57 protein-coding genes, 1 tRNA gene and 1 other RNA gene (2 of these 59 cut by a window edge) are annotated in these 55508 nt (G+C 63.7%); 25 read left to right on the top strand and 34 right to left on the bottom strand.

Annotated features, from left to right (window positions below; all coding sequences use genetic code 11):
* From JX25_RS02655 to recN, 15 genes are all read left to right on the top strand, one after another.
* On the top strand, positions 1-1248 hold the 3' portion of the coding sequence (locus JX25_RS02655; protein WP_128253563.1) for a UDP-N-acetylmuramoyl-tripeptide--D-alanyl-D-alanine ligase. It extends 186 nt beyond the left edge of the window; the window shows 1248 of its 1434 coding nt (coding positions 187-1434); its start codon lies off the left edge, out of view; its stop codon occupies positions 1246-1248.
* On the top strand, positions 1248-2327 hold the full coding sequence (mraY, locus tag JX25_RS02660) for a phospho-N-acetylmuramoyl-pentapeptide-transferase (protein ID WP_128253564.1): 1080 nt from the start codon (positions 1248-1250) through the stop codon (positions 2325-2327). The genes JX25_RS02655 and mraY overlap by 1 nt, the downstream gene beginning before the upstream one ends.
* A gap of 1 nt (position 2328) precedes the next feature.
* A complete protein-coding gene (gene murD / locus JX25_RS02665; RefSeq protein ID WP_128253565.1) occupies positions 2329-3732 on the top strand; it encodes a UDP-N-acetylmuramoyl-L-alanine--D-glutamate ligase in 1404 nt (467 codons plus the stop codon).
* Positions 3733-3820: 88 nt separating this feature from the next.
* Entirely contained in the window at positions 3821-4990 is a 1170-nt protein-coding gene (locus JX25_RS02670) for a peptidoglycan glycosyltransferase FtsW (protein WP_128253566.1), read from the top strand.
* A complete protein-coding gene (locus tag JX25_RS02675; RefSeq protein WP_128253567.1) occupies positions 4990-6087 on the top strand; it encodes a UDP-N-acetylglucosamine--N-acetylmuramyl-(pentapeptide) pyrophosphoryl-undecaprenol N-acetylglucosamine transferase in 1098 nt (365 codons plus the stop codon). Before JX25_RS02670 ends, JX25_RS02675 begins: the two co-directional genes overlap by 1 nt.
* Positions 6084-7478, top strand: a complete 1395-nt coding sequence (murC, locus tag JX25_RS02680; protein ID WP_128253568.1) for a UDP-N-acetylmuramate--L-alanine ligase — start codon at positions 6084-6086, stop codon at positions 7476-7478. Before JX25_RS02675 ends, murC begins: the two co-directional genes overlap by 4 nt.
* Positions 7475-7699 (top strand): DUF2484 family protein, encoded by a 225-nt coding sequence (locus JX25_RS02685; protein ID WP_128253569.1) that lies wholly within the window; start codon positions 7475-7477, stop codon positions 7697-7699. Before murC ends, JX25_RS02685 begins: the two co-directional genes overlap by 4 nt.
* Positions 7696-8619: a UDP-N-acetylmuramate dehydrogenase gene (gene murB / locus JX25_RS02690; RefSeq protein ID WP_128253570.1), complete on the top strand. Its 924-nt coding sequence runs from the start codon at positions 7696-7698 to the stop codon at positions 8617-8619. The genes JX25_RS02685 and murB overlap by 4 nt, the downstream gene beginning before the upstream one ends.
* Positions 8620-8664: 45 nt before the next feature.
* A complete protein-coding gene (locus JX25_RS02695; RefSeq protein WP_128253571.1) occupies positions 8665-9588 on the top strand; it encodes a D-alanine--D-alanine ligase in 924 nt (307 codons plus the stop codon).
* On the top strand, positions 9576-10439 hold the full coding sequence (locus JX25_RS02700) for a cell division protein FtsQ/DivIB (protein ID WP_128253572.1): 864 nt from the start codon (positions 9576-9578) through the stop codon (positions 10437-10439). The genes JX25_RS02695 and JX25_RS02700 overlap by 13 nt, the downstream gene beginning before the upstream one ends.
* Positions 10440-10452: 13 nt before the next feature.
* Positions 10453-11787, top strand: a complete 1335-nt coding sequence (gene ftsA, locus JX25_RS02705; protein ID WP_128253573.1) for a cell division protein FtsA — start codon at positions 10453-10455, stop codon at positions 11785-11787.
* Between the two features lie 165 nt (positions 11788-11952).
* Positions 11953-13572: a cell division protein FtsZ gene (gene ftsZ, locus JX25_RS02710; protein WP_128253574.1), complete on the top strand. Its 1620-nt coding sequence runs from the start codon at positions 11953-11955 to the stop codon at positions 13570-13572.
* Between the two features lie 172 nt (positions 13573-13744).
* Entirely contained in the window at positions 13745-14665 is a 921-nt protein-coding gene (gene lpxC / locus JX25_RS02715; protein WP_128253575.1) for a UDP-3-O-acyl-N-acetylglucosamine deacetylase, read from the top strand.
* Positions 14666-14765: 100 nt separating this feature from the next.
* The gene (locus tag JX25_RS02720) at positions 14766-15608 is read left to right on the top strand and encodes an outer membrane protein assembly factor BamD (RefSeq protein WP_128253576.1); all 843 of its coding nucleotides are present in this window, start codon (positions 14766-14768) and stop codon (positions 15606-15608) included.
* Positions 15609-15626: 18 nt separating this feature from the next.
* Positions 15627-17264: a DNA repair protein RecN gene (recN, locus tag JX25_RS02725; RefSeq protein ID WP_128253577.1), complete on the top strand. Its 1638-nt coding sequence runs from the start codon at positions 15627-15629 to the stop codon at positions 17262-17264.
* Here recN and JX25_RS02730 read toward each other — a convergent pair.
* The 10 genes from JX25_RS02730 to rlmJ form a co-directional block, all read right to left on the bottom strand.
* Positions 17261-18628, bottom strand: coding sequence for an aminotransferase (locus tag JX25_RS02730; protein ID WP_128253578.1), 1368 nt, complete (start codon positions 18626-18628; stop codon positions 17261-17263). The two genes, recN and JX25_RS02730, sit on opposite strands and share 4 nt — an antisense overlap.
* 55 nt (positions 18629-18683) lie before the next feature.
* The gene (locus JX25_RS02735) at positions 18684-19952 is read right to left on the bottom strand and encodes an NAD(P)/FAD-dependent oxidoreductase (RefSeq protein WP_128253579.1); all 1269 of its coding nucleotides are present in this window, start codon (positions 19950-19952) and stop codon (positions 18684-18686) included.
* Positions 19949-21304, bottom strand: a complete 1356-nt coding sequence (locus JX25_RS02740) for a glutamine synthetase family protein (RefSeq protein ID WP_128253580.1) — start codon at positions 21302-21304, stop codon at positions 19949-19951. Before JX25_RS02740 ends, JX25_RS02735 begins: the two co-directional genes overlap by 4 nt.
* Positions 21305-21307: 3 nt before the next feature.
* Positions 21308-21985, bottom strand: coding sequence for a type 1 glutamine amidotransferase (locus tag JX25_RS02745; RefSeq protein WP_128253581.1), 678 nt, complete (start codon positions 21983-21985; stop codon positions 21308-21310).
* A gap of 72 nt (positions 21986-22057) precedes the next feature.
* The gene (locus JX25_RS02750; RefSeq protein ID WP_128253582.1) at positions 22058-22903 is read right to left on the bottom strand and encodes an ABC transporter permease; all 846 of its coding nucleotides are present in this window, start codon (positions 22901-22903) and stop codon (positions 22058-22060) included.
* Positions 22900-23769, bottom strand: coding sequence for an ABC transporter permease (locus JX25_RS02755; protein ID WP_128255152.1), 870 nt, complete (start codon positions 23767-23769; stop codon positions 22900-22902). The genes JX25_RS02750 and JX25_RS02755 overlap by 4 nt, the downstream gene beginning before the upstream one ends.
* A gap of 36 nt (positions 23770-23805) precedes the next feature.
* The gene (locus tag JX25_RS02760) at positions 23806-24534 is read right to left on the bottom strand and encodes a transporter substrate-binding domain-containing protein (RefSeq protein WP_128253583.1); all 729 of its coding nucleotides are present in this window, start codon (positions 24532-24534) and stop codon (positions 23806-23808) included.
* Between the two features lie 20 nt (positions 24535-24554).
* Positions 24555-25331 carry an ABC transporter ATP-binding protein gene (locus JX25_RS02765; RefSeq protein WP_277750066.1) on the bottom strand — a complete coding sequence of 259 codons (777 nt, stop codon included), beginning with the start codon at positions 25329-25331 and terminating at the stop codon, positions 24555-24557.
* A gap of 60 nt (positions 25332-25391) precedes the next feature.
* Positions 25392-25829, bottom strand: coding sequence for a tellurite resistance TerB family protein (locus tag JX25_RS02770; RefSeq protein ID WP_128253584.1), 438 nt, complete (start codon positions 25827-25829; stop codon positions 25392-25394).
* Between the two features lie 32 nt (positions 25830-25861).
* Complete coding sequence (gene rlmJ, locus JX25_RS02775) at positions 25862-26632, bottom strand: 23S rRNA (adenine(2030)-N(6))-methyltransferase RlmJ (protein ID WP_128253585.1); 771 nt, start codon at positions 26630-26632, stop codon at positions 25862-25864.
* 136 nt (positions 26633-26768) lie between these two features.
* Here rlmJ and JX25_RS02780 point away from each other — a divergent pair, with 136 nt between their 5' ends.
* Positions 26769-28079, top strand: a complete 1311-nt coding sequence (locus JX25_RS02780; RefSeq protein WP_128253586.1) for an MFS transporter — start codon at positions 26769-26771, stop codon at positions 28077-28079.
* A gap of 46 nt (positions 28080-28125) precedes the next feature.
* On the opposite strand, the gene JX25_RS02785 is transcribed toward JX25_RS02780, so the two are convergent.
* From JX25_RS02785 to secG, 3 genes are all read right to left on the bottom strand, one after another.
* Entirely contained in the window at positions 28126-28929 is an 804-nt protein-coding gene (locus JX25_RS02785; protein ID WP_128253587.1) for a glycosyl transferase, read from the bottom strand.
* A 94-nt stretch (positions 28930-29023) separates the two neighbouring features.
* Positions 29024-30667 (bottom strand): CTP synthase, encoded by a 1644-nt coding sequence (locus tag JX25_RS02790; protein WP_128253588.1) that lies wholly within the window; start codon positions 30665-30667, stop codon positions 29024-29026.
* 154 nt (positions 30668-30821) lie between these two features.
* Positions 30822-31256 carry a preprotein translocase subunit SecG gene (gene secG / locus JX25_RS02795; protein WP_128253589.1) on the bottom strand — a complete coding sequence of 145 codons (435 nt, stop codon included), beginning with the start codon at positions 31254-31256 and terminating at the stop codon, positions 30822-30824.
* Between the two features lie 196 nt (positions 31257-31452).
* On the opposite strand from secG, the gene JX25_RS02800 reads away from it, so the two are divergent.
* Entirely contained in the window at positions 31453-32187 is a 735-nt protein-coding gene (locus JX25_RS02800; protein ID WP_128253590.1) for a sulfite exporter TauE/SafE family protein, read from the top strand.
* 30 nt (positions 32188-32217) lie between these two features.
* Here the strand turns inward: JX25_RS02800 and JX25_RS02805 are convergent, their stop codons facing one another.
* From JX25_RS02805 to JX25_RS02840, 10 genes are all read right to left on the bottom strand, one after another.
* Positions 32218-33312, bottom strand: coding sequence for a TRAP transporter substrate-binding protein (locus tag JX25_RS02805; protein ID WP_206611561.1), 1095 nt, complete (start codon positions 33310-33312; stop codon positions 32218-32220).
* Positions 33313-33341: 29 nt separating this feature from the next.
* A complete protein-coding gene (locus JX25_RS02810) occupies positions 33342-34871 on the bottom strand; it encodes a TRAP transporter large permease (protein ID WP_128253592.1) in 1530 nt (509 codons plus the stop codon).
* Between the two features lie 11 nt (positions 34872-34882).
* Entirely contained in the window at positions 34883-35431 is a 549-nt protein-coding gene (locus JX25_RS02815; protein WP_128253593.1) for a TRAP transporter small permease subunit, read from the bottom strand.
* A gap of 186 nt (positions 35432-35617) precedes the next feature.
* Entirely contained in the window at positions 35618-35815 is a 198-nt protein-coding gene (locus tag JX25_RS02820; protein WP_128253594.1) for a hypothetical protein, read from the bottom strand.
* A gap of 18 nt (positions 35816-35833) precedes the next feature.
* Positions 35834-36010: a hypothetical protein gene (locus JX25_RS14730; RefSeq protein WP_241557834.1), complete on the bottom strand. Its 177-nt coding sequence runs from the start codon at positions 36008-36010 to the stop codon at positions 35834-35836.
* Positions 35983-36342 (bottom strand): hypothetical protein, encoded by a 360-nt coding sequence (locus JX25_RS15030; RefSeq protein WP_241557835.1) that lies wholly within the window; start codon positions 36340-36342, stop codon positions 35983-35985. Before JX25_RS15030 ends, JX25_RS14730 begins: the two co-directional genes overlap by 28 nt.
* Before the next feature lie 37 nt (positions 36343-36379).
* Complete coding sequence (locus tag JX25_RS02830) at positions 36380-38419, bottom strand: glycosyltransferase family 2 protein (RefSeq protein WP_128253596.1); 2040 nt, start codon at positions 38417-38419, stop codon at positions 36380-36382.
* A 26-nt stretch (positions 38420-38445) separates the two neighbouring features.
* The gene (locus tag JX25_RS02835; RefSeq protein WP_128253597.1) at positions 38446-39528 is read right to left on the bottom strand and encodes a hypothetical protein; all 1083 of its coding nucleotides are present in this window, start codon (positions 39526-39528) and stop codon (positions 38446-38448) included.
* A gap of 829 nt (positions 39529-40357) precedes the next feature.
* Positions 40358-40504, bottom strand: a complete 147-nt coding sequence (locus tag JX25_RS14735; protein WP_164876037.1) for a hypothetical protein — start codon at positions 40502-40504, stop codon at positions 40358-40360.
* 134 nt (positions 40505-40638) lie between these two features.
* A complete protein-coding gene (locus JX25_RS02840; RefSeq protein WP_128253598.1) occupies positions 40639-41733 on the bottom strand; it encodes a glycosyltransferase family 61 protein in 1095 nt (364 codons plus the stop codon).
* A gap of 273 nt (positions 41734-42006) precedes the next feature.
* On the opposite strand from JX25_RS02840, the gene JX25_RS02845 reads away from it, so the two are divergent.
* Positions 42007-42462, top strand: a complete 456-nt coding sequence (locus JX25_RS02845; protein ID WP_128253599.1) for a thioredoxin domain-containing protein — start codon at positions 42007-42009, stop codon at positions 42460-42462.
* Positions 42463-42526: 64 nt separating this feature from the next.
* On the opposite strand, the gene JX25_RS02850 is transcribed toward JX25_RS02845, so the two are convergent.
* From JX25_RS02850 to JX25_RS02865, 4 genes are all read right to left on the bottom strand, one after another.
* Positions 42527-43357, bottom strand: a complete 831-nt coding sequence (locus tag JX25_RS02850) for a DUF1206 domain-containing protein (RefSeq protein WP_128253600.1) — start codon at positions 43355-43357, stop codon at positions 42527-42529.
* A gap of 271 nt (positions 43358-43628) precedes the next feature.
* Positions 43629-43718, bottom strand: a tRNA-Ser gene (locus JX25_RS02855).
* Between the two features lie 40 nt (positions 43719-43758).
* Positions 43759-44733: a phosphoribosylaminoimidazolesuccinocarboxamide synthase gene (locus JX25_RS02860; protein WP_128253601.1), complete on the bottom strand. Its 975-nt coding sequence runs from the start codon at positions 44731-44733 to the stop codon at positions 43759-43761.
* Between the two features lie 47 nt (positions 44734-44780).
* Positions 44781-45233 carry a nucleoside deaminase gene (locus JX25_RS02865; protein WP_128253602.1) on the bottom strand — a complete coding sequence of 151 codons (453 nt, stop codon included), beginning with the start codon at positions 45231-45233 and terminating at the stop codon, positions 44781-44783.
* Positions 45234-45304: 71 nt separating this feature from the next.
* Between JX25_RS02865 and JX25_RS02870 the strand changes: the two genes are divergently transcribed.
* Positions 45305-46318 (top strand): pseudouridine synthase, encoded by a 1014-nt coding sequence (locus JX25_RS02870; RefSeq protein WP_128253603.1) that lies wholly within the window; start codon positions 45305-45307, stop codon positions 46316-46318.
* Here JX25_RS02870 and JX25_RS02875 read toward each other — a convergent pair.
* Complete coding sequence (locus tag JX25_RS02875; RefSeq protein WP_128253604.1) at positions 46272-46862, bottom strand: flavin reductase family protein; 591 nt, start codon at positions 46860-46862, stop codon at positions 46272-46274. The genes JX25_RS02870 and JX25_RS02875 overlap by 47 nt on opposite strands.
* A 74-nt stretch (positions 46863-46936) precedes the next feature.
* Here JX25_RS02875 and JX25_RS02880 point away from each other — a divergent pair, with 74 nt between their 5' ends.
* The 4 genes from JX25_RS02880 to JX25_RS02895 all read left to right on the top strand — a co-directional run bounded on the left by JX25_RS02880 (position 46937) and on the right by JX25_RS02895 (position 50492).
* Positions 46937-47428 carry a GNAT family N-acetyltransferase gene (locus JX25_RS02880; protein WP_128253605.1) on the top strand — a complete coding sequence of 164 codons (492 nt, stop codon included), beginning with the start codon at positions 46937-46939 and terminating at the stop codon, positions 47426-47428.
* Positions 47429-47575: 147 nt separating this feature from the next.
* Positions 47576-48382, top strand: a complete 807-nt coding sequence (locus tag JX25_RS02885) for a 5-bromo-4-chloroindolyl phosphate hydrolysis family protein (protein ID WP_128253606.1) — start codon at positions 47576-47578, stop codon at positions 48380-48382.
* Between the two features lie 10 nt (positions 48383-48392).
* Positions 48393-49547 (top strand): toxic anion resistance protein, encoded by a 1155-nt coding sequence (locus JX25_RS02890; protein ID WP_128253607.1) that lies wholly within the window; start codon positions 48393-48395, stop codon positions 49545-49547.
* A 3-nt stretch (positions 49548-49550) separates the two neighbouring features.
* Positions 49551-50492, top strand: coding sequence for a DUF2927 domain-containing protein (locus JX25_RS02895; protein WP_128253608.1), 942 nt, complete (start codon positions 49551-49553; stop codon positions 50490-50492).
* 5 nt (positions 50493-50497) lie between these two features.
* On the opposite strand, the gene JX25_RS02900 is transcribed toward JX25_RS02895, so the two are convergent.
* From JX25_RS02900 to JX25_RS02910, 3 genes are all read right to left on the bottom strand, one after another.
* Positions 50498-51190: a metal-dependent hydrolase gene (locus JX25_RS02900; protein ID WP_128253609.1), complete on the bottom strand. Its 693-nt coding sequence runs from the start codon at positions 51188-51190 to the stop codon at positions 50498-50500.
* A 70-nt stretch (positions 51191-51260) separates the two neighbouring features.
* Positions 51261-52046 (bottom strand): histidinol-phosphatase, encoded by a 786-nt coding sequence (gene hisN / locus JX25_RS02905; protein WP_128253610.1) that lies wholly within the window; start codon positions 52044-52046, stop codon positions 51261-51263.
* A 50-nt stretch (positions 52047-52096) separates the two neighbouring features.
* A complete protein-coding gene (locus tag JX25_RS02910) occupies positions 52097-52468 on the bottom strand; it encodes a helix-turn-helix domain-containing protein (protein ID WP_128253611.1) in 372 nt (123 codons plus the stop codon).
* Positions 52469-52755: 287 nt separating this feature from the next.
* Here JX25_RS02910 and JX25_RS02915 point away from each other — a divergent pair, with 287 nt between their 5' ends.
* Entirely contained in the window at positions 52756-53532 is a 777-nt protein-coding gene (locus JX25_RS02915; RefSeq protein ID WP_128253612.1) for a Bax inhibitor-1/YccA family protein, read from the top strand.
* Positions 53533-53659: 127 nt separating this feature from the next.
* Here JX25_RS02915 and rpmG read toward each other — a convergent pair whose 3' ends face one another.
* Complete coding sequence (gene rpmG, locus JX25_RS02920; RefSeq protein ID WP_018301779.1) at positions 53660-53827, bottom strand: 50S ribosomal protein L33; 168 nt, start codon at positions 53825-53827, stop codon at positions 53660-53662.
* A gap of 174 nt (positions 53828-54001) precedes the next feature.
* On the opposite strand from rpmG, the gene JX25_RS02925 reads away from it, so the two are divergent.
* A complete protein-coding gene (locus JX25_RS02925) occupies positions 54002-54763 on the top strand; it encodes a MauE/DoxX family redox-associated membrane protein (protein WP_128253613.1) in 762 nt (253 codons plus the stop codon).
* On the opposite strand, the gene rnpB is transcribed toward JX25_RS02925, so the two are convergent.
* An RNA gene (gene rnpB, locus JX25_RS02930) (RNase P RNA component class A) lies at positions 54764-55154 on the bottom strand.
* A 12-nt stretch (positions 55155-55166) separates the two neighbouring features.
* Positions 55167-55508: the 3' portion of an N-acetylmuramoyl-L-alanine amidase gene (locus JX25_RS02935; protein WP_128255154.1), read on the bottom strand. Its footprint extends 294 nt past the window's final position; the window shows 342 of its 636 coding nt (coding positions 295-636); the start codon falls outside the window, past its right edge; its stop codon occupies positions 55167-55169.

Below are 55508 nucleotides of genomic sequence, written 5' to 3' on the forward strand. Positions count from 1 at the left end.
GCTGCCGCGCTTGTCTCGCGCGTGCCCGAGGGGGTGGAGGAAGCCTCGCTTCTGGTGGTGCCGGATGTACTGGCCGCATTGCGCGATCTGGGCACCGCTGCGCGGGCGCGGACGGCGGCCCGGGTGATCGGCGTCACGGGATCGGTCGGAAAGACATCCACGAAAGAGATGTTGCGCACCGCCCTGCGGGGGCAGGGGCGTGTCCATGCCGCCGAAGCCAGCTATAACAACCACTGGGGCGTGCCGCTGACGCTGGCGCGCATGCCCGCGGCGACCGATTTCGCCGTGATCGAGATCGGGATGAACCACCCCGGCGAAATCGCGCCGCTTGCCCGCCTTGCAGATCTGGACGTTGCCCTGATCACCACTGTTGCGCCGGCCCATCTGGCCGCCTTCGACAGCATCGAAGGCATTGCGCGGGAAAAGGCTGCGATCTTTGAAGGGTTGCGCGCGGGCGGTGTTGCGGTCGTTCCGGCGGATCTTCCCGTGACACCGCTGCTGATGCAGGCTGCCTCTGCGGTTGATGTGCGCAGCTTCGGCATGACGGGCGATTACCGGCTGTCCGATGTGCAGGTGGGCGAACATGGCATCGTGGCCCAAGCCGTGCATGGCGGAAACGAGATCCTGTTCAAGGTTGCGACGGCTGGCCGGCACTTTGCGATGAACGCGCTTGCGGTGCTTGCGGTGGCGGATGTTCTTGGCCTTGATCCGGCGCTGACCGTGGCCGATCTGGGCCGCTGGCAGCCCCCGAAGGGGCGCGGCACACGCGAACGTATCCTTCTGGACCAGATCGAGGATCTGTCCTTCGATCTGGTGGATGACGCGTTCAACGCCAACCCCGCCTCGGTTGCGGCGGGACTGGAGCTTGTTGCTTCCATGCGGCCGCAGGATGGCGCGGGCCGCATCGGGCGCGGACGCCGCATCGCCATTCTGGGCGACATGCTGGAACTGGGGGCGCAGGAACAGGCGCTGCATGCGGCGATTGCGGAAGATCCCTCCCTTTCGGCCTTTGCCGTTGTCCATTGCGTCGGCCCGCGGATGCGGGCGCTGCATGATGCGCTGCCGCCGTCCCGCCGCGGCGAATGGACCGAAACCGCCGAGGAGCTTGCCGCCCGCGCCCGCATCATGGTCGATGCCGGCGATATCGTGCTGGTCAAGGGGTCCAAGGGGATCCGTGTCAGCCTCGTGGTTGACGCGCTGCGCAAACTGGGGCAGGCCGAGGCCTCCCTCGAACAGGATAAAGACTGATGCTTTCCCTTCTGACGCAATTTTCGGACGGCGGCGACGTCTTCAACCTGTTCCGCTATATCACCTTCCGGGCGGGCGGGGCCTTCTTCACGGCGCTGCTGTTCGGCTTCATCTTCGGGCGCCCGCTGATCAACTTCCTGCGGATGAAGCAGAAGAAGGGCCAGCCGATCCGGTCCGACGGGCCGACGACGCCCTTCTCCAAGGCCGGCACCCCCACGATGGGGGGGTTGCTGATCCTGACCTCGGTTGTGGTGTCCACGCTTTTGTGGGCGCAGTTGTCCAACCCTTATGTCTGGATCGTGCTGTTGGTGACGCTGGCCTTTGGCTTGATCGGTTTTGCGGATGATTACGCCAAGGTGACCAAGCACAACACCGCGGGCGTATCGGGCAAGGTACGCATGGGGCTGGGCCTTCTGACGGCGCTTCTTGCCAGCTTTGCCGCCGCCAGCTTCCATCCGGCACCGCTGACGGGCCAGCTGGCGCTGCCCTTTGTCAGCACCATGATCGACCTTGGCATCTTCTTCGTGCCCTTTGGCGTGCTGGTGATCGTGGGGTCGGCCAATGCCGTGAACCTGACGGACGGGCTGGACGGGCTGGCCATCATGCCGGTGATGATCGCCTCGGGCACGCTGGGGGCCATCGCCTATGCCGTGGGCCGGGTGGACTTCACCGAATATCTTGGCATCCACTATGTTCCGGGAACGGGGGAGCTGCTGATCTTCGTTGCCGCGCTGATCGGCGGCGGGCTGGGGTTCCTTTGGTACAATGCGCCCCCTGCGGCCGTGTTCATGGGCGACACGGGCAGCCTTGCCCTTGGTGGCGCACTGGGCGCCATCGCCGTCTGCATCAAGCACGAAATCGTCTGGGCCATCGTGGGCGGCCTGTTCGTGGTGGAGGCATTGAGCGTCATCATCCAGGTGCTTTACTTCAAGCGGACGGGAAAGCGGGTGTTCCTGATGGCCCCGATCCACCACCATTTCGAAAAAAAGGGCTGGGCAGAACCGCAGATCGTTATCCGGTTCTGGATCATCTCGCTTATTCTTGCCCTGATCGGGCTGGCAACGCTGAAGGTGCGGTAGGATGATTCCGGTTCAGGGATATGCGGGGCGTAAGGTTGCGGTGCTGGGGCTGGGACGGTCGGGCCTTGCAACGGCGCGGGCCCTTGCCGCCGGCGGGGCGGAGCCTGTGGTCTGGGATGACAGTGCCGAAGCCCGCGCCGTGGCCGAGGCGGAGGGCTTCATCCCCACCGACCTGACACGGCAAAGCGCGTTCGACGAGATCGCGCTTCTGGTCGTCAGCCCCGGCATCCCGCATCTTTATCCCGTGCCGAACAAGGTCATCGCGCGTGCGCTGGAACTGGGCGTGCCGGTCGATAACGACATCGGGTTGTTCTTCCGGTCCTTCGCCACGAAGGACTGGAACGGGTTCGACCAGATGCCCAAGGTCATCTGCGTCACAGGATCGAACGGCAAATCCACCACCACCGCGCTGATCCACCACATCATCAAGGAAGCCGGCCGCCCCGTTCAGATGGCCGGCAATATCGGCCGCGGTGTGCTGGATCTGGATCCGGCCGAGGATGGAACCGTCGTGGTGCTGGAGCTTTCGAGCTATCAAACAGAACTTGCGCGGGCGCTGACGCCGGATGCGGCAGTGTTCACCAACCTTTCGCCCGACCATCTTGACCGGCATGGCGGGATGGGCGGCTATTTCGCGGCCAAGCGGCGGCTGTTCACCCAAGGTGGCCCCGATCGCTGCGTCATCGGCGTCGATGAGGTGGAAGGCAGGTTCCTTGCCAACCAGATGTCCGTCGCCCCCGAGGATGACCGCGTGATCCGCATCTCCTCCGGCACGAAGCTGGAAGGGTTCGGATGGTCCGTTTTCGCGCGCAAGGGGTTTCTGTCGGAATGGCGCAAGGGGCGTCAGGTCGCCTCGATCGACCTGCGCACCATTGCGGGCCTGCCGGGGGCGCATAACCACCAGAACGCCTGTGCCGCCTATGCCGCGGCAAGAACGCTGGGCCTTGGTCCCCGCCAGATCGAAGGGGCGCTTGCCTCTTTCGCGGGGCTCCCCCACCGCAGCCAGCTGGTCGGGGAGGCGGACGGCGTCCGCTTCGTGAACGATTCAAAGGCCACAAACGTCGACAGTGCGGCCAAGGCGCTTCAGGCCTTCGGGCGCATCCGTTGGATCGCGGGCGGAATGGGCAAGGATGGCGGCATCGCCGCGCTTGCCCCGTATCTGGGCTCGGTGGTCAAAGCCTATCTGATCGGCCATTCGGCCCGTGATTTCGCGTTGCAGATGGGCGATACCCCGCACGAGGTTTGCGAGACGATGGACCGCGCCGTTGCCCGCGCCACCGACGAGGCAGAGTCGGGCGATGTCGTTCTTCTGGCCCCCGCTGCCGCCAGCTTCGACCAGTATCCCGATTTCGAGAAACGAGGTGAGCATTTCGCCGCCCTGGTGGCCAACCGGCTGGCCGGATAGGAAAAGAAGGCGCTGGTCAGACTCGGATGCTTAGGCTAGGCTTTTGGGCAGACCCGGAAAACCGGGCAGGCAGTGACAGGCAAATTCCATGACTGAGATGGTTCATGGCGCGATTCCCGCACGGGCGTCGGAGCCGGTTCTTCCGCGTTGGTGGCGCACGATCGACAAGTGGTCCTTGACCTCCATCTTCGTACTGTTCGGGATCGGACTGCTGCTGGCGCTTGCGGCCTCGGTTCCGCTGGCCACGCGCAACGGCCTGCCGCCGTTCTATTACGTGGAACGCCAGATGTTCTTCGGCGGCATGGCGATGATCGCGATGGTCGCCATTTCCATGATGTCGCCGGACATGATACGCAGGCTGGGTGTTGTGGGCTTTGCCGCCGCTTTCATCGCGCTGATCTTCCTGCCGATCGCGGGAACCGATTTCGGCAAGGGCGCCGTGCGGTGGTACAGCCTCGGCTTCGCCTCATTCCAGCCGTCCGAGTTTCTGAAGCCGGGGTTCATAGTCGTGACGGGATGGCTGATGGCCGCCAGCCAGGACATCAACGGCCCGCCCGGAAAGCGCATCAGCTTCCTGCTGCTGTTCGTGATCGCGGGCTTTTTGTCCATGCAGCCCGACTTCGGGCAAACAGCGCTGATCCTTTTCGGGTGGAGCGTGATCTATTTCGTGGCCGGCGCCCCGATGATGCTGATCGGCGGGTTCATCGGTGCGATCGTGTTCGCGGGCACGCTGTTCTATGAAAGCTCGGAACACTTCGCGCGTCGGATCGACGGCTTCCTGAACCCTGAACTGGATCCGCGCACGCAGCTTGGCTATGCCGCGAACGCCATCATCGAGGGCGGGTTCTTCGGCGTGGGCGTGGGCGAGGGGCAGGTGAAATGGTCGCTTCCCGATGCCCATACCGACTTCATCATCGCGGTTGCGGCTGAAGAATACGGCCTGATCCTCGTGCTGTGCATCATCGCGCTTTATGCCACCATCGTGGTGCGCAGCCTTCTGCGGCTGATGAAGGAGCGTGACCCCTTCATTCGCCTTGCCGGAACCGGCCTTGCCTGCATCTTCGGCGTTCAGGCCATGATCAACATGGGCGTGGCCGTGCGCCTGCTGCCCGCCAAGGGGATGACGCTGCCCTTTGTCAGCTATGGCGGATCGTCGGTCATCGCCGCTGGCATTACCGTTGGCATGTTGCTTGCGCTGACCCGGTCCCGGCCGCAGGGACAGATCGGCGACATCCTGTTCAACAAGCGGAGCCGCTGATGACGGATGCACCGGAACCACCCCTCCTGCTGATTGCGGCCGGGGGGACTGGCGGGCATATGTTTCCCGCACAGGCGCTGGCCGAGGCGATGATCGCCAGAGGCTGGCGCGTAAAGCTTTCCACCGATGAACGCGGTGCCCGCTATGCCGGCAACTTCCCAAAGGCGGTGACGATCGAACAGGTGGCCTCGGCCACCTTTGCGCGTGGCGGTGTGGTGGCGAAGGCGGGCGTTCCGCTGCGTATCGCGCGGGGTGTCGCGGCGGCGCTTTGGGCGATGCGAAAGGACCGGCCCGCTGTGGTCGTGGGGTTCGGGGGGTATCCGTCCATTCCCGCGCTGACGGCTGCCGGCATCCTGCGCCTGCCGCGCATGATCCATGAACAGAACGGTGTGCTTGGGCGGGTGAACCGGATCTTTGCGCCGAAGGTGAACCGCATCGCGTGCGGCATCTGGCCGACGGATCTGCCGCGTGGCGTCAAGGGCATCCACACCGGCAATCCCGTGCGACAGGCGGTTCTGGATCGTGCCGGTGCCCCTTATGTCGCGCCGGACGGGGTGCTGCATGTGCTGGTCATCGGCGGCAGCCAGGGCGCGCGCGTTCTGTCGAAGGTGGTGCCTGACGCGTTCGGCCGCCTGCCGCGCCCCATGCGCGAGCGTCTGCGCATCAGCCATCAGGCCCGCGCCGAGGATGCCGAGGCCGTTACCCGATCCTATCGCGACAGCGCGATACAGGCAGAGGTCCGGCCATTTTTCGACGATGTGCCCGAACGTATCGCGCAGGCGCAGCTTGTCATCTCCCGCTCTGGCGCGAGTTCCATCGCCGATATCACCGTGATCGGGCGGCCCTCTGTGCTGATCCCCTTTGCCGCCGCCGCGGGCGATCACCAGACCGCCAATGCCCGCCCGCTGGTGCAGGGGCGGGCTGCTTCCATCCTGCCTGAAGCACAGCTTGATCCGATCACCCTATCCGAACACATCACCGCCATCCTGAACCAGCCCGAGGCCGCGCGCGGCATGGCCGCCAATGCCCTTGCGCTTGGCCGTGCCGATGCCACCGAACGCCTGGTGGAGGTGGTCGAAGACCTGAGGACGAAATGAACGCCGCAACCAAACTTCCGGGCGAACTTGGCCCCATCCACTTCGTCGGCATCGGCGGCATCGGCATGTCCGGCATTGCAGAGGTGCTGATAACGCTGGGCTATGTCGTGCAGGGATCGGACGCGAAGGCGTCCAAGATCACCGAGCGGCTGGTCGGCCTTGGTGCCACCTTCTTCGAAGGCCAGCGGCCCGAGAATATCGGCGATGCTGCGGTTGTCGTCATCTCCTCCGCCATCAAGAGGGGCAATCCGGAGCTGGAGGAGGCGCGCCGCCGCCAGCTTCCCGTGGTGCGCCGGGCCGAGATGCTGGCCGAACTGATGCGCCTGCGCTCGAACATCGCCGTGGCCGGCACGCATGGCAAGACCACGACCACGACCATGGTCGCTACGCTGCTGGACAAGGGCGGCTTCGATCCGACCGTCATCAATGGCGGCGTGATACACGCCTATGGCTCCAACGCGCGGGCCGGGGCGGGCGAATGGATGGTGGTGGAAGCGGACGAGAGCGACGGCTCGTTCAACCGTCTGCCCGCGACCATCGCCATCGTGACCAATATCGATCCCGAGCATATGGAGCATTGGGGAAGCTTCGACGCGCTGCGCAAGGGCTTCCACGACTTCGTATCGAACATCCCGTTCTATGGCCTGGCCGTCTGCTGCACTGACCATGCCGAGGTGCAATCGCTGGTGGGGCGCATTGCTGACCGGCGCATCGCCACCTTCGGGTTCAACGCGCAGGCCGATGTGCGGGCGATCAACCTGCGTTACGAGAACGGCGTGGCACATTTCGACGTGGCCCTTCAGGCCGAAGATACTGTGATTGAAGGTTGCACGCTGCCGATGCCGGGCGATCACAACGTGTCCAACGCCCTCGCCGCCGTGGCCGTGGCGCGGCATCTTGGCATGAAACGCACCGAGATCCGCGAGGCGCTGGCCGCGTTCGGCGGCGTCAACCGCCGCTTCACCCGCGTGGGCGAGGTGAACGGCGTCACCATCATCGACGATTACGGCCACCATCCGGTGGAGATCACGGCCGTGCTGAAAGCCGCACGTCAGGCCACCAAGGGCCGGGTGATCGCCGTGCACCAGCCCCACCGCTTTTCCCGGCTTCACAGCCTGTTCGAAGATTTCTGCACCTGCTTCAACGAAGCGGACGTGGTCGCCATCGCCGAGGTTTATGCCGCTGGCGAGGAGCCGATCGAGGGGGCGGGCCGCGACGATCTGGTGGCGGGGCTGATCGCCCACGGTCACCGCCACGCCCGGGCCATCCTGTCCGAGGATGATCTGGAACGGCTGGTCCGCGAACAGGCGCGACCGGGTGACATGGTGGTTTGTCTTGGTGCGGGCACCATCTCGGCTTGGGCGAACAACCTGCCGGGACGGCTCGGATGATTCCGGCACTGGTCATCGCGGGCCTCTGGTTCGCCGCGGCACTGGCGCTTTGCGGCCGGGCCACGGCGCCGGCCGCCTGGGCCCTTGCGGCGACAGGCATCCCGATGTTGGGCTTGCTGACATGGCAGGGTGGCCCCTTGCCGGGGCTGGTCGGGCTTGGCGGCGCGCTTTTGCTGTTGCTGCGCACGGTCCGTCAGCGGGCACGGAGGGAACTGCGATGACCATGCCCGAGGTGCGCGGCACCCTGACACCCGATCGTTCGATGGCGGACCTGACCTGGCTGCGTGTGGGCGGGCCGGCCGATTGGCTGTTCCAACCTGCGGACGAAGCCGATCTGGCCGCTTTCCTTGCGGCCTTGCCTTCTGATGTGCCGGTGTTTCCGATGGGTGTCGGATCAAACCTGATCGTGCGCGACGGCGGGTTGCGGGCGGTGGTGATCCGGCTGGGGCGCGGGTTCAACGGCATCCGCATCGAAGGCGACCGTGTCATCGCGGGTGCCGCCGCGCTTGACGCGCATGTCGCCCGCAAGGCGGCCGAGGCCGGACGGGATCTGACATTCCTGCGCACCATTCCCGGCAGCATCGGCGGCGCGGTGAAGATGAATGCAGGCTGCTATGGCAGTTACGTTGCCGATCACCTGATCGAGGTGCGTGCCATCACGCGGGCAGGGGAGGCGGTGACGATTTCCGCCGCCGATCTGAACCTGCAATATCGCCAGTCCGACATCCCCGACGGCTGGATCGTGATCGAGGCGACATTCCGCACGGCCGAAGGCGATCCGCAGGGTCTGGCCGAGCGGATGGCGGACCAGCTTGCCCGCCGCGATGCCAGCCAGCCTACAAAGGATCGCAGCGCCGGTTCCACCTTCCGCAACCCTGTCGGTCATTCCTCTACCGGACGGGCAGATGACACGCATGAGTTGAAGGCCTGGAAGGTCATCGACGATGCCGGAATGCGCGGTGCGACCCTTGGCGGCGCACAGATGAGCGAGAAGCATTCCAACTTCCTGATCAATACCGGGCAGGCTTCCGCCGCCGATCTGGAGAATTTGGGCGAACTTGTCAGAAAGAGGGTTTCCGAAACCTCTGGTCTTGAGCTACAGTGGGAAATCATGAGGGTCGGAGAACCCTCTGAAAAATAATGAAGTGTTAGCATCTGGTTAACAGATGTAACCCGAGGCAGTGATATGGCGGGCATGTCTGGCAGGGCATTCCGCAAGGTTGCAGTTCTGATGGGCGGCCCCTCGGCCGAGCGCGAGGTGTCTCTTGTCTCCGGGCGCGCATGCGCGGCAGCCCTGCGGGAAGCAGGATATGAGGTGGTCGAGCTTGATGCCGGCCCCAACCTTGCTGCACAACTTGTGGATATCGCGCCCGACGTTGCCTTCAACGCCCTTCATGGCCGCTGGGGAGAGGATGGCTGCGTTCAGGGCATCCTTGAATGGCTGCGTATTCCTTACACCCATTCCGGTGTTCTCGCCTCGGCGCTTGCGATGGATAAAAGCCGCGCGAAGGACGTTTACCGGGCGGCCGGCCTTCCGGTGGTGGAAAGCGTGATCGCGGATCGTGCCGCGGTGGAAGCGGCGCATGTCCTGCCGCCGCCCTATGTGGTGAAGCCGAACAACGAAGGCTCCTCCGTCGGCGTCTATATCGTGCACGAGGCTGCGAACGGCCCTCCGAAACTGTCGGACGCGATGCCAGGCAGCGTGATGGTCGAAACCTATGCACCCGGCCGGGAACTGACGGTCAGCGTGCTGGGCGACCGGGCGTTGTGCGTGACCGACATCGTCACGACCGGCTGGTATGATTATGATGCGAAATACACGGCGGGCGGGTCGCACCACGTCTGCCCGGCGCAGGTTCCCGACCCGATCGCGCAGGCCTGCCGCGACCATGCCCTGCGGGCGCATGAAGTCCTTGGTTGCCGCGGGTTGAGCCGGACCGACTTCCGCTGGGACGAATCGCGCGGCCTTGACGGGCTGATCCTGCTGGAAACCAACACCCAGCCGGGTATGACGCCCACTTCCCTTTCGCCCGAACAGGCTGCGGAATGCGGCATGTCCTTTGCCGATCTTTGCGACTGGCTGGTGAGGGATGCGGGATGCAATCGGTGAACCGCCCCCCACGCCGCGATCCGGCCCCAAGCCGGTTGAATTACCGCCTGCAGCGGATGATGCTGACACCGCTTTACCGCAAGTTGCTGCGGATGGGGCTGCCGGCACTGCTGGTGGCGCTGGTGCTGGCGATCGTTCTTGGCAGTTCCGACCGACGCGCCGCGATTGCCGGTTCCTTTGCCTCGGTGATCGAGGCGGTGCAGCAGCGGCCCGAATTCATGGTGAACCTGTTCCAGGTGGAAGGCGCATCGCCCATGCTGGGTGAAGGCATTCGCCGCATGTTGGACCTGAAACTGCCGCAAAGCTCTTTCGATCTGGACCTGCCGGGGCTGAGGGAGCGAATCATGACGCTGGACGCGGTCAAGGATGTGCAGCTTCGCGTGGAAAGCGGCGGTGTCCTGACGGCAGAGGTGACCGAGCGCGTGCCGGTGACCGTATGGCGGTCGGCCGCGAATGTGGAACTTCTGGATGAAATCGGCCACCGCGTCATGCTGATCGCCGAACGGAACGACCGTTCGGACCTGCCGCTGATTGCAGGGCGGGGCGCGAACAAGGCTGTCCCCGAGGTGCGGGCCCTTTTCGCCGCCGCCGCGCCCATCATGCCGCGCGTGCGCGGCTTCGTACGCATGGGCGAACGTCGCTGGGATATCGTTCTGGACCGCGGGCAGCGCATCATGCTGCCGGTGGAACAGCCCGTTGCCGCGCTGGAACGGATCCTTGCGCTGGACAAGGCGCAGGACCTGCTGGCCCGCGACGTGATCGTGATTGATTTCCGACTGAAAGAACGCCCCGTGCTTCGACTCGCGCCGCATGCCGCCGCCGAGCTTCGCGCCGCACGCGGCCACAAATGACGCGAGGGCACCGATGACCGACCTCTACCAGTCCCAGCGAGCGATGCGGAACATGCGCCGCGCGGCGATCCAGCGCGGGGTCATCGCGATCCTTGATGTCGGATCGACCAAGATCGCCTGCCTGATCCTGCGCTTTGACGGGCCGGACCGGCTGCATGACCATGACGGCGTGGGCAGCATGGCGGGGCAAAGCCAGTTCCGCGTCATCGGGGCGGCCAGCACCCGGTCGCGTGGCGTCCGCTTTGGCGAAATCAGCGTGATGAACGAAACGGAGCGTGCGATCCGCACCGCCGTTCAGGGTGCACAGAAGATGGCCAATGTGCGGGTCGATCACGTCATCGCCACCTTCTCGGGGGGGGAGCAGCGCAGCTATGGCCTTGCGGGTGAGTGGGAGCTGCACGACAGCGTCGTGACCGAACAGGACGTGGCCCGCGTGCTTTCGGCCTGCGATGTCCCCGATATCGGGCAGGGGCGGGAGGTGATGCACGCCCAGCCGGTGAACTTCGCGCTGGATCACCGTTCTGGCCTTGGCGATCCGCGGGGCCAGATCGGCAACCGCCTTGCCTGCGACATGCACATGCTGTCGGTGGATGCCAGCACGATCCAGAACCTGCTTTACTGCATCAAGCGCTGTGATCTGGAACTGGCTGGCATCGCCTCGTCAGCCTATGTCTCGGGCATCGCCAGCCTTGTGGAGGACGAGCAGGAGCTGGGCGCGGCCTGCATCGACATGGGCGGTGGGTCTACCGGCATTTCCATCTTCATCAAGAAGCACATGATCTTCGCGGATTCGGTGCGAATGGGGGGCGACCACGTCACCTCCGACATCTCCAAGGGGTTGCAGATCCCGCTGGCGCAGGCCGAAAAGATCAAGGCCACGCGGGGCGGCGTTTATGCCACGGGGATCGACGACCGGGACATGATCTCCATCGGGGCGGACACGGGCGATTGGGACAAGGACAGCCGCACCGTCAGCCGGACGGAACTGATCGGCATCATGCGCCCCCGCGTCGAGGAGGTGCTGGAAGAGGTTCGCGCCCGCCTGGACGCCGCCGGCTTCGATCACCTGCCCAGCCAGCAGATCGTGCTGACCGGCGGGGCAAGCCAGGTGCCGGGGCTGGACGGACTTGCGGCGCGCATTCTTGGCCAGCGCGTCCGTCTGGGCCGCCCGCTGCGGGTGCAAGGCCTGCCGCAGGCCATCACGGGCCCGGCCTTCGCCTCGGCTGTGGGGCTGTGCCTGTTCGCCGCCCACCCGCAGGACGAATGGTGGGATTTCGACATCCCGAGCGAGCGTTACCCCGCCCGATCGCTGAAACGGGCGCTGCGCTGGTTCAAGGATAACTGGTGACGAAAAGGCGGCGGGATGCCGCCGATAGGCCTTAAATTTAACCGTATCGTGGCCTGAAAGGCCTTTTGGGGATGACGTTGGATGCCTGCACCGATAGGATCGGATACAAAGCAGCGGATTGGTGCCCCCGAATGGCGCCGCGGAATTGAACACAGGCGGAAAACAATGCGTCTCACCTTGATGAACGACCAACAGGAAGAACTGAAGCCGCGCATCACCGTGTTCGGGGTGGGGGGCGCTGGCGGCAATGCTGTCAACAACATGATTGAACAGCAGCTTGAGGGCGTGGAGTTCGTGGTTGCGAACACCGACGCGCAGGCGCTGCAGCAAAGCAATGCCCAGGCCAAGATCCAGATGGGCATGAAGGTGACCGAAGGTCTGGGCGCAGGCGCGCGCCCCTCGGTCGGCGCAGCCGCGGCTGAAGAAACGATTGAAGAGATCGTGGACCATCTGGCCGGCGCGCACATGTGCTTCATCACTGCCGGCATGGGCGGCGGCACCGGCACGGGCGCAGCGCCCATCATCGCGCAAGCCGCGCGCGAACTGGGCGTTCTGACCGTTGGCGTTGTTACCAAGCCCTTCCAGTTCGAAGGCAACAAGCGGATGCGCCAGGCTGACGAGGGGATCGAGGCCCTTCAGAAGGTCGTGGATACGCTGATCATCATTCCGAACCAGAACCTGTTCCGTCTGGCCAACGACCGCACGACCTTTACAGAAGCCTTCGCGATGGCCGACGACGTTCTGTATCAGGGCGTGAAGGGCGTGACGGACCTCATGGTGCGTCCGGGCCTCATCAACCTCGACTTTGCGGACGTGCGCGCCGTGATGGACGAGATGGGCAAGGCCATGATGGGCACGGGCGAGGCCGAGGGCGACGAGCGCGCGAAGATGGCCGCCGAGAAGGCCATCGCCAACCCGCTGCTGGACGAGGTGAGCCTGAACGGCGCGAAGGGCGTGCTGATCAACATCACCGGCGGCTACGATCTGACGCTGTTCGAACTGGACGAAGCCGCCGAGGCCATCCGCTCCAAGGTCGATCCGGATGCCAACATCATCGTCGGTTCCACGCTGGACACCACGATGGAAGGCCGCCTGCGCGTTTCGGTCGTCGCCACAGGGATCGAGGCTGTGAAGTCGCAAGCCGAAGCCACGCCGGCCCGCCGCCCGCTGTCGCAACCGCTGACCCAAGCCGCCCCGCAGGTTGAAGAACGTCCTGCGCCCGCGCCGCAACCCGCCGGGGCCGCTTCGCGTCCCGCACCACAGCCGCCGATGCAGCGTGCCGTGTTCGAACAGCCGCAGGACAACGCTGCCGAGGAAACGGACGAGCTTCCGCCCCCCGCCTATCGCGCGCAACCTACGGCACCCGCGCCGCAACCGGCGGCACCGCAGCCGCGCGTGCAGCGCCATGTGCCCCAACAAGTGACCGAGGATGCTTCCAGCTTCGTCGCTCCGCGCGGGCGTCAGGCTGTTGGCCAGCCGGGTTCGCCTTCGCCGGAAACGATGGCGCGTCTGGCCGCCGCCGTCAGCAAGGCACCGCCGCGTGGAACTGCCGCCCCGCGTCCGCAGCAACCCGCGCCCCGTCAGCCTGCACCGCAGGCCGAAAAGCCGCGCTTTGGGATCGGCTCGCTGATCAACCGGATGGCAGGCCACTCCGAACAGCCGCAGCCCGAACCGCGCCAGCAGCCGCGCAGCCAGCAGCAGGTCGCCTATGAGGAAGAGCAGGAACCGAACCCAGAGCAGGAACGGATCGAGATTCCGGCCTTCCTTCGCCGCCAGGCGAACTGACACTTCGAAACATTCTGACAAGAAAGCCCGGCGCATGCCGGGCTTTTTGTTGCTTATCAACGTCCTGCATGTGTCACACAGCGTCACAAAGAGTGAATTGAGGATGGGGCGAGGATTTCCTAATTAACATTCAGATCACGGCGCATGCGTCGGGAATGAAGGAAGGTTCGTCATGCAACGCACTCTGAAGTCCGCAGTCAGCTTCTCGGGTCTGGGCCTCCACACGGGGCGTCCGGTGCGTATGATCGTGCGGCCTGCCTCGGCGGATTATGGAATCTGGTTCCGCCGCACCGACCTGACGCTGGGCGATACGCTGATTCCCGCCCGCTGGGACGCGGTGATCCCCTCCAAGCTTTGCACGCTGCTTGAAAACCCGGAAGGGGCAAGCGTTTCCACGGTGGAACACGTGATGGCCGCGCTTGCGGGCTGCGGCATCCACAATGCCCTGATCGAGATTGACGGACCGGAAGTTCCGATCCTCGATGGTTCTGCCGCGCCCTTCGTGAACCGTTTTGTTGCTGTTGGTCTGCGCGAACAGCTGGTGCCCGTGCGTGCCATCCGCATCTTGGATACGGTTGAGGTGCGCGAGGGTGAGGCCGTTGCGCGGCTGGAACCGGCCGACATGCTGGAGATCAACTTCCAGATCGACTTCGTGGAAAAGGCGATCGGCCATCAGCAAAAGCGCCTGAACATGGCCAATGGGGCCTTCGTGCGAGAGCTGTGCGACAGCCGTACCTTCTGCCGTCAGGCCGATGTGGATGCGATGCGCGCCAACGGCCTTGCCCTTGGCGGTACGGTTGAGAACGCGGTCGTGTTCGATGGCGACCGCGTGGTCAGCCCCGGCGGCCTGCGCCACCCTGACGAGCCTGTGCGCCACAAGATGCTGGACGCCCTTGGCGATCTGGCGCTGGCCGGCGGCCCCATCCTTGGCCGTTATACCGGCATCCGCGCGGGCCATGCGATGACGAACCGCCTGCTGCGCGCCCTGTTTGCCCGCCGCGACGCGTGGCAGATGGTGGAGTGTGGCACCCATACCGGGCTGAAGCTTCCGGGCGTGGGCGTGGTGCGCGCCGATCTGCCTGCAGTGGCTTGAAAGGCGTTTTGCCACCCGGATTTTTCTGTGCTACGACATCCCGAACACCTCGCCCTGCCGCAAGGCCGGGCAGCGGGACAAGCACGAGGACAGGCGGAAGATGACAGGCAGGAAGTCAGGCAGGCAGTTCCTTGGCACGATGCTTGTGTTGGGGCTGTTGGCCGGATGCGGTGCCCGCAGCGAAGAAGACACGGCCGATCTGGAAAGCCTGACGGCGCAGCAGATCTTCGACCGGGGCGAAACGGCGCTGAACGAAGATAAGCCGGAACGCGCGGTCACCTACTTCTCGGGCGTGGAGCGGCTTTATCCTTACACGCAATACGCCAAGCGATCGCTGATCATGCAGGCCTATGCCTATCATCAGTCGCGGGAGTATGAGGACGCCCGCAGTGCCGCCCAGCGTTTCCTTGATTACTACCCTGCCGATCCGGATGCGGCTTATGCCCAGTATCTTCTGGCGCTGTCCTATTACGACCAGATCGACGAGGTTGGCCGCGACCAAGGCCTGACATTCCAGGCGCTGCAGGCGCTGCGCACGGTGATCGAACGGTATCCCGACAGCGAATACGCCCGTCAGGCCATGCTGCAATTCGACGTGGCTTATGATCAGCTTGCCGCGAAAGAGATGGAGATCGGCCGCTATTACCTGAAGCGGAAGAACTATACCGCCGCCATCAACCGCTTCCGTGCGGTGGTGGAGGAATATCAGACCACGAGCCACACGCCCGAGGCGCTGCACCGCCTGGTCGAATCCTATCTGGCCCTTGGCCTGACGGATGAAGCGCAAACGGCGGGTGCGATCCTTGGCTATAACTATCAATCATCGCCCTTCTATGACGACAGCTATCGCCTGCTGACGGGTGCGGGGCTGAACGCCCGCGATACGGGCGACAACTGGCTGTCCAGCATCTATCGGCAAACGATCCGGGGCGAGTGGCTGTAGGCCCTTTGGGGGAAGACCATGCTCCGCACGCTCGATATTCGGGACATGCTCATCATCGAGCGGCTTTCGCTGGCGTTTCAACCGGGACTGAACGTCCTTACGGGTGAAACGGGGGCGGGCAAGTCGATCATGCTTGATGCGCTTGGCTTCGTGCTGGGTTGGCGCGGGCGGGCGGAACTGGTGCGCGCCGGTGCCGCCACGGGCGAGGTGACCGCCGTGTTCGACCTGACGCCCGCCGTGCGTGCCGTGCTGGATGAAGCCGGCATCGCCGCCGAGGATGAGGTGATCCTGCGCCGCGTGAACCATGCCGACGGACGCAAGACGGCATGGGTGAACGATCGGCGTGTCTCGGGCGAGGTGCTTCGCGCCCTTTCCGATGTGCTGGTGGAACTGCATGGCCAGCACGATGATCGCGGCCTTCTGAACCCGCGCGGCCATCGGCTGATGCTGGATGCCTTTGCGCAGGTGGATGTGGGGCCGGTGCGGCGGGCATGGGTTGAACTTGGCCGCGCCCGCACCCGCCTGCAAGAGGCGGAGCGGGCGCTGGAAGCCATTCGCGCGGAAGAGGATTTCCTGCGCCACGCGGTTGCCGAACTTGACAAGCTGGACCCCCAACAGGGCGAGGAAGCGAGCCTCGATGCCCGCCGCCGCGCCATGCAGGCGGCAGAGCGGATTCGCGACGACATCGCCCGCGCCCATCAGGCGATGTCCGATCAAGGGGCCGAGGGGTTGCTGATCGACGCCACCCGCTGGCTGGAAGGGGCGGCGGACCGTGCCGAGGGGCGACTGGAACTGGCGATGGCCGCGCTGACTCGGGCCATGGTCGAACTGGGCGAAGCGCAGCAGGGTGTCGAGGATTGCCTGACTGCGCTGGATTTCAACCCGTCCGAGCTGGAGGCAATGGAGGAGCGGCTTTTCGCCATCCGTGCCCTTGCCCGCAAGCACAACGTTCTGGCGGACGAACTGGGCGAGTTTGCCGAAGGCCTTCGCCGCCGCCTTGCTGCGCTGGACGGGGGCGAGCGGGACATCGCCGCCCTGCGTCGCGCGGTTTCGGAAGCCGACATGGCCTATCGGAGCGAGGCCGAAGCGCTGACCTCCACCCGCCGGAAGGCGGCGATGCGTCTGGACAAGGCGATGGCTGCGGAACTTGCACCGCTGAAGATGGAACGGGCTGTGTTCGAAACGCTGGTCACCCCTGCCGATGCGGGGCCCGAAGGCGTGGATGCGGTGGCCTTCACCGTTGCCACCAATCCCGGTGCGCCTCCCGGCCCGCTGAACAAGATCGCCTCGGGCGGGGAGCTTTCGCGCTTTCTTCTGGCGCTGAAGGTGTGCCTGACGGGCGATACCCGCGATGTGACGATGATCTTCGACGAGATCGACCGCGGTGTCGGCGGGGCCACGGCCAATGCGGTCGGTCGCCGCCTGAAGGCGCTTGCCGAAGGCGGGCAGGTTCTGGTTGTCACGCACTCGCCGCAGGTGGCGGCCCTTGGATCCCATCACTGGCGCGTGGAAAAGCGGGTGAAGGGCGGAATGACCACATCCACCGTGGTGGGTCTGGACCATGACCAGCGGGTGGAGGAGGTGGGCCGCATGCTTGCCGGCGATACCGTGACCGAGGCCGCGCGCGAAGCTGCGCGCGACCTGCTCGCGGGTTAGGCGACCTCTGCGAACACCTTGCGAAGGGCGGAATCCAGCTTCTCGAACATCTCGTCCAGATGCGCAGGCGTGCAGATGAAAGGCGGGCAAAGAACGATGCTTTGCCCCAGCGGGCGGCAGATCAGCCCGTGATCGGTGCAGGTGTTCGCGATCCGCTCGCTGATCGAAAGATCGCCGGGGAAGGGGGTCTTGGTGTTCTTGTCCTTTACCGCCTCCAGAGCGCCCATCAGGCCCTTGCCGCGCCATTCGCCGATATTGGGGTTTTCGGCCAGCTTGGCCATGCCCGCCTCGAATCGCGGGGTCAGGGCGCGGACATTCTCGGCCAAGCCCTCGTTCAGGATCAGGTCGATGGCCGCCAAAGAAATCGCACAGCCGACGGGGTGACCGGATGCGGTGAATCCATGCGGAAACTCCTCTACGGCTTCGGAGGCGGCTTGCAGCCGGTCGGCCAGATCCGGCCCAAGGATGATCGCGCCCATCGGGAAATATCCGGCCGTCATGGCCTTGGAGGCGATGATCGCATCAGGCACGAAATCATAGGTCTGGCTGCCCCAGACATTGCCGGTGCGCCCGAAACCGCAAATCACCTCATCGGCGACAAGGGGAATGCCATATTTCCGGAGCACGGGCTGGATCGCCTGAAAATACCCGGTCGACGGCGGGATCACGCCGCCCGCACCCATCACGGGTTCGGCAAAAAAGCCGGCGATGGTGTCGGGGCCTTCCTTGATGATGGTCGCCTCCAGTTCCCGCGCAAGGCGCTGCGTGAACTCTGCCTCTGTTTCGCCCGCTTGGCCGAAACGCCAGAAATGGGGGCAACCGACATGGATGAAGCCCGGCAGCGGCAGCCCGAACAGCGCGTTGTAAGGCTTGCCCGTCATGGATGCCGCAACCGCAGTCACCCCGTGATAGCTGTTCACCCGCGTGATGATCTTGCGCCGCTGCGGATGCCCTTCCGCCGCACCAAGAAACCAGAGCATCTTGACCAGCGTGTCATTCGCTTCGGATCCGGAGTTGGTGTAGAACACCTTGCCGCGGGGGAAGGGCGAAACCTCCACCAGTTTTTCGGAAAGCAAGACCGTCTGGTCCGACATGCGCCCGAACAGGCTGTGATACCCGGGGAATCGGTCGAACTGCGCCTTGGCCGCTTCCGCCATCTTCGGGTGATCGAAACCGGCGACCATGTTCCAAAGGCCCGAATTGGCATCCAGATAGGATTTGCCGTTGGTATCGACCACATATGGCCCGGTGCCATGTGTCAGCACCACCGTGCCGCGTTCGTTGATGGTGGGAAGGTCGGTAAAGCCATAGAAAGTTGCGGCTTCGGCACGGGCGTCCCAGCTATTGGGGGCAGCGTCACGCATGGCAGGCTCCTTGATGTCGGCCCCAGCCTAGACCCGCGCCCGCAGGCTGGCAATGTCAGAGGCCAAGCCTGTCGCGCATCGCATACCATGTCATCGCGGTTGCCAGCAGCGGCGCGCGCAGGGCCATCCCGCCAGGAAAGCGCTGCTGCGGCAAGCGGGCCATCAGGTCGAAGCGTTCGGCTTGTCCGGCGACCGCCTCGGCCAGAATGCGCCCGGCCAGCGTTGCCATCGCAACGCCATGGCCGGAATAGCCCGATGCCGAAAGCACATTCGGGGCAACCCGCCGGAAACAGGGCATACGGTTCATCGTGATCGCCAGCGTGCCGCCCCACGCATAATCGATGCGGGCGTCCTTCAGCTGCGGATAAACCTCCAGCAACGGTTTGCGCACCGTCTTCACGATGTCGGGGAAGCGATAGCCATAGCTTTCGCCCCCGCCGAACAGCAGGCGGTTGTCATCGCTCATCCGCCAGTAGTTGACGACGAAGCGTGTGTCATGCGCCGCGATGGGTGCCATCAGCTTGTCCAGCGGCTCTGTCGCGATGATGAAGTTGTTGATGGGCATGACCCGCGCGGCGATGCCAGGTTCCAGCCCGCCAAGATAGCCGTTGCAGGCAAGGATCACGTGATCGGCCTGAACATGGCCGTGTTCGGTATGAACCGTGGTGCCGGCGATGCGCGTGACGGTGCTGCATTCGAATATCCGCGCCTGCGCCGCCTGTGCCAGCCCGAACACAAAGCTGAGGGGCTGGATATGCCCCGCCCCGTGATCGATATCGCCGCCTTTGAACACATCGGTGCCCAGCAGGGCGGCCAGTTCGGCCCCGTCCAGCGGGTGGATCTGGTCATACCCGTAATCACGCGACAGCTTTTCGGCATAGGCGTGGGAATAGGCAACCTCGGTCATGCTGCGGCAGCCATGGGCAATGCCGGGGCGGAAGGTGACGGGCATGTCGTGCCTGTTGATCAGCTGGCGCACCAGCGCCTTCGCTTCCTGTCCCAGATCCCACAGGCGGCGGGCGTCGGGCAGACCGACCATCGCCTCCAGATCGTCCTGTTCCAGCCGCTGCCCCGATCCGACCTGCCCACCATTGCGACCCGACGCGCCGAAGCCGAGGCGATGCGCCTCCACCAGCGCGACGTCAAAGCCCCGTTCGGCCAGATGCAGCGCTGCCGAAAGCCCGGTATAGCCCCCGCCGACAACGCAGACATCGGCCCGGACAGCCCCTTCCAGTCGGGGAAAGGGGGCCAGCGGCGTGGCCGTCGCCGCGTAATAGCTGGCGGGGTATTCGCCGGGCCGGTCGTTGGCGGTCAGCAGGTTCATACGTTCAGCAACAGGTGTTCGCGTTCCCAGGGGCTGATGACCTGCTGGAACTCCTTGTATTCGTTCCGCTTCACCGCGTCATAGAATTTGCAGAACACCTCGCCCAGAACCTCGCGCAGGGCCGCATCCTCCTCCAGAAGGTCAAGTGCGTCGCCAAGGGTATAGGGAAGGTCGGTCTCGCTCATATAGGCGCTGCCGATACATTCGGATCGCGGGGTCTGCTTTTCGATCAGGCCCAGATAACCGCAGGCAAGCGATGCCGCGATGCCCAGATAGGGGTTGCAATCCATCCCCGCCAAGCGGTTTTCCAGTCGCCGCCCCTCGGGGTCGGAAATCGGGATGCGCAGGCCGGTGGTCCTGTTGTCACGGCCCCATTCAAGGTTGATGGGGGCGGCGAAGTCGGGAACGTAACGGCGATAGCTGTTCACGTAAGGCGCCAGCAGCGCCACGGCACCGGGCAGGTGGTTCTGCATCCCCGCGATGAAATGCAGGAAATGATCCGATTCCTGCCCATGCTCGTTGGAGAAGATGTTGCGCCCCGTCGCGATATCCGTGACCGAATGGTGGATATGCATGGCGCTGCCCGGCTCCCCCTCGATTGGTTTGGCCATGAAGGTGGCGAAGCAGTCGTGGCGCAGGGCCGCTTCGCGGATCAGGCGCTTGAAGAAGAAGATCTCGTCCGCCAGCTTCACCGGATCGCCATGGGCAAGGTTGATTTCCACCTGCCCCGCACCGCCTTCCTGCAGGATGCCGTCGATCTCGAACCCTTGAAGTTCGGCGAAGTCATAGATGTCGTCGATGACCTTGCCATATTCGTCCACCGCGCTCATGGAATAGGCTTGGCGGCCGGCGGCGCGGCGGCCCGAACGGCCCATCGGCGGCATGACGGGCATGTTCGGGTCGATGTTCTTGGCCGTCAGGAAGAATTCCATCTCGGGCGCGACGATCGGCTTCCATCCCTTGTCGGCATAAAGCTGCACCACCCGCCGCAACACGTTGCGCGGGGCGGTCGGCACAGGCTCCCCCGTCTGGGTCACGGCGTCATGGATCACCTGAAGCGTGATGTCGGCCGTCCACGGTGCGGCGGTCGCGGTGGAATAATCGGGCTGCAGGATCATGTCCGGTTCGGTGAAGGATCCGGTGGGGTTGTCGGCCCATTCGCCCGTGATGGTTTGCAAAAAGATCGAGTTTGGCAGGAAGAAGCTGGTCTGCCGTGCAAACTTGGAGGCAGGCATCGCCTTGCCCCGCGCCACGCCCGCGATGTCGGAGAGGATGCATTCCACCTCGTCCAGTCGCCGGCCAGAGATGTAGTCGCGCGCGGCTTCCGGGATCCGGTCGGTCCAGTCGGACATGGCTTACCTCGGCTGAAGGAAGAATTCGGTGATACGGTCGGCCAGGCGGGCCGAATCCTTGGGCGCATTCATGCGCGCCTTGGCCTGCTGCAGCAGGGGGGACGGCACTGCACCTTCGCCGCGTGTCCGGATCAGCCCGTCCAGAAACGCGTTGCTGAATTCGGGATGGGCCTGAACCGTCAGGGCGCGATCCTCGTAGACCAGCGCGGCATTGGCGCAGAAATCCGAGGTGGCAAGAACCGTCGCCTCCTTCGGCGCCTCGACCACCTGATCCTGATGCCATGCGTTCAGGGTCAGGGTTTCATCGCCGAAGCGGTAATCCGTGGCCCCGACGGACCAGCCGCGATCGAATTTCTCCACCCGGCCACCAAGGGCCTGCGCGATGATCTGGTGGCCAAAGCAGATGCCGACGATTGGCACATGTGCCGCGAACGCGTTCCGGATGAAACGCTCCAGCGGCGGGATGAACGCGTGATCTTCATAGGCGCCGTGACGCGAGCCCGTGATCAGCCAGCCATCGGCCCGGCGCACATCATCGGGAAAGTCCATGTCGACCACCCGCCACGTGCGGAAGGCAAAGCCGCGCCCGTCCAGAAGGCGTTCGAACATTTCAGGATAGTCGCCCGACTCGGGCACAAGCTCCGCAGGTGCGTCGCCGGTTTGCAAGATACCGATCAGCATGGATAAGTCCGTGTTTGCTTCGCGCAGCCTAGGGCGCGCTTCGGGCGGTGTCAAAGCTTCCCGCCCCCCGCATCACCGGATGATCTGCGGTAAAATGCGCGGCCTGCGGCGGCGGGTTTCATTCGTCGGCAGGTGACGGTTCAGCCGCCGTCCGATGCGCCCGAAGGTCCATGTCAGCACCAGCGTCAGGCAGATGAAATAAAACGCCACGATCGGATAGGGTACGAAGGGATTGAACGTCCGGCCGGCGAAGTAACTTGCGTAATAAAGCGCATCCCCGCGCTGCTGGAACGCCGGAAAGCCCGAAAAGAAGACCAGCGTCGTGGCGTGGAACAGGAAGATCGCCTCGTTCGTATAGGCGGGCCATGCAAGGCGCAGCATTGTCGGCCACTGGATGCGCCGGAACCGCTGCCAGCCGGTGATGCCGTACGCTTCCGCCGCTTCCAGATCGCCCCGAGGGATGGAGCGGAGGGCGCCAAGGAAGATCTCTGCCGTATAGGCGGCGGTGTTGAAAAACAGCACCAGCGCCGCACCGGCCCATGCGCGGGTGACCCAATCCGTTCCCACATGCAGGTCGAACAGGCCCAGCGGCAGCGTCACCCCATCACGCGGCAGCAGCACCAGAAGCTGATAGGCCACGAAGAACTGGATGAACAAGGGCGAGCCGCGGAAGATGAAAACGAACCAGTCGCAGGGCTTGCGAATCCACGCGCTGCGTGCGCGCTTGCCAACCGCCAGCAGGGTGGCCAACGCGAAACCAAGCGCCAGTGCGATCGCCGCGAAATACACGTTCCAGATCAGGCCCGACCCGATCAGCGTGAATTGCTGGCACAGATCGTACCCTTCCCGCGGCAGCAGCCTTTCGCCGATACCAAGAGAGCGGAGGCCATAGGCTTGAATCGTTTCGAAACAGCTCATGCCGTGGCTCCGTTCTCGGCCATTGGCAGGCCGCGCCGCAGCCGTGTCATGATCCGGTCCAGAACCACTTCCGATACCTTGGTCAGCAGAAGATAGAAAACCAGAAGGCCAAGGAAGTACCAAAGCCGCCAGTCCGGATGCGGATAGCTGAAGGTCTGCGTTTTCATCGCGCCAAGCTGCTGCGCCCAGTAAACTACATCCTCGATCCCCAGGATGAACAGCAGCGGCGTGGCCTTGATCAGCACCATCCACAGGTTCGACAGGCCGGGCAGGGCGTAAACCCACATCTGCGGGATCAGGATGCGCCGGTTGATCTGCCGCGGCGTCATCCCGAAGCTTTCGGCCGTTTCCAGCTGTGCGCGCGGCACAGCCTGCATCGCGCCCGAGAGCACGTTTGCCGCAAAGGCGCCGAACACGATGGCAAAGGTGAACACCGCCAGCGCGAAGTTATAGATCTGGTGGATGGCTGGAGGGGCCGACCCGGGCGGGATCTTGGCTGCGGGGCAGGCGCGGAATTCGCCTGCCTGCCGGACGGGCTGGCTCAGATCCTCGCAACGCACGAAGTGGAACAGGTATTCCAGCCCCTGATCCAGCGCCACGATGAAGAACAGGAAGAAGACGATGTCCGGGATGCCCCGGACCATCGCCATATAGGTCTTGCCGATCCAGCGCAGCGGCGCGACATGCGAACGGCCCGCCACGGCGCCGCCGAAACCGAAGGCCAGCGCCACCGGCGCGGTCACGGCCAGCAGCACAAGAACCGTCAGGAACGAGCCATAGAAGGACATGTGCGTACCCGTGGTCAGGTAGCACGAAAGCCATTGCAGGCCTTCAAGGCTTTTGGGATCGGCGCAAAATGAAAACATCATGATCGGCGCGCGGTTGGCCGCGCGCCCCTGTTATCAGAACTGGGGGGCTTCTTCGCCGCCGAACCACTTTTGCAGCAGTTCGTTCAACGATCCGTCCGCCTTCATGGAATCGATCGCTTCGTCGAAGGTGGCCTTCAGTTCGGTGTCGGATTTGCGCAGGCCCATGCCGATGCCTTCGCCAAGTGCAATGGCCTCGCCGACCCAGACGAATTCACCGCCGGATTCATCGACCACGGGCTTGAGGTAATCGCTGTCGGCAAAAACGGCATCGGCCTCGCCGTTGCGAACGGCGGCAACAGCCTCGTCCGGGGTGGTGTATTCCAGCAGCGTCGCGTCCGTTTCCGCGATATGGCCTGCCTGGATCGTGTTGACCTGCGCCGATACGACACCGGTTGCGAAATCGGCATCCGGATCCATCGCGGCATAGGCCGAGGTGATGGCCGGGTAATAGCTGGCGGTGAAGTCGATCGCCTCGCGCCGTTCGGGCGTGATCGACATGCCGGCGACGATGCCGTCGAAGTTGCCCGATTGCAGGTTCGGGATCATGCCGTCCCAGTCGGTGGTCACCCACTCGCACGTGACTTCGGCGCGTTCGCACAGGGTGTCGAACAGCTCGATCTCGAAACCGTCGGGTTCGCCTGCATCATTGATGAAGTTGAAGGGGGGGTAGGCCCCTTCGGTTGCCAGCCGCACCACCTGCTGCGCCGAGGCGGCACCCCCGGTCAGTGCAAGAATGGCCGTGGTCAGGATCAGTTTCTTCATTGGTCGCTCCCTGTTGTGGTTTATCCGCCGGCCGAAAGAAATCCGCGAAGGCGGGGGGACTGAGGATTGCCGAACAGCGTGGCGGGATCGCCCTGCTCCTCGATCCGGCCCTGATGCAGGAAGATGACGCGATCCGAACAATCGGCGGCCATCTTCATGTCATGGGTCACTATGATCATGGTGCGCCCTTCATCGGCCAGCGCCTTGATCACGCGTACCACCTCCTGCTCCAGCTCGGGGTCGAGGGCGGAGGTCGGCTCGTCGAACAGCAGGGCGCGCGGTTCCATGCAAAGCGCGCGGGCAATGGCGGCACGCTGCTGCTGCCCGCCCGAAAGCTGGGACGGCCATGCATCGGCCTTGTCGGCAATGCCCACCTTGGCCAGATAGCCGCGGGCCTTTTCCTCCACCTCGGCGCGGGGGCGGCCCATCACGGTGACCGGCGCCTCCATCACGTTCTGCAGGATGGTCATGTGGGACCACAGGTTGAACTGCTGGAACACCATCGCAAGGTTCGTGCGGATGCGCAGAACCTGCTTGCGATCGGCGGGCTGGCGCAGAAGGCCGGCACCGCGCCATGCCACTGGTTCGCCTTCGAAGCGGATTTCACCGTCCTGGCTATCTTCCAGCAGGTTGCAGCAGCGCAGCAAGGTGGACTTGCCCGACCCGGACGACCCGATGAGCGAGATGACGTGGCCCTTGGGTGCCGTCAGGTCCACGCCCTTCAGCACCTCCAGATCGCCATAGGATTTGTGCAGGTTCCGGACCTCGATGACCGGAGCGGTGGGGATGGACGTCACGTGGCCTCGCCTGGTTTTTCGCAGATTAGGCGCGGGCCCCGTGCGATGCAACGCGCAAGGTCAGTCCTGCTGCACCTTCTGCCGGGCCAGCGCCGATTCCTGATCGGTGATGCCCATAAGGCTGGAAACCAGCCGGATCAACTGGTCTTCATGCGCGTCGCGCCCGCCATCGGCCAGCGCAACCGCCCAAAGCGCCTGCATCAGCGCATCGCGATCTTCCATTGGAACGGCATCTTTCAGCGCGCGGGTGAAGCGCACTGTGTCGGGGGCTTGCGCCTCAAGCTGTTCGGCCTGATGGCGAAGGGCGGCGGCATCTTCGGGCGAAAGGCCATGGCGACGGGCCAGAACCCGGTCGATACGGGCGATTTCCTGTTCCGAATACTGCCCGTCGGCCCGCGCAACGCGAACCAGAAGCGCGGCCAGCGCCAGCCGGCTGTCCGGTTCGGGCAGCCGTTGGTCGCTGGAGTCGGTGATGCGGCGAAGAAGCTGTTCGATCATGGGGATAATCATGGGCCTGCGCTGCAGGAAGTCTAGGCGAAAAGTCGTGACAGGCGTTTCGCCTCATCCCCAGTGCCCCACGGGGCGTTGATGATGAACATGCCCGAACCGATCATCTTGTGATCGGCCTTGGCCGCCGGAAACCGCACTTCGTGGCGCAGTGCATCGGGAAAACGCGCCGAAAGTTCTGCCAGCATGCCGATATGGGCGGCGTTGGTCAGCAGCGGATACCACAGGGCGATGATGCCCACATTCCATTTGCGCGCGATGTTTGCGATGTGGCCGGGGATCACGTCGTAATCGGTTTTCACTTCATAGGGCGGGTCGATCAGCATCAGGCCGCGGCGCGGTGTCGGGGGTGTCAGGGCAAGGGCGGTGGCGAACCCGTCCTTCTTGTGCACATGCGCATCCCAGATATGCACCACCTCGGACAGAAGGCGGTGTTCCTGCGGATGAAGTTCGGCCAGATGGATCGTGTCCATCTCGCGCAAGGTCAGCGCCGCCAGAAGGGGGGAACCGGGATAGGCCGCATCGCCCCACCGCGCCCGCGTTGCCGCAAGCCGCAGCCGATAGGGAGGGTCCGGTGCGAACGCGTCTTCCACGGCCATGATGCCCTTGGCAGCTTCGCCTGTCTTGACCGCTTCCTCGGCGTCCAGCCGATAAAGCCCGCGCCCCGCATGCGTTTCAATATAGCTGAGCGGTTTGTCCTTCTGCACCAGATAATCCAGCATGAAGCACAGCAGCGCGTGCTTCTGAACGTCCGCCAGGTTTCCGGCGTGATAAAGATGTTGATAGGACAGCATGGCCTGTCGCTAGCTTGTTGTGGGCGGGTGGGCAAGGAAACTTTGGGTGTGGTAACAAAGATCCTATTTTTCGGGTTCCTATGAGTGTAAAATTGCGCTAATGCCCCGGTTCACACTCTGAACCGGAAACACGTCCATGACAGACATCACAACAGACGCTGGAACCGGCACTGCGCAACCGCTGAACAAGCCGTCGCGCGTGCTGGCGGCAAGCCTTATCGGCACCACGATCGAGTTCTACGACTTCTATATCTATGCGACGGCGGCCGTGCTGGTCTTTCCGGTGCTGTTCTTCCCGAACAGCGATCCGATGACGGCGCTGCTGGCTTCATTCGCCACATTCTCGATCGCGTTCTTCGCGCGCCCCTTCGGCGCCATCGTGTTCGGCCATTTCGGTGACCGCGTCGGCCGCAAGGTGACGCTGGTGGCGGCACTGCTGACGATGGGCATTTCCACGGTCGTGATCGGCCTGCTGCCGACCTATGCCACCATCGGCGTCTGGGCGCCGCTTCTGCTGGCGCTTTGCCGGTTCGGGCAGGGCTTCGGCCTGGGCGGTGAATGGGGTGGCGCAGTCCTGATCGCGACGGAAAACGCCCCTCCGGGCAAGCGCAGCTGGTATGGTATGTTCCCGCAGCTGGGCGCGCCGGTCGGCCTGTTTCTTGCCTCGGGCGTGTTCTTCGTGATCCTGAACTTCGCCCCCGCCGGTGCGGATGCCCGCGTCTGGATCGCCGAAAGCGGCATCTGGCGCGCGCCCTTCCTTGCCTCTGCCCTGCTGATCGTGATCGGCCTGTGGGTGCGCCTGTCCATCACCGAAACGCCGGATTTCCAGAAGGCCATCGACAAGCAGGAGCGCGTGGCCGTTCCGCTGGCCGAGGTGTTCACCAATCACAAGCGCAGCCTGTTCCTTGGCACCTTCGTGGCGCTGGCGACCTTCGTGCTGTTCTATATCGGTTCGGCCTATCTGCTGTCCTATAACACCAAGGTCATCGGCATGCCGCTGCTGGAGGCGATCGAGATCCAGCTGATCGGCGCGATCATCTTCGGTCTGGCGATCCCGGTGGCGGGCAAGCTGGGCGACCGTTACGGCCGCCGCGCGGTTCTGACGGTGGTGACAATCGCCATCGCGGCCTTCTCGTTCGCGCTGGCACCGCTGTGGTCGATGGGGCCGACGGGGATCATCATCTTCGTGATCATCGGCATGGCGCTGATGGGCGTGACCTATGGTGTAATTGGCGCGGCGCTGGCAGCCCCGTTCCCGACGCGCGTGCGTTACACGGGCTCGTCGCTGACCTTCAACTTCGCGGGCATCTTCGGTGCCTCGCTGGCCCCCTATGCCGCAACGTATCTGCAAAGCAACTTCGGTCTGCACGCAGTCGGGTATTACCTTTGCGCTGCAGCCATCGTGACGCTGCTTTGCATCTGGGGTTCGCGCAAGGGCGAAGTCTGATCGCAGGAACTTCCAAGGAAAAGGCCGCCCTTCCGGGCGGCCTTTTTCATTCGCGCCAGCTGTCGCCGACCCAAGGCGTCGGCTTCATCCAGTGCCGCAGATAGCGCCAGGCAGAGCCGTCCTTGTGCGGCCCGTTGCCCACGTTCTTCAGGTGCTTGCCAAGGCTCCACCCCTCGCGCCCAACCCATCCGCCTGCGATGGCCTGTTCGGGGAATACGCCGCCGGGGAAGATCACGATGCGGGCATCCTTCGGCAGGCGCGGCGTCATCGCGAAGTTCAGCGGGAAGGGGGGAATGCACTGATAGCGGAAGTGCCGGACCCATGCCTTGGGAAACAGATCCACCCCTCCGGGTGCGTTGCGGGTGACATAGCGCTGCTCCCACACGTATTCCTCGGCGATGCGCTGCGGATCGGTCTTGAACCGTTCCTGCAGGGGCAGCAGCTTGCCGACGGGAAAGCGGAAGACGGAGGTCTGGCCCAGCCGTTCGAACGGCTTGGCAGGGTTGCGCGACAGGATGACCTGATCGGGATCGCCATAGGTGAAGAAATCGTCGAGGCTGCCGGTGACCACCACGTCAAGATCCATGAACAGGACCGGCCCTTCCAGATCGCCCAGCTTGGCACCCCAAAGGCGCGACTTCGGCCAGATGCCGCGCTTGGTCTTGGGGATATCGTAATCGATCTCGGGCAGGGGCTGGCAGTCCACCTCGGGGCGGATGCCGTCGGTATTGTCGCAGAAACAGGTGAACCGGAAGGGCGGCGTGATGTTGCGCGCGACCATGGCATAAAGCCGGTTGATGAAGGGCGGGCCGTATTTCGTGCCCCAGTTGATGCAAATGACCTGCTTCATCGCAGCCTCCTTGTCAGGCCGCGACCCTTGCACAGAACGGCCAAATGGAAAAGCGCCCTGGTCGGGCGCTTTGAACCTGTTCTTGGGGGAAGGGTCAGACCAGACGGCTGACTTCCATCGCCGCGCGCACGAAGTCGGCGAACAGCGGATGCGGCGCGAAGGGCTTCGACTTCAGTTCGGGGTGGAACTGCACGCCGATGAACCACGGATGGCCTTTCAATTCCACGATCTCGGGCAGGCGACCGTCGGGCGACATGCCAGAGAAGCACAGACCGCAGGTTTCCAGCTGGTCGCGATACTTGATGTCGACCTCGTAGCGGTGGCGGTGACGCTCCTCGATCTCGGTCGCACCATAGACCTTGGACACCAGCGATCCTTCGGCCAGCGCGGCGGTATAGGCGCCAAGACGCATCGTGCCGCCCTTGTCGTCGCCGATCTTGCGTTCCACCACGTGATTGCCCTGCACCCATTCCTTCAGGTGATAGACAACAGGTGTGAAGCGCTTGCGGCCGGTTTCGTGGTCGAACTCCTCGGAGCCGGCATCCTCGACGAGCGCCAGATTGCGCGCCGCTTCGATCACGGCCATTTGCATGCCAAGGCAGATCCCAAGGTAGGGAAGGTTCTTTTCACGCGCATATTGCGCGGCCTTGATCTTGCCTTCGGTTCCGCGTTCGCCGAACCCGCCGGGAACAAGGATCGCGTGGTAACCTTCAAGATAGGGCGCGGGATCGGCATGCTCGAACTGCTCGGCGTCGATCCATTCGGCCTTCACGCGGGTGCGGTTGGCCATGCCGCCATGGGTCAGCGCCTCGGCGATGGATTTGTAGGCGTCTTCCAGTTGCGTATACTTGCCGACGATGGCAACGCGAACCTCGCCCTCGGCATGCTCCAGCCGGTCCATCACGTCGGTCCAGCGCGACAGGCTGGGCTTGGGCGCAGGGGCGATGCCGAAAGCATCCAGAACCGCCTGATCGAAGCCTTCGCGGTGATAGGCCAGCGGCGCCTCGTAGATCGTCTTCAGGTCCGGCGCGGCGATCACGGCATCCTTGCGGACGTTGCAGAAGAGGGCGATCTTCTCCCGCTCTTTCTCGGGGATCTCATGCTCCGACCGCAGCAGCAGCACGTCGGGCGCGATGCCGATGGACCGCAGTTCCTTGACGGAGTGCTGGGTGGGTTTCGTCTTCAGCTCGCCCGAGGCGGTGACATAGGGCAGTAGAGTCAGGTGCACGAAGATGCACTGGCCGCGCGGCTTGTCCTGCGCGAACTGGCGGATGGCTTCGAAGAAGGGCAGGCCCTCGATGTCGCCGACCGTGCCGCCGATCTCGCAAAGCTGGAAATCCACCTCGTCATCGCCGATTGACAGGAAGTCCTTGATCTCGTTCGTGACGTGCGGGATCACCTGGATCGTCTTGCCAAGGTAATCGCCGCGACGCTCCTTCTCCAGCACCGTGGAATAGATGCGGCCCGAAGAAACGCTGTCCGTCGCCCGGGCCGACACGCCGGTGAAGCGTTCGTAATGGCCAAGGTCGAGGTCGGTTTCAGCGCCGTCATCGGTGACAAAAACCTCGCCATGTTCGAACGGGCTCATCGTGCCGGGATCGACATTCAGATAGGGATCAAGCTTGCGGAGGCGAACCGAATAGCCGCGCGCCTGAAGCAGCGCGCCCAGTGCGGCAGAGGCAAGGCCCTTGCCCAGCGAGGACACCACGCCGCCGGTGATGAATACATATCGCGCCATGCGTGGAATACTCCCGTGAGTTCGATTTCAAGCAGCGATTCGGAAATGCGGAATCGCAGCATCACGGGACTCGGACTATAGCGCAGGGCAGGGCCTTGCGCAACCGGCCTCGGGATGCGGAAGACGGGCCGGATGGCCCGCCATGTCATGACTGTCAGTTTGCCGGTGCGGGTTGTTCGGGTGCCGGAACCGCGGGCGTTGCCGGTGCGGGCGCCGCATCATCGGCACGCGGCGGCACCAGCGATCCGGACCCCGCATCCGTGCTGGGCGGCGGCAACAGATCCGCGCCCGTGGGAGCATCGGCATCGCTGCTGCCAGCGGAAGAGCCGCCGATTTGGTCCAGAACCGAGCCACCCGAGGAATTCGAGGCTGCCATGATCGTCAGCGCGATCGAGGTGCAGATGAAGGCGATGGCGATGACCCATGTGGCCCGCGTCATGGCGTTCGCGGCCTGACGGCGCGACATCGCACCACCACCACCGCCGCTGCTGCCCATTCCAAGCCCGCCACCTTCAGACCGCTGCAGCAGAACGACCCCCACCAGAAGAAGGGCGAGGATCAGGTGAACGGTGAGGATGACGTTTTCCATGCGGGAACGGCCTTCGGCTGCTGACGCGCCTATCTAGAAGCATGCGGCCGTGCCCGCAACCCCAAAGGGGCATGTGAGGCAATTGGTGACGGCAGGCTTGCACAAAAGGCGCGCAGGTGGATGATGTTCAAGGTGGCAGGAAGGGGATCGGGCCCTTCCGCGCAACATTTTCTGCTGCAGGTGCAAGGCGATCCACATGACCGAAATACTGCTTCTGCTTACCGGAATCCTGAGCGGCGTCGTGAACACGCTCGCAGGGGGCGGATCGTTCATCATGATGCCGACGCTGATCCTGGCAGGGGTGCCGCCGTTGCTGGCCAATGCCTCGAACACCTATGCCGCGCTGCCGGGATATGTCAGCGGCACGGTCGGCTTCTGGCCGGCAATTCGCCAGCACCGCAAGCTGCTGCTGCCCTATTCGCTGGTGGCGCTGGTGTTCGGCTGGCTCGGGGCAGAGCTGCTGCTTGTCGTTTCGGAAGAACAATTCGCGCAGATCATGCCGTGGCTGATGCTGGCCGCCGTGTTGTTGTTTACCTTCGGCAAGCAGGTCAGCGCGTTGATGCAGGGCCTTCGCGGGGCAGGCATCGTGCTGTGGCTGTTTCTTGCAGCCGTCTGCCTTTACGGCGGGTTCTTCAACGCCGGCCTTGGGATCCTGCTGCTGGCCTTCCTGGCCACGGCGGGAATGGTCGATCTGAACGCGATGAACGGGCTGAAGCTGTGGATTTCCGCCGTGGTGGCGCTGGTGGCGGTTATTCGCTTCGCCGCCAGCGGAACGATCGAATGGTATTACGGCACGATCGCCCTGCTTGGCGTGACGATCGGCGGCTATGTCGCCGCGCATTTCGCCTATCTCATACCCGCCAAGGCACTGCGTATCGCGATCATCCTTTACGGGATTGCGATGACCGGGTGGTTCTTCTGGAAGCTGTGACGGCTCCGGATTTCTCCGGAGCCGCAACGGTCACTGGCCTGCGGCCTGCGCGGCAAAGACATAGCTGTCATAGGTGTATTCGGCCACGCGGAACCATTCGAAGCCTTCATCGCGGAACTTCTTCCAGCCGGGATAGATGGCGGCCCATTCGGGATGACGTTCGGAATATTCGGCATAAAGCTCGAACGTGGCCTGATAGGCGGCCTGCATCACATCGGCGGGCAGGGGGCGAAGCTGCGCGCCCTTGCCGACCAGCGAACGGATCGCGGCCGTGTTCTTGGCATCATACAGCGACTGCATGTTGATGTTCGCCGCCTTGCACGCAGTGTCGAGGGCGGCCTTGTATTCCTCCGGCAGGGCGTCGTGCTGTTCCTTGTTGATGAAGAAGTGGATGGTCAGCCCACCCTCCCAGAAGGCGGGATAATAATAATACGGCGCGATCTGGTAGAAACCGAGCCGTTCGTCATCATAAGGCCCGATCCATTCCGCGGCGTCGATAGTGCCGCGTTCCAGCGCGGGATAGATGTCGCCCCCCGGAAGCTGCTGCGGAACGACGCCCAGGCGCGACATCACCTCGCCCGCGACGCCTGCGATCCGCATCTTCACGCCGTTCAGGTCGGACAGGCTGTTGATCTCCTTGCGGTACCAGCCGCCCATCTGCGCGCCCGTGCCGCCGCCCGGCTTGCCGATGATGCCATAGGCGGACAGGAACTCGTCATACGCCTCGTTCCCGCCGCCGTGATACAGCCAGGCGTTCTGCAGGCGGGAGTTCAGGCCGAAGGGAATGGCCGATCCGATGGCGAATGTGGGGTTCTTGCCGGTGAAATAGTATCCGCAGGTATGTGCGATCTCTACCGTGTTCGACTGGACGGCGTCGATGGCCTGCGGACCGGGAACCAGCTCTCCGGCCTGGAAGACCTGAATCTGGAACTTGCCACCCGTCATGGCCTTCACAGCCTCGGCCATCACCACGGCGCCGCCATAGATGGTGTCGAGGTTGTTGGGAAAGCCCGAGGTCAGCCGCCAGCGCACATCCGGCATCGACTGGGCAATAGCAGGGCTGGCAAGCCCCGCCGCGGCAACACCCGCGACAGAGCTTCGGGTCAGGAACTTGCGGCGGTCAATCGTCATGTTTTTCCTCCCAGAAAACAGGTTCATTGCGATGGTGCGCCGAAAGACGGCGGCGCGGGCGGGGCAAAACTTGGTGCGGGGGCGGCAGGCGCGCCAAAGCTGGGGGCGGGCGCGGCTCCATAGGGGGTGGCCCCCGGCATGGGCACGTTCAGCTGTATGCTGGCTGGATCAACCTCGGCCGCGCCCGATTTGTAATGGGTCACAAGCTGCGGGAATGACAGCACCATCACCACCATCACCAGCTGGATCGCAAGAAACGGCACCGCCCCCATATAGATCTGGCCCGAGGTGACGGGCTGGATCGTCGCCCCCGTCAACTTGTCGCGATAGGGCCGCGTGGGGGCCACCGACCGCAGGAAATACAGGGAAAAGCCGAAAGGCGGATGCATGAACGAGGTCTGCATGTTTATCGCCAGCATCACGCCAAACCAGATCAGGTCGATGCCCATCGCCTCGGCCACGGGGGCCAGCAGAGGGATGATGATGAAGGCAAGTTCGAAGTAATCCAGCAAGAAGGCAAGAAAGAACACCAGCAGGTTCGCCACGATCAGGAAGCCGATCACGCCACCGGGGATCGACGTCATCAGGTGTTCGACCCAGACGTGACCGTCCACGCCATAGAAGGTCAGCGAAAACACCCGCGCACCCAGCAGGATGAACAGCACGAAGGCCGAAAGCCGCGCGGTGGAATAAAGCGACTGGCGCAGCAGGTCCATCGTCAGCCTGCGGTTCATGGCGGCCAGAACCAGCGCGCCGACCGATCCCATCGCGCCGCCCTCGGTCGGGGTGGCGATGCCGAAGAAGATCGTGCCCAGCACAAGAAAGATCAGGACCAGCGGCGGAACAAGCGATGTCAGCACCCGCCCCAGCAGCTTCCACCCGCGCAGGGTCCGCGCTTCGGGGGGCAGGGCAGGCACCTTCTGCGGGCTGATGATCGATACCACCACGATATAGGCTGCATAGGCCGCAACCAGCATCAATGCCGGAACCATCGCCCCCTTGTACATGTCACCCACCGAACGGCCCAGCTGATCGGCAAGGATGATCAGCACAAGGCTTGGAGGGATGATCTGCGCCAGCGTTCCCGAGGCTGCGATCGCCCCCGTGGCGATACGCCGGTCATAGCCATAGCGCAGCATGATCGGAAGCGAGATCAGACCCATGGAGATGACGGAGGCCGCCACCACCCCCGTCGTTGCCGCAAGGATCGCGCCGACGAAGATGACGGCAAAGGCGATGCCGCCGCGCACAGGGCCGAACAACTGGCCGATTGTGTCCAGCAGCGCCTCGGCCATTCCCGATCGCTGCAGGATCAGTCCCATGAAGGTGAAGAACGGAATGGCCAGCAACGTTTCGTTCGACATCTGGCCGAAGATGCGGTCGGGGATGGCTTGGAACAGGTTGATGGGCAAAAGCCCCATCTCGATCCCGATGAAGCCGAAGACGAAGCCCACGAAGGCCAGCGCGAAGGCGACCGGATATCCGATCAGAAGCACCACGATCAGCGATGCGAACATGATCGGGGCAAGGTTTTCCGCGAAGAATGCAGCCATGTCCGTTTTCCTTACAGCTTCGCCGCTTCGGCATCTGCCTCAAGCACCGGATCGGGTATCGCCCCACGCAGGATCGCAATGCGCTTGATCAATTCGGACACGCCCTGAAGGGCCAGCAGGGAAAAGCCGATCGGGATCAGGATCCATGCCGGCCACTGGATCAGCCCGCCCGTGTTGTTCGACACCTCCCCCGAGGCGATCTTGGCGGCCACCACGGGCCATGACAGCCAGATCGTGATGATGCAGAAGGGAAACAGGAAGAAAATCGTGCCCAGCACCTCGATCCACAGCTGTTTGCGGCGCGACAGGGCGCTGTAGACCAGATCGACCTTCACATGTTCATTCGCCAGAAGCGTGTATCCTGCTGCCAGCAGGAATACGGCCGAGAAAAGGTACCACTGCGACTCCAGCCACGCGTTGGAGCTGAGGGAGAAAAGCTTCCGCATCACTGCGTTGATCGCGCTGATCAGAACGGCGGCCAGAATAAGCCATGATGCCGCCTTTCCGATGAACGTGTTCAGCAGGTCGATCCGGCGCGAAAGCGCCAACAAAGTGCCCATGCAACCCTCCCTCGCGGGGCAGGCACCTTTATTGCCGGTGCCGCCGCGACTCAAGCTTATGAAGCGGCGGGAATTGCGGCAAGAAAAACAAGTGCTGCGGGAAGATCTGCGAAGATGTGCCTGATTCAAAGGCTCTGCGGGCGGATCATCCGGGATGATCCGCCCGTTCATGATGCCGCGCTGGCGTCAGAGGGTATGTGCGATGGCTTCTTCGATGGGCACATCGGCAGGCCGGAAGATGACGTCCTGGCCGGAGCGTTTCTTGAACCTCTCGAACGCGATGGAGAAGTCCTTCTCGGTTGGCACGGCCCGGCGTTCCGGCGTGTCGATATAACCAAGCTGCGCCAGTTGCGCCCCGAACTTTTCGTGGTCGATCTGCAGCACCTTGAGGGATTCGCGGAATTACGGTGTGCCGCGGGCGATACGGCCAAGACCGAAGCCTTGTCCCGGCACTTCCAGCGTTTCGATGCGGGTGGGTTCGCGAATGAAGGTGATTGGCTTGGTGATGCCAAGCATTTCGATGAAACGCTTCTGCCAGGGTGACAGGTCGATCAGGTTTTCATGCTTGCCGATGAACACGTTTCTCTCCGCATCGCTGTGTTGGACGGCCCAACGCCGGGAGACGGTTTCCGCCAGGAAGTGGCCGAAATGGGCGAAGCCTGACGGCCCCACATGTGCCGTCCGGTCAGCCGCGCCGCGGGGGCGTCCCGGCCAATGACGGGAGTCATCATGCGCGTGTCGCCGCGATAGATGGCGCCTTCCGGGCAATCGCTGCCATCGGCATGGGGCACGCCGCAAACCTGCACGCGGCGCATCTCGCCGGCTGGCCACACGATCGCATCCTGCAGAACCGTCACTTCACGCGACCAGCCGGCATCAGGCTCCGGTGGGAAGATAAACTGGTCGTTCATCTTCCCAATCCTTCTCCCGGTGCTCCGGATCCGAGGCCTATTTGCGCTTCATCTTAATGGCGGTGTCGATCGGATAGGGTTTCAGCCCCCCGATCTCATCCTTGAAGTCGGCCGAATTGCGCAACCGTTCCAGCTTGGCCTGCCGGCGGTTTTCAACCAGGTCGGCAGCGGCGCGCACTTGCGGCACCTTCAGCAGATCCGCGATCAGCGCATCCCGCTCCGCCTTCAGTGCCAGGGCAGAGCGGTCCTCGACCTCGTTCCGATCAAACAGGCCGAAATACTCGGCGTTGTACTTGGAGTGGTTGTCCAGAACGTCACCGCGTAAGCGCCGCAGCAGGTATTCCTCGCGCGATTTGACGCCGTAATGGTTCATCTGCGCCAGTTTATAGCCAATCTGCCGGCTGTTCAGGCGCCATTTCAGGTCCTTGCCATCGATCGGATCGCCGCTGCCGTTCAGCCACTCCACCGGATAGGCCTGCCCTTCCTCGGTACGGGCAAACCGCGTGTTGAGGTATGGGCGGTGGATCGCCAGCGCGAGGTGCGGATCGGTCTTGAACAGCGTCTTGATGCCATAACCCTTGACGAAACTGTCAGGAGCAGCGTGAACAAGCCGCTCGGTTACGGGGCCACTGCCGAACTCCTCCTCGCCGCCGCTGCCGAAGAAGCGCCATGTCAGGCAGATGCCGGTGGCCTTCCGCGCCGTCACCTCGTCCAGAAGCGAATCGATGCGGTGATCGCCCAGCTTGACGCAGACGAATTCGTCCAGATCCATGACCAGAAGCCAGTCGGCGCCGGTAACCAGCGGGTTCTGCTCGGCCCAGTGCAGGGCGCGCGATTGCGGGGGCTTGTCCTTCCACGGAAGGTTGTCAAGGCGCGTGCACAGCCCGCAGGCCGCAAGCGCGTCGAACATCTCGTCCGTGCCATCGGTGCAGTCGTTGGTATAGGCAAGGATATCCGTGAAGCCCATAACGTGATGATGGGCCACCCATTCCAGAACGTAGGGCCCTTCGTCCTTGGCCATGGTGACAATTCTGACCTTGCCGTGCCGCGAGGTGTTGGCCCCGCCGGGAACAAGACGCTTGCGCGCTTCAAGATCCGCAAGGGCGGCTTCTGCCGCTGCAGTGGCCGCCTGTTCTTCCTGCTGCGCGATTTCCTGCTGGCGGGCCTTTGCAGTCGCATCCCGGGGCGGGGCGGTGGTTTCCGGCGCGGGGGCTGCGGTCTTGGCCGAGGGGTATTCGATCACACCATGTTTGGCAGCCCAGCGCCCGATCCAGCTGTCGGGATCGGGTAGGCCAAGGTCCGAGCGGGTGCAGACCTTCCGCATCCAGCGCGAATAAAGATGGACCGAATAGCTTTCGGCGCTGACCATCAGCGCTTCCAGTTCTTCGGTCTTCCGGGGATCGACCAGCACCTTTCGATCCTGGAACGTCACGGGGAAAAAGGCGGTCTGCGGCGCGGCATGTTCCAGTTCGCCGGTGGCAATGGCGAACTGGGTCACGGCCTTTGGCCCGAAAGTGCCCCAAGGCAGATCGCCGATGCCGAATCCGGCGTCCGTTTCCCAGCGGCGGGCGATCTCTTCGCGGTGCTTGCCCTTCATCCAGGGCGGCACCGGCTGCGGGCTGGTAAGGAATGCGTAAAGCTCGTTCAGTGTCCGGGAATCCTGCGGCGGGCCGAAGACGGCGTTGCCCAGCTCCAGCTTATCTCCCCGCTCATGGCCGAGGAACCAGCGCACGTCGCGGGTAAAGGGCCGCAAGGCGATGACGTCGGTGTCCACCCAGACCCGGCCCACCTGCCGGGCCATCATCACGCGGAAGATGTCGGCATGCAGAGCAGGGCTATTGGCACTGTTGTAGACAAGGATCTCGCCTGTATCCCACACCTCGCGCGCGTCCCGCACCACGACGCCCGCTGGCGCATTCGGAATCTTTCCGTAGGTGTAAAGAACGACATCATGCCCAAGCTCCACGAAGCTGCGAAGCGACGCCACCTCAAGCCATGACAGCATCCCGTCGATCCAGAGGGAGCCGATGGGGGCAAGGTCAGTGCGGGCCGTAGTCATCTCGGCGAAATCTTTCATGCAAAACACCTTGTCCGAAGCAGCCGTCAATCGGCCGTGACGGGTTTCACGATGCTGTCGGGTGCCCGCGCAGCCTGCTCCTCGGCGCTGTTGCGCCGGGCCTTGATCCTGTTCTTCTCCTGGCCAAGCGCGTGCATCTCGGCCAGTTCCTCGGGGGTTTTCTGGGCGATCTTCTTCAACTCGCCGAAACGTCCCCACACCTCTTCGCGCCGGGCCGCCGCTGCGTCCCCCGGCGCCGTCAGTTCCGACAGCGAGGCGAACTTGGTGTTGCTTGCGATCGCCTCGTCTGCGATGGCGGTGAACTTGGTGCCGGCGAAGAACTTCGCCTGGTGAAAATGCACGATCTTCGCGTCGATCGCATTGATGTTGCGGAAGAATTCCTCGTGATGCCGTTCGTGACCGGGATGGGAGATGGAAAGGTTCCACTCCTTCCCGACATTCCGCGCCTGCAGGCCCGAAACGGCGATGGCAAGCGGCAGCGTGATCTGGTCAAGCCACGGGCGCTTGTGGTCGACCTGCGGATCGGCATCCAGTTCGGTCGCCAGCCGGAACCACGTTTCCGCAAAGGCCGAACGGGTGGGGAATGCGATCATGCCTGCGTTCCAGTAGGGCGGGCTAAGCTTGTTGCTGCGAACAAGGCGCACCCGCTCTTCGGGGAAGGGCAGGCCGAATTTCTCGTAAACGTATTCCCATGATCCAGGATTGCCGCCCCAGCTCTGCACCCCTTCGGGCACCACGCTGACGGTTCCTTCAGTCACCAGATCCGCGCGCGAGAAGGGGGCGACGATCGCGGTGTCGGTGTCAAGGAACAGGGTATACTCGGTATCACGCTCCTGCAGGCAAGCCAGCAGCTTGTTGCCTTGCTTGTAGGGGGCAATGAACTTGTCCGTCGGTTCCATCAGGCGGATCTCGGCGCCCATCCTGTCATAGAATTCCGTAACATACGGAAAAAGGAAATCCACCTTGTCCGACGGGCAATAGGCGATCACCTTCACATCGCCCAGCACATGGCGGATGGTGGAAAGCAAGACGATGCTGTCTCGCGTCAGGCCTGGCGGATCAAGCACGTAGATGATGGCAAGATCCTGGAGCTGCGCTGTCGCGTTCATGTGCCGTCCATCGGTTGGGCCTGCTGCAATCAGGCCACTCTTTCCCGACAGATTGCCCTAGTCAATCCTTTGTTCACGAAGATTGGGTTTCAGAATTGTTATTGTAATAAGCCCGTTAGCTTTTTCGGCAGCCCTGAGGGCCGTTTCGCCGGCGGGCTGGTCGGCCCGCCAGCGCAGAGCCTTGAGTCAAAGTGAAACGACGGGGGCGCGGCGCGGTAGGGATGATCCGCCGGCAGGTTCACGGCGGCCTTGCCGGTCTTGAAGGGTTCCCATCCTTCCAGCTTCTGCGTTCCCCGGTCGTGACGACGCTGCCGAAGACAAGGATCTGCTGCGCAATGGTCGCCGCAGGTGTGTTGGCCCCATCAGGATAGCATCCCAGCAGCGATCCGGTTGAGGCCGTGGCCATGCCGTCGCCCATCCCCGCACTGGCGGCCGCCCCATTGAACCAGAAGGGGAACCGCCTGCGACGGCCCCTTCCCGCGTGTGGATCACGCAGCGGTCCTGACCGACCCAGATCGCCGTCGCAACCTCGGGGTTGGAATGCTTGTCGATGCGCGGCGTTTCGGTTCGCGTTCCTGCGCGAAGGCACATCATCTGGCCCTTCGCGCATGCACCCCAGCCGATTGCGACGGCACCTGCCGTTGTTTCATTCGAATGGCCCGAGAAAAGCACTGACCGTGCCATCTGCCCCACAGGCAGCCCCCCGATGCCGCCCGTCATCTTCTGCCCGCCGACAGCAGAACCCCGGGTCTTCCGTTGCGGGCGCTTACGCTCCATGTCGGACGGCTGGACGCCGCCGGCTGCGTCTAGGCGTACCGGTCTGGTCGGTCTACTGACGCAGGCTGCTACCTTCCAGTTGCAGGGTGGCCGTGTCGGATGCGTCCCACCATGCCCTGAGGCTGGCAATGTCGGTCGGAACCCATGCCCGGAACGAGGCGCCCGCGCGGATGCTGGAGCAATGTGATGCCGATGCCAAGATTCATTGCGCCCAGCCCCGATCCCTGTGATGCCCACGCTTTGTCCTTTCCTGACCGCATTCGCCAGATGTTGCGGGGCCATTCTGGGTCACGAAGGCAAACGCGCCGTTAGGGCACCGCGCGGAGCATCGGATCAGGCAGGCGTAACCGCGATGCGTGTCATCTCGCCGCGGTGAACGGTTCCGATCTGCGCCAGTTCTGCCGCATGGTCGTGGCTGGTGAAGGCAAGGGGGCGGTCGATCAGACCCCGCTTCAGCAGGCCGGCGGAAAGCGCGGCGAAGTCCAACTCGCCCCAACTCATGTCGTCGGCCTTGGATTTTCCGGGGCGTATCCAGTCGGCAACCACCGCGTCGATGACGGCGACATCCGCGCCGGCGGCCAGAAGCTGATCAAAGAAGGTGACGTATTCACGCGCGTTGCGGCGCTTGATCAGCGTGAAGGTCTGCCCCGGCTGGGTGATGAAGCCGGCAAGATGGAAGGCCGATCCGTCCGGTCCAAGAACGTGGGTGGCGTTGCGGAAGGTGCGAAGCTGATCGTCGATGGAATGCTGCTGCGGGTGATAGATGTGGAAGCCCTCCGCCTCCAGCATCCTCTCCAGCGCGGCTTCGGCAAGAACGCTGCCGGTTTTCTTGGGCAGGGCAGAGCGGGAGATGTAAAGCTTCCGCACCCCCGCCGACGCGTCCGGCCCCGGATCCATCCGCCGCGCGAAATCCCGAAATTCCTGCGTTCCGCGTGCCATGGCACCCAGCCCGAACCCGGGGCCGGGGATGATCAGATCCTCCACCTGCACGGGTTCGTAGATGATGCGGACGGGCAGGTGGATGCCAAGCCGGTCCAGGATCTGCTTCTGATAACCGGCAAGTTCTGCCGGATGTTTGCCCCGCAGCGTTTTCGGCGTGAACAGGATGGATTCCGCGCCGCTGGCTTCCGCGCCCCAAAGACGTGGCAGGGATTCAGCCAGAAAATGCCCGAAGTGGAAGAAGATCGTTCCGCCCCAAAGATGGCGCCCCGGCAGGGGGGCGGCCGTGGCAGGTTCCGTGCCCTTGCCGCCACGATATGTATTGCGCCAGCGATAGAGCATCGCCTCGGGGCAAAGGGTGCCGTCGCACCATAGGCCGCCATGATCGGGATCCACGACACCGCCCTTCACGCGAAAGACCGACCGCGACCAGCCTTCTTCGGGATCGGGAAAAGGCAGGCAGACGGGTGCAGGCGCAAGGGTGTCCATGTTGATCCGTCCGTGTGTTAACCGTGGCGCCGTGATCTTGCCAAGGGCATGGGTATCGGTCAATCTGTTGTCGGTCCTTACAAGACAGGGGACACTTGATGCCGATCTTCAAGCATGCGGGAAAACTGCTTTTTTCGCCCATGTCCCGAAATGCGCCGGCACCAGCATCGAGGATTATCTGGACAAGAGGTTTGGACCCGCGGCCTTTCTCGATCGCCGCCATCCCCCCCCAAGCATAACTGGAGCCGGACATCGGCGCAGCACCTGCCGGCCATGCAGCTTGCCAAGATGTTCCCCGATGGCTTCTTCGATGCAGGATTCTCGGTGGTGCGCGATCCGGGGGGCCGCGTACGCAGCGCGTTCCACTATCACCAGACCAAGCGCAAGAAGATCCTCGCCGAAGAAACCTTCGAAAGCTGGCTGCCGCGCATCAAGAAGTTCGCAAATCCCGATCATGCGCGCTTTGACGACCATTTCCGCCCGCAAACCTCTTTCGTGCCGGAATGGTGCGACGTGTTCCGGTTGGAGGACGGGCTGGATGCCCTTGTGCCATGGCTTGACGAATGGGCTGATGAAACGCATCCCGCAGACATCGGCCGCACGCTTGTAGGGAAGAACCAGCCCGCGCCCATCGCGCCCGAAATCTATGATTTTGTGCAGGATTACTATGCCGAAGATTACGAACGCTTCGAGATGACGCCCGGACCGAAGGCCGAGCCGGTAGCCTGAATCGTGCTGGCGTTCGCCGATCGGGCCGGTTGGCCATCGAAATTGCCGTTGTGGCCTAACCGCGCTACCCGGTGACCTTGTCCGCCAGGCTTTGCATATTCGGGCCGGATGCCTTGGGAACGATGCGGAAGAAGGCGTTGACGAAGCAGAAGATCGCGAACCCGACCAGACCGATGCAGACACTGATGACAAGGATCTGGCCATATACCTGTTTCGACAGCCACGAGAACGCCTCGCCCACGCCACCTGCTGCCTGGGGATCTGCCTGCCATGCTGCGAACAAGAACAGCAGACCGATCACGCCGATAACAACGCCATGCGCCATCAGGCCCGCCTTCAGGATGGGGTTCCAGCGGTTGGTGAACCGGCTTGCCCGAAGATGCTTGCGATATTCGTTCTTCCAGCCCTTCCAGAAGTAATAAACCCCAGCGCCAAGGATCAGAAGTGCGACGATGCCGATGATCCAGCGCCCCCCGGGCCACTGCATGACCGCCCCGACATAGCGAGGGATGCTAGAACCCTCTCCTGAACTGCCGCCGCCGAACAGCAGGGAAAAGGCGACCGCGCCGATTCCCAGATGCACCCCGCCGGTCACCAACATACCAAGGCGGGCGACGATTCCCTTCCCGTCGCTGCCGTAATCCTCAAGGTCGAAGGCAGCATCGACAAGGCGCCAAAGGGCATAGGCCAACATCCCAAGCAGGATGAGGAACAGGATCACGCCCCCTCCCCAGGTGTTCTCCAGCCAGCCAAGGGCAGAGGAGGTGTCCTGCGCCTGACCGCCCCTCCAGATAGAATAAAGGGACACACCTGCAACGGAGAGATAAACCAGCCCGCGACCAAGATAGCCGGCCTGCATGACCGGAATCGCCCAGCCCATGTCTTTATCGGCCATCTTTCTCATGCATGGTCTCCGGGCTTTGTGAAGCGTGTGCTTCAAGGTTGCACCTTTTCAAGGCGTTCCTTTAGGTAATTCCGGCTTTGCTCTCTCGGTTCCGTTTCCGGCAGCAACGAAGCTTTGCGCCTTTCGTTGCGGGGGTGCGCCCTGCGGCACCTGTCGTTCCGGACCCGGAAGCCAGCAATCGCCCGGGACCTGACTTCGCCTGCCGGATCAGTGTCGCATGTGGGGAAAATTCCGGCCGTCCTCGTGGCAGGGGCGGGATCTATGGCGGATGGGGTGGGATTCGAACCCACGGTAGGGTTCCCCCTACGCTGGTTTTCAAGACCAGAGCCTTAAACCACTCGGCCACCCATCCGTTCGGTGCTGCATAACAAATGCAGCACCGGCGGCAAGCCTCATCCGAACCAAGGGGCCAGATTGCTGCGAACGCGCTCCAGCGGGGTGGTGCCGCTGGCGTCGGGAACGAAGGATTCGCCGGTGATCGTTTCATACGCCTCGATATAGGCGGCAGAGGTTTGGGCGATCATCTCGGCCGGGATCTGGGGGATCGGATCGGCATAAGGATCACACCGTTCGGCCACCCATGCTCGGATCACGTCCTTGTCGAAACTGGCGGGGCGGGTGCCTGCGGCGAACGCCTCGGCATAGCTTGCCGCATGCCAGTAGCGCGAGCTGTCGGGGGTGTGAATTTCATCCGCCAGCAGGATGCGGCCATCCGCATCCAGACCGAATTCATATTTCGTGTCCACAAGGATCAGCCCGCGCTGGGCCGCGATGCTTTGGCCGCGCGCGAACAGCGCCAGCGCCATGGCCGACACCTCGTCCCACTGCGCTTGCGTCAGCAATCCGCCCGACACGATGGCCGCTTCATCCAGCGGTTCGTCATGGCCGCCGTCGAAGGCCTTGGAGGTGGGGGTGATGATCGGCTGGGGCAGCGCCTCGTTGTCGCGCAGGCCGTCGGGCAGGGTGTGGCCATACATCTGGCGCACGCCCTTCTTGTAAAGCGTCAGCACGGATGTGCCCGTCGTGCCGGCAAGATAGCCGCGCACCACGATCTCCACCGGCAGGATTTCCACCTTCTTGCCGATCACGACGTTGGGGTCGGGATAGGACAGAACGTGGTTCGGCGCGATATCGGCGGTGTTTTCGAACCACCAGCGGGCCATCTGCGTCAGAACCTGCCCCTTCCACGGGATCGCCGTCAGGATGCGGTCGAAGGCCGAGATGCGGTCCGAAGAGATCAGGATGCGCTGTTCGCCGCTTCCGGTATCGGGCAGGTCGTAACAGTCGCGAACCTTTCCGAAGTAGGGATTGGGAAGTTCCGCGATGCGGGCTTCGGGCAGAATGCGGGTCAGATCGATTGCGGGCATGGCGGGCCTCCTGTCTTGCGCCGTCATGGGCGGGGACGGCCCGCGTGTCAACGGCGGCCTGCGAAGAAGCTGCGCAGAAGGGCGGCTGCCTCGATCTCGCGCAGCCCGTCATAGATTTCGGGCGCGTGATGGCATTGCGGATGCGAAAAGACGCGGGGGCCATGCGCCACGCCGCCCGATTTCGGATCGCTCGCCGCATAATACAGGCGGGCGATGCGGGATGCGGCGATGGCGGCGGCGCACATGGGGCAGGGTTCCAGTGTGACATAAAGGGCATGGCCGCCCAGCCGTTCGGATCCGATCAGGCGGCAACCTTCGCGGATGACCAGTATCTCGGCATGGGCGGTGGGATCGGACAATTCGCGGGTGCGGTTCCCGGCCCTTGCCACCACCTTGCCCGAGGGGGTGACCAGAACCGCGCCCACCGGCACCTCTCCGCGCGTGGCGGCGGCAGCGGCTTCGTCCAGCGCGATCTGCATATGGCTGCGAAAGGGGCTCATCGGATCGTCATGCCGCCTTGTGCGCGGGCTTGTCCACCCATATCCTTCAGGGCCGTAATCCAAGGATTCCCATGACCGACCCAGCCACCCCCAGCGGCGACCGTATCGCCAAGGTCCTTTCCCGTGCCGGCGTGGCTTCGCGCCGCGAGGCGGAGCGGATGATCGAGGCCGGCCTCGTGAAGGTGAACGGCAAGGTGATCGACAGCCCTGCGCTGAACGTCACCGCTACGGACCGGATCGTGGTGGACGGCAAGCCGCTTGCCGCCGCAGAAGAGCCGCGCCTTTGGCTTTATTACAAGCCCGAGGGGCTGGTCACATCCGAAAGCGATGAAAAGGGCCGTCAGACGGTTTTTGAATCGCTGCCCGAGGATATGCCCCGCGTGATGTCCATCGGCCGCCTCGACCTCAACTCCGAAGGGCTTTTGCTGCTGACCAACGATGGCGGCCTGAAACGGCGACTGGAGCTTCCTTCGACCGGCTGGTTGCGCAAGTACCGTGTGCGGGTGAAGGGCAATCCGACCGATCCCGATCTGGAACCGCTGCGCAAGGGCATCGAGGTGGATGGCGAACGCTTCCAGCCGATGGATGTGAAGCTGGACCGGCATCAGGGCGCGAATGCTTGGCTGACGGTCGGCTTGCGCGAAGGCCGCAACCGCGAGATCCGCCGCGCCATGTCCGCCATCGGCGTGACGGTGAACCGCCTGATCCGCGTCAGCTATGGCCCGTTCCGCCTGAACGAGTTGAAGCCCGGAGAGGTCGAGGAGGTGCGCCCCCGCGTTCTGAAGGACCAGCTGGGCCTTTCCGATCCGGTGGAGGATGACGTCCCCGCCAAGAAACGCCGCGTTGTTCCCGTGGCCAAGGACCGGCCCGCGGGCAAACCTGTCCGCAGCACCGCGCCCCGCCGCGGTGCCGAGGATGAGGACAAGCCCCGCCGCCCTGGCCCCGCCAAGGCAGGGGATGCGCCGAAGCGCTTCGGCACGGCCGCCAAGAAAGGCGGCAAGGGCGCGGCCTTCGGTTCCGACCCCACCAAGCGCGAGGTCAAGCCGCAGGGTCGTCGGGGCGGACCATCTCGAACACCTCGGTGATCGAGGCATAATCGCGATATCCAAGGCGTGACAGCGGGTGGAACCGCGTCACGTCGAAGCGTCCGTCGATCAGGCAGTCGTCGCGCATGTGCACGCCCGTCACCTCCCCCAGGATCAGCAGGTTGCCGTTACCGCGCAGGGCCACGATCTCGGTCACGCGGCATTCAAGTGAGGCAGGCGCATCGGCCACGCGCGGACAATCGATTGTATCGCATTCCGCCTTGGCGATACCGGCGGCGACGAATTCATCCGTATCCGGCGGAAACGCGGCCGATGTCGCGTTCATCTCGGCCGCCATGCCGGTTGATACGATGTTCACGCAGAACACACCCGATTCGCGGATCGCGGCGGCGCTGTCCTTTTGCCCGGTCGAAGCGAACATGACCTGCGGTGGCGTATAGGCGACGGCGTTGAAGAACGAATACGGGGCAAGATTATCCCCGCCGCCCCGACGGGTGGAAATCCAGCCGATGGGGCGCGGCGTCACGATCGCGTTGAAGGGATTGTGGGGCAGCCCGTGCCCGTCCTGCGGTCTGTAGAACATCCTGCCTCCATCGGTATTTGCGATGTTTGTGCACCCGTGCTAGGCGCGTTTCCAGCGAAAAAGGGGAGGGGCCGTTGTATCGACTGGAGCAGGAAACGCCTGCCGACTGGTGGGAGGTCGAAGCCCTTTACGACCTGTGTTTCGCGCCGGGGCGCACGGCATTGTCCTCCTATCGCCTGCGGGACGGCGTGCCGACGGTGGCCGCGCTTTGCGCCATCCTGCGCGATCCGGACGGGCCCATCGCCGCCGCCATCCGCTATTGGCCGGTGGAGGTTGCACGACAGGACGTGTTGCTTCTGGGCCCCGTGGCCGTGCACCCCACGCGTCAGGGCGAAGGGCTGGGCGCGCTGCTGATCACCGAAACACTGGCCGAAGCGCGCAACATCGGATGGGAACGTGTGATGCTGGTCGGCGATGCCCCCTATTATCGCCGCTTCGGCTTCCGGAAGCTGGAAGACGTGGTCATGCCGCCCCCCACCAACCCCGACCGCGTTCTGGGGCTTTCGCTGATTGCCGGCGCATGGAACGGCGTGACCGGAGAGGTGGTGAAGGCGCGGGGGGCCTGATCCTCTGGCAGCCGCATCCGGCATGGGGTAAGGTTCTCGTAACAGGAAGCAAAGCGAGGCCCACATGTCCGGCAGTGCGTTCACCAAGCTCTCATTCCTGCTTCTGATGGGGCTTTTGATTTTCGTGTCCTGCAACGGGGGCGGCTGATGGCAAACCCCTTCCGGCGCAATGCCTTTGACGGGCGCCGGCGCATCCGCGGCGCGACCCGCACGCGGCTGATGCTGTTTCCCGCCTTTCTGTTCTTCGTGACCGGCTTCTTCGGCACATCGGCGGACATGCTGGCGGGCATGGCGGCTTGCGGCCTGATCGCCACCGCCTCGTGGATCACCCGCGAAGGGCTGCGGGCCGAGGCGGCTTATGACGCGCGCACCATCGCCCGCAAGCCCGCCATTCCGCGCAAGCTGATCGGGGCGGGGCTGACCGGCCTTGGCATTGCGGCAGGCGCGCTGGGCGGCGGCGGTGTGATGGCGATCCTGCTGGCCATCGTGGGCGCGGCGCTTCATGTCGCCAGCTTCGGCCCGGACCCCCTGCGCGACAAGGGCGAAGGGATGGAAGCCGGCCGCGTCGCCCGCGCCATCCACGAAGCCGAGGCTTATCTGGCCGAGATGGTGGCACTTGCCGAAGGGCTTGGCGATCGGGCCATCACGCGCCGCGTCACCGAATTCACCGTCACCGCCCGCACCCTGTTCCGGCGGGTGGAGGATGATCCCCGCGATCTGCCGGGGGTGCGGCGCTATCTTGGCGTGTATCTTATGGGCGCACGCGATGCGACGGCCAAGCTGGCGGAGATCGAGCGTCACGATCCCGACATGGCGGCACGGCACGATTATCTTGCGCTGCTGTCAGACCTTGAAACGGATTTCGCAAGCCGTACGTCCGACCTGATGCGGAACGACCGCGCCGATCTTGACGTAGAGATTTCGGTTCTGCGTGAAAGACTGATGCGCGAATGAGAGGAAGAGCATGACCACCACCGCCCAAGACGCCGTGCGGCACAGCGAGGAAATTGCGGCACTGTCCGTCAATGCCGTGCCGGAAGATGGCAACATGCCTCTGACCCTTGATACGGCCACGCCCGAAGAGGCGCAGGAAATCCGCGCCCGCATGGACGGGATCGACCTTGGCGATACGCAATCCATCGTCCGCTTCGGGGCGGGCGCACAGGCCGGCCTGCAGGAAATCAGCGCCCGGATGCTGGATGATGTGCGCAACAAGGAAGTTGGCCCGGCCGGGGACAGCCTGCGCGACATGGTTACCACCATCCGCGGCTTTTCGGTTTCGGAACTGGATGTGCGCCGCGAACGCACATGGTGGGACCGCCTGACGGGGCGCACCACGCCCTTTGCCACCTTTCTTGCCCGCTATGAACGCGTGCAGCACCAGATCGACAGCATCAGCGATCGGCTTTTGAAGCACGAACACACGCTGCTGAAGGACATCAAGGCGCTGGACGTGCTGTATGACCGCACGCTGGACTTTTACCGTGAACTTGCGCTGTTCATCGCGGCGGGCGAGGCGAAGTTGGCGGAACTTGACCGCGAGACCATCCCCGCCCGCGAGTCAGCGCTGACCGATCTGCCTGAAAGTGAACGGATGGTCGGGGCGCAGGCCCTGCGCGATCTGCGTGCCGCACGGGACGATCTGGACCGGCGCGTGCACGATCTGCGCCTGACGCGGCAGGTCACGATGCAGTCGCTGCCCGCCATCCGGCTGGTGCAGGAAAACGACAAAAGCCTTGTGACCAAGATCAACTCGGTCCTCGTGAACACGGTGCCGCTGTGGGAAACGCAGCTTGCACAGGCGGTGGCGATCCAGCGGGGGCGCGAGGCGGCAGCTTCCGTCAAGGAAGCACAGGATCTTACCAACGAGCTTCTGACCTCCAACGCGCAGACGCTGCAACAGGCCAACCGCGAGATCCGTACCCAGACCGAACGCGGCGTGTTCGACGTGGAGGCCGTGCGCGAGGCGAATGGCATTCTGATCACCACCATCGGGGAAAGCCTGCAGATCGCCGAGGAGGCAAAAACCCGCCGTGCCGCTGCCGAGGACAGCCTGCGCCGGATGGAGGCCGACCTGCGCGAGGCGCTGGCCGCCGCCAAGGCCAAGAAACGGAGCTGACACATGCGGAGCCGGGTGCTGAAGGCCGCAGTGCTGCTTGTCCTGCTGTCGGCCTGCGCGGATCCGGCGCCGCAGCCCCGCGCACCCGATCCCGACCGTCCGCGCGCGCGGCCCGAACCGGCCGCACCGATGCCCCCGTCGCCCCAGTCCGTGGCGCTGCGCGATTATTACGCCAAGGTGCAGGCCAACCTGCTGTCGCGGGGGCTGCTGCGGACCGATGGCGGAAGTTCCGACACTCCTTGGGACGACCGCATCCTTGCCGAGAACTTCATCCGCATCGCCTTCTATGACGAATACCGGCGCGGCACGGACGGGTTCGAACAGGCCGAAACGCCTACCCCGATGCGTCGATGGGCACAGCCCATCCGCGTTGGGCTGGTTTTCGGGCCTTCCGTGGATGCCCGCAAGAAGGCGTTGGAGCGGGCACGTATCGGCTCCTATATCGGGCGCATCCAACGCCTGACAGGGCATCCCTTGTCGCTGGTTTCCGGCGAGGGGAACTTCAACATCTTCATCGTGAACGAGGATGAGCGGCGCAGCATGGGCAAGGAGATCGCCCGTGCTGCCCCAAGCCTTTCGGCAGCCGAACTTGATGCCGTGCGCGATCTGCCTCGCGATACGTATTGCCTTGTTTATGCAAGCTCGGCCCCCGACAGCACCTATACCCGCGCCTTTGCACTGATCCGTGAAGAACATCCGGCCCTTCTGGGCCTCGCCTGCCTGCACGAGGAAATCGCACAGGCCATGGGCCTTCAGAATGACAGCCCGCGTGCGCGCCCCTCGGTCTTCAACGACGACGAGGAATTTGCGCTGCTGACGGGAATGGACGAACAGATGCTGCGGATGCTGTACGATCCGCGCCTGCGCCCCGGCATGACCGAGGACGAGGCGCGACCGCTTGTCCAGACGATTGCCGCCCAACTCGTGGCCGGCGGCGCATCCTGACAGGGTCAGAACGTGATCGGGGTCATCACCTCGGGCTCGATCACCTTCACGCCGGGCAGGGCATCCGCCAGCGGCTGCGCCGATTGCGCCAGTGCAGGGAACGTCTTGTAGTGGCAGGGGATCACGGTCTTGAAGTTGAAATAGCGCTTCGCCGCATAGGCCGCACGCTCCATGTCCATCGTATAGAAGCCGCCGCAGGCCAGGATGCCGATATCGGGTTTGTGGAAATCACCCATCCAGTCCATGTCGGCCATGATGTCGGTATCGCCCGAGACATAGATAACATGCCCTTCGCCCGCGATCATGTAGCCGGATTCGGTGCCGGTATAGATGGGCCCTGTCTTTCCCCCTACAGAGGAGGAGTGTACGGCGTTCACCATCGTCACCTTCGCGCCGTTCAGATCAACGGTGCCGCCCTTGTTGAAGCCGATGCCGTTGATGCCTTCTTCCTCGCCCCACCAGCCGATCAGGTCGGCAATGCCCACGAGCGGGATGCCGTGCCGTTTGCTGAGGGCCAGCGCATCGGCAGTGTGATCCCCGTGGCCGTGGGTGATCAGCAGATGCGTCACGCCTGCGATGGCCTCATCCTGCCGTCCTTCGGGGAACGAAGGATTTCCGCTGAACCACGGGTCGATCAGGATGACGGCGTTCTCGATCTCCAGCCGGAAACCGGCATGGCCAAGCCAGATGAGTTTCATGATGCGCTCCTTCCGTTTTCGGATGGCGGCAGGCTAGCTGCCGTATCGCCCAAGGGGAAGCGCCGAAGGCTCAGCCGGCCAGAAGGGCCAGCGCCTCGGCATGGATTTGCGGATTGGCGGCGGCGATGACCCGCCCGCCTTGCGCGGCCGGCCCGCCCGTCCAGTCAGTAACGATGCCACCCGCAGCCTCCACCACCGCAAGCGGGGCCTGGATGTCATAGGGTTGCAGACCCGCCTCGATCACCAGATCGATCTGCCCCGCCGCCAGAAGCGCATAGGCATAACAATCCATGCCATAGCGTGTCAGGCGCGCATGTTCCGCCACGCGGCGGAAGGCTGCGCCTTCATCTAGGCTGCCAACCTCGGGGAAAGTGGTCATCAGCATTGCCTCGGCCAGCGGACGGGGCGCGCGCGTTGCCAGCCGGGAGGTGCCCCGGGGGCCGGTCACGCGCGAAAGGCCGAAGCCTCCCTCGAACCGCTCCCCGATATAGGGTTGGTCGATGATGCCGAACACGGGGCGTCCCTGCTCAGCCACGGCCACCAAAACCCCCCACGTTGGCGTGCCGCACAAGAAGCCGCGGGTGCCGTCAATCGGGTCCAGAACCCAGACCAGCCCGCTGGTGCCGGCGCTTTGGCCAAATTCCTCGCCCAGCACGCCGTCATGGGGGCGGCGATCGGCAAGGATCTTCCGCATCGCCTGCTCGGCGGCGCGGTCGGCGGCGGTCACCGGATCGAACCCGCCGCTGATCTTGGTATCGGCAGAAAGGCCGGGACGGCGAAAATGCTCAAGCGTTGCGATGCGGGCCGCATCTGCCAGCGCGTGCGCCACCTTGATGATTTCGTCCCGGTCGGTCATCCGCCACCCCCTGCTGTCCCTTCAGCGGGTAGCGGCTGACCCGTCGCCGGTCAAGCGACGTCGGACAGAACGCGTGCCAGATCGAACAGGCGGCGGCGCTGCGTTTCCGGGATCGCATAGTAAACCCGCACCAGTTCCAGTGCTTCGCGGTCGGCAAGCACGTCGCCCATCGCGGCGGTGGAAGCTGCGCCGTCCAACCCTTCGAAGAAGAAGGACACGGAGACATCCATCGCATGTGCGATATCCCACATGCGCGAGGCGCTGACGCGGTTTGCGCCGGTTTCGTACTTCTGGATCTGCTGGAACTTGATACCCACCTGCTCAGCCAGTTGCTGCTGGGTCATTCCGATCATCCAGCGCCGATGACGGATCCGCTTGCCGACATGGGCATCAACAGGATGTTTGGTATCAAGAAGTTCCATTTTTCTTCCTTGCGAGGCTGCGCCCAAGCGCTATGTGCCCCGGGTTGTGCCTTCTTCTATGCTTCAATCATGGCTTGTTTCGCACAGGCTGCGGGTTGTTTCAATCTTGGCGCTGCAGCATTTGGATGAATGTTAGCTCATTAATATGTGACAAACCGCACCGCCTGCGACGAACTGCCCAACCCCTTGTGCTTGAAAGGGCTGCCGGGTTTCCCAATATGCTGTATAATTCGGGCGACCCCCGCTGACGGGTATGACGCGCCGAGGGGAGAGTTACGGAGGTATATATGGCTCAATATCAAACGATCGGCACCCGCGCCGGCGTACGTGCCGACCAGATCGATCAGGGCCTGCGCGCCCACATGAACAAGGTCTACGGCGTGATGTCCGTTGGCATGCTGCTGACGGGGGCCGCCGCCTGGGCCATCGCCGGCCTTGCCACCACGACGGATCCGTCGCAGGCCGTGGCGCAGATGGGTAACGGGCAGTACCTGACCTCGCTCGGCTCGGCGATCTACGCATCGCCGCTGAAATGGGTCATCATGTTCGCGCCGCTGCTGGTGGTGTTCGCGTTCGGCGCAATGCTGAACCGCATGTCGGCCGCAGCCGCACAGGTCGTCTTCTACGGCTATGCCGTGCTGATGGGTCTGTCGCTTTCGTCGATCTTCCTGGTGTTCACGGGCGCATCCATCGCGCAGACGTTCCTTGTGACGTCCATCGCCTTCGCGGCCCTGTCGCTTTACGGCTATACCACGAAGCGCAACCTGTCCGGCCTTGGCACCTTCCTGATGATGGGTGTGATCGGCCTGGTCGTGGCGATGATCGTCAACATCTTCCTGCAATCGCCGGCGCTGATGTTCGCGATCTCGGCCATCGGGGTTCTGATCTTCGCCGGTCTGACCGCCTATGACACGCAGAACATCAAGAACAACTACATCCAGCATGCCCAGATGGGCGACAGCGAATGGCTGGGCAAAGCCGCCATCATGGGCGCGCTGCAGCTGTATCTGGACTTCATCAACCTGTTCATGTTCCTGCTGCAATTTATGGGCAACCGCGAGTGATCCTTGCCTCAGGCTGACAACAGGAAAGGCCGGTCCGCGTGACCGGCCTTTTTTTCATCGGCATCACAGGCAAACAAAAAGCCCCGGGGCAAAACCCGGGGCTTTTTGTTCGTCAGGTCGGCAGATCTTACTTGATCTTGCCTTCCTTGTATTCCACGTGCTCCCGCTTGACGGGGTCGTATTTGCGCACAGTCATCTTCTCGGTCATGGTGCGGGCGTTCTTCTTGGTCACATAGAAGTGCCCGGTGCCCGCCGTCGAGTTCAGACGGATCTTGATCGTCGTCGGCTTCGCCATTGTCGTCTCCACAGCGTCGGAGGAAACGGCTCCCCCGGTCAAATCCTTGAAGCCCGCCTTTTACCCGTGCGCGCAGCGGAGTCAACCTTCAATCGGAAGGACCGCACGGAAACTTGGGCTGGAACTAAGGTTCAACGCCTATACATTCAATGCGACAGGATAGGAAGGGCAGGGATGACGGCACGGATGCAGACGGGACACGAGGCGAAACGCAAGGCGATCGTCTACCGGATGGTGATGCCGGGGCATATCTGCCCGTTCGGCCTGAAATCGAAGGCCCTGCTGGAACGGCATGGATACGAGGTGGAGGATCACCACCTGACCACGCGCGAGGAAACGGACGCCTTCAAGTCCAAGCACGGCGTCAAGACAACCCCGCAAACCTTTATCGGCGGCAAGCGGATCGGCGGCCATAGCGAGCTGAGCGCCCATTTCGGCAGCCCTGTCGCGGCGCGGGACGAAAAGACCTATGCCCCCGTTATCGCGATTTTCGGCGTTGCTGCGCTGATGGCACTGGCGGCACGCTGGGTGCTGGGGGACCTGTCCTTCACCACATGGCTGGCATGGGCGATTCCCTTCGCAATGTGCCTTCTGGGCCTGCAGAAGCTTCAGGATGTGGAACGTTTTTCCACCATGTTCCTGAACTATGACCTGCTGGGCCAGCGGTGGGTCGGCTATGCCTATATCTATCCCTTCGCCGAAACGGTGGCGGGGCTTTTGATGATCACGGGCGTTCTGAACTGGGTGTCCATCCCGATCGCGTTGTTCATCGGGATCGTGGGCCTCGTTTCGGTATTCAAGGCCGTCTATGTCGAAAAGCGGGATCTGAAGTGCGCCTGCGTCGGCGGCAACAGCAATGTCCCGTTGGGCGCAATTTCACTGGCGGAAAACGGGATCATGATCTTCATGGCCCTGTGGATGCTGTCGATGGTCTGATTGCGCGGATGGCCTGTAAGCCGGATTCTGTTCCGGGGTTGCCCCCTTCGATGACCATTCATCTTGCCCCGCCATTACTGGCGGGGTCATGCTGCCAACCCGGACCTCTGGGCTGAAGCGTCCCTGCACCGTGGTCTCCGCTTGCGCGCGGACCTTACGGGGCGCGAGGTCCCTATTCGGCATTGCTCCGGGCGGGGCTTGCCGTGCCGTCCCTGTTGCCAGGTCCGCGGTGGGCTCTTACCCCACCGTTTCACCATCACCCCGACATGCGGGGCAGACTCTTCTCTGTGGCGCTTTCCCTCGGGTTACCCCGGCCGGGCGTTACCCGGCGCCCTTGCTTCATGGAGTCCGGACTTTCCTCGAGTTTCCCCGCGGTCATCCGGCCATCCGCGCAAGCGATGCGTTATGCCCGCCCGGCAGCCGCGTCAAGCCCCGCCGCAAGGGCACGGTCCGTTTCATCCAGCGGGCCATCGGCCCAAGGGCGAAAGCGCAGGCGGAAAACCTCAAGAAGGTGTGGATGATCGGGAAAGCCGAAGGCGTGCAGATCGGCCGCGAAATCGCCGGCAGGGGCAGGCACGGGCCAGACCGAAAGCCCCTGAAGCGCCAGCCTGCGCCAGTCGAACCGTGGGCCGGGGTCCATCTTGCGCCCGGGGGCCATGTCGGAATGACCGATCACGCCCGCAGGGGGGATGCCCCAGCGCGTCAGGATGGCCTTCAGCAACCGCTCCAGCGCGGTCATCTGTGG

Origin of the sequence: Falsirhodobacter deserti (assembly GCF_004015795.1) — a bacterium.
In the GTDB taxonomy this organism is placed as follows: Bacteria; Pseudomonadota; Alphaproteobacteria; order Rhodobacterales; family Rhodobacteraceae; genus Falsirhodobacter; species Falsirhodobacter deserti.

What these genes read in the sequence shown, in the direction of transcription:
- JX25_RS15030 (WP_241557835.1), bottom strand. Translation starts at nt 36,342, where the DNA reads ATGAACGACCAGTTTATCTTCCCACCGGAGCCTGATGCCGGCTGGTCG.
- JX25_RS02770 (WP_128253584.1), bottom strand. Translation starts at nt 25,829, where the DNA reads ATGATCGAACAGCTTCTTCGCCGCATCACCGACTCCAGCGACCAACGG.
- JX25_RS02755 (WP_128255152.1), bottom strand. Translation starts at nt 23,769, where the DNA reads ATGTTTTCATTTTGCGCCGATCCCAAAAGCCTTGAAGGCCTGCAATGG.
- JX25_RS02835 (WP_128253597.1), bottom strand. Translation starts at nt 39,528, where the DNA reads ATGAACGCGACAGCGCAGCTCCAGGATCTTGCCATCATCTACGTGCTT.
- JX25_RS02910 (WP_128253611.1), bottom strand. Translation starts at nt 52,468, where the DNA reads ATGGAACTTCTTGATACCAAACATCCTGTTGATGCCCATGTCGGCAAG.
- JX25_RS02865 (WP_128253602.1), bottom strand. Translation starts at nt 45,233, where the DNA reads ATGAGCCCCTTTCGCAGCCATATGCAGATCGCGCTGGACGAAGCCGCT.
- secG (WP_128253589.1), bottom strand. Translation starts at nt 31,256, where the DNA reads ATGGAAAACGTCATCCTCACCGTTCACCTGATCCTCGCCCTTCTTCTG.
- JX25_RS02895 (WP_128253608.1), top strand. Translation starts at nt 49,551, where the DNA reads ATGCGGAGCCGGGTGCTGAAGGCCGCAGTGCTGCTTGTCCTGCTGTCG.
- JX25_RS02840 (WP_128253598.1), bottom strand. Translation starts at nt 41,733, where the DNA reads ATGGACACCCTTGCGCCTGCACCCGTCTGCCTGCCTTTTCCCGATCCC.
- JX25_RS02790 (WP_128253588.1), bottom strand. Translation starts at nt 30,667, where the DNA reads ATGGCGCGATATGTATTCATCACCGGCGGCGTGGTGTCCTCGCTGGGC.
- JX25_RS02675 (WP_128253567.1), top strand. Translation starts at nt 4,990, where the DNA reads ATGACGGATGCACCGGAACCACCCCTCCTGCTGATTGCGGCCGGGGGG.
- murD (WP_128253565.1), top strand. Translation starts at nt 2,329, where the DNA reads ATGATTCCGGTTCAGGGATATGCGGGGCGTAAGGTTGCGGTGCTGGGG.
- JX25_RS02830 (WP_128253596.1), bottom strand. Translation starts at nt 38,419, where the DNA reads ATGAAAGATTTCGCCGAGATGACTACGGCCCGCACTGACCTTGCCCCC.
- rpmG (WP_018301779.1), bottom strand. Translation starts at nt 53,827, where the DNA reads ATGGCGAAGCCGACGACGATCAAGATCCGTCTGAACTCGACGGCGGGC.
- JX25_RS02735 (WP_128253579.1), bottom strand. Translation starts at nt 19,952, where the DNA reads ATGAACCTGCTGACCGCCAACGACCGGCCCGGCGAATACCCCGCCAGC.
- JX25_RS02915 (WP_128253612.1), top strand. Translation starts at nt 52,756, where the DNA reads ATGGCTCAATATCAAACGATCGGCACCCGCGCCGGCGTACGTGCCGAC.
- JX25_RS02670 (WP_128253566.1), top strand. Translation starts at nt 3,821, where the DNA reads ATGACTGAGATGGTTCATGGCGCGATTCCCGCACGGGCGTCGGAGCCG.
- JX25_RS02875 (WP_128253604.1), bottom strand. Translation starts at nt 46,862, where the DNA reads ATGTTCTACAGACCGCAGGACGGGCACGGGCTGCCCCACAATCCCTTC.
- JX25_RS02780 (WP_128253586.1), top strand. Translation starts at nt 26,769, where the DNA reads ATGACAGACATCACAACAGACGCTGGAACCGGCACTGCGCAACCGCTG.
- JX25_RS02745 (WP_128253581.1), bottom strand. Translation starts at nt 21,985, where the DNA reads ATGCTGATCGGTATCTTGCAAACCGGCGACGCACCTGCGGAGCTTGTG.
- JX25_RS02720 (WP_128253576.1), top strand. Translation starts at nt 14,766, where the DNA reads ATGACAGGCAGGAAGTCAGGCAGGCAGTTCCTTGGCACGATGCTTGTG.
- rlmJ (WP_128253585.1), bottom strand. Translation starts at nt 26,632, where the DNA reads ATGCTGTCCTATCAACATCTTTATCACGCCGGAAACCTGGCGGACGTT.
- JX25_RS02785 (WP_128253587.1), bottom strand. Translation starts at nt 28,929, where the DNA reads ATGAAGCAGGTCATTTGCATCAACTGGGGCACGAAATACGGCCCGCCC.
- JX25_RS02870 (WP_128253603.1), top strand. Translation starts at nt 45,305, where the DNA reads ATGACCGACCCAGCCACCCCCAGCGGCGACCGTATCGCCAAGGTCCTT.
- mraY (WP_128253564.1), top strand. Translation starts at nt 1,248, where the DNA reads ATGCTTTCCCTTCTGACGCAATTTTCGGACGGCGGCGACGTCTTCAAC.
- murC (WP_128253568.1), top strand. Translation starts at nt 6,084, where the DNA reads ATGAACGCCGCAACCAAACTTCCGGGCGAACTTGGCCCCATCCACTTC.
- JX25_RS02730 (WP_128253578.1), bottom strand. Translation starts at nt 18,628, where the DNA reads ATGCGTGACGCTGCCCCCAATAGCTGGGACGCCCGTGCCGAAGCCGCA.
- JX25_RS02700 (WP_128253572.1), top strand. Translation starts at nt 9,576, where the DNA reads ATGCAATCGGTGAACCGCCCCCCACGCCGCGATCCGGCCCCAAGCCGG.
- JX25_RS02885 (WP_128253606.1), top strand. Translation starts at nt 47,576, where the DNA reads ATGGCAAACCCCTTCCGGCGCAATGCCTTTGACGGGCGCCGGCGCATC.
- JX25_RS02810 (WP_128253592.1), bottom strand. Translation starts at nt 34,871, where the DNA reads ATGGCTGCATTCTTCGCGGAAAACCTTGCCCCGATCATGTTCGCATCG.
- JX25_RS02860 (WP_128253601.1), bottom strand. Translation starts at nt 44,733, where the DNA reads ATGCCCGCAATCGATCTGACCCGCATTCTGCCCGAAGCCCGCATCGCG.
- JX25_RS02760 (WP_128253583.1), bottom strand. Translation starts at nt 24,534, where the DNA reads ATGAAGAAACTGATCCTGACCACGGCCATTCTTGCACTGACCGGGGGT.
- ftsZ (WP_128253574.1), top strand. Translation starts at nt 11,953, where the DNA reads ATGCGTCTCACCTTGATGAACGACCAACAGGAAGAACTGAAGCCGCGC.
- JX25_RS02900 (WP_128253609.1), bottom strand. Translation starts at nt 51,190, where the DNA reads ATGAAACTCATCTGGCTTGGCCATGCCGGTTTCCGGCTGGAGATCGAG.
- JX25_RS02815 (WP_128253593.1), bottom strand. Translation starts at nt 35,431, where the DNA reads ATGGGCACTTTGTTGGCGCTTTCGCGCCGGATCGACCTGCTGAACACG.
- JX25_RS02925 (WP_128253613.1), top strand. Translation starts at nt 54,002, where the DNA reads ATGACGGCACGGATGCAGACGGGACACGAGGCGAAACGCAAGGCGATC.
- JX25_RS02890 (WP_128253607.1), top strand. Translation starts at nt 48,393, where the DNA reads ATGACCACCACCGCCCAAGACGCCGTGCGGCACAGCGAGGAAATTGCG.
- JX25_RS02800 (WP_128253590.1), top strand. Translation starts at nt 31,453, where the DNA reads ATGACCGAAATACTGCTTCTGCTTACCGGAATCCTGAGCGGCGTCGTG.
- recN (WP_128253577.1), top strand. Translation starts at nt 15,627, where the DNA reads ATGCTCCGCACGCTCGATATTCGGGACATGCTCATCATCGAGCGGCTT.
- murB (WP_128253570.1), top strand. Translation starts at nt 7,696, where the DNA reads ATGACCATGCCCGAGGTGCGCGGCACCCTGACACCCGATCGTTCGATG.
- JX25_RS02740 (WP_128253580.1), bottom strand. Translation starts at nt 21,304, where the DNA reads ATGTCCGACTGGACCGACCGGATCCCGGAAGCCGCGCGCGACTACATC.
- JX25_RS02685 (WP_128253569.1), top strand. Translation starts at nt 7,475, where the DNA reads ATGATTCCGGCACTGGTCATCGCGGGCCTCTGGTTCGCCGCGGCACTG.
- lpxC (WP_128253575.1), top strand. Translation starts at nt 13,745, where the DNA reads ATGCAACGCACTCTGAAGTCCGCAGTCAGCTTCTCGGGTCTGGGCCTC.
- ftsA (WP_128253573.1), top strand. Translation starts at nt 10,453, where the DNA reads ATGACCGACCTCTACCAGTCCCAGCGAGCGATGCGGAACATGCGCCGC.
- JX25_RS02750 (WP_128253582.1), bottom strand. Translation starts at nt 22,903, where the DNA reads ATGAGCTGTTTCGAAACGATTCAAGCCTATGGCCTCCGCTCTCTTGGT.
- JX25_RS02845 (WP_128253599.1), top strand. Translation starts at nt 42,007, where the DNA reads ATGCAGCTTGCCAAGATGTTCCCCGATGGCTTCTTCGATGCAGGATTC.
- hisN (WP_128253610.1), bottom strand. Translation starts at nt 52,046, where the DNA reads ATGACCGACCGGGACGAAATCATCAAGGTGGCGCACGCGCTGGCAGAT.
- JX25_RS02850 (WP_128253600.1), bottom strand. Translation starts at nt 43,357, where the DNA reads ATGGCCGATAAAGACATGGGCTGGGCGATTCCGGTCATGCAGGCCGGC.
- JX25_RS02695 (WP_128253571.1), top strand. Translation starts at nt 8,665, where the DNA reads ATGGCGGGCATGTCTGGCAGGGCATTCCGCAAGGTTGCAGTTCTGATG.